Raw genomic sequence first — 57,671 nt, forward strand, 5'->3', positions numbered from 1 at the left:
CACCCATAGGATCTACGAAACTAGAGCTCGGCTTTAGGCCAGCTTGAGCGCCGCGATCCCCATCAGCACCAGCACTATTCCCGCGACCTTCATCGCGCTCAGCGCCTCGCCGAACAGCACGACGCCCATCACGAACGTGCCGGCGGCGCCGATGCCGGTCCAGACCGAATAGGCGACGCCGACCTCGAGCACCTTCAAGGCGCGCCCGAGGAGGAAGACGAAGGCCGCGAGCAGCACCAGCGAAGCAAGGCTCCACCCGATGCGCGTGTAGCCTTCCGCATACTTCATCGAGATCGCCCAGCCCACATCGAGGGCTCCGGCGACAACCAGCATGAGCCAGGCTACGGACGGCGACATCCGCGTACGCTCAGGCGGCGAGCTTGAGCAGATGCGCGTCGTGGCGAACGAGGAAAGCGCGCAGCAATTGCGGATAGTCCGCGCCGACGGCCGTCCGAACGCTCGGACGCTTCGCCAGCTCGGCCCGCCAGGCGCGTATCTTCGGCAAGTCGCTGAAGATGCCGAGTTCGGTCACCTCGTCGAAAACATCGAAATAGCGGAAGATCGGGGCGAACACCGCGTCGACCAGACTGAACGCATCACCGGCAAAGTAGGGGCCCGCGCCTAGCGCGGCCTCGACGCGCGCGAATTTCGCCGCCAGGGCCTGGCGCTTGCTCTCAAAGGTCGCCGGATCGGTTGTGGTCTCCAGCCCCCAGAGGTCACCGAGGGTCGCCGAGCCGAACTCCATCCACGCACGATGCTCGGCGCGCGTCAGCGCGTCCACCGGATGCAGCGCGGCGCCCCCTTGCGTCTCCTCGATGTACTCGCAAATCACATTGCTCTCGAACAATGCGACCTCGCCCTTGGCGGTCGTCACCACCAGCACCGGCACCTTGCCGAGCGGCGAAAGCTTCAGGAACCAATCAGGCCTGTTGGCCAGATCGATGTCGATCCGTTCGAACGGCACGCCCTTCTCGTTAAGCGCGATCACCGCGCGCTGGACGTATGGGCAGAGCTTGTGGCTGATCAGTTTGAGCGAGGCAGTCATGGCAACGATCCCGGCGGTTGGATGCAATGGCATCAATATAGATGCAAATGCATTAACTCGTCAAGATGCATGCATCTGCATCAACCGCCTGTGACCTCAGGGCCGCGCCATCACCCCACCGGTCATCGGCATCGGCACGCCCGTGGTGGCTGGATAAGACAGCGGCAGCCCTTTCAGGCCGCGGGCGGCGAGGAAGCCGAAGGCCTGCGCCTCGATCGCATCGGAGGCCCAGCCGAGCGCTTCGGCGGCTTCAACCGTCGCCGATCCCACTCGCTCACGCAGCATGCGCAGCATGGTCAGGTTGCGCGCACCGCCGCCGCAGACGATCCAGCTTCGCGGCCGCCGCGGCAGCAGCGGGATGATGCGGGCGATCGCGGCTGCGGTGAACGCGGTCAGCGTCGCGGCGCCGTCGGCCGGCGGCACCTCGCCAAGCCTGAGCGCGGCAAAATCGTTGCGGTCGAGCGATTTCGGCGGCGGCGCTGCGAAGAACGGCAGCTCCAGCGCCCGCGCAATCCAGGCCTCGTCGACCTTGCCGAGCGCGGCGAATTTTCCTTCCGCATCGAATGCCTGGCTCATGGTGCGGTACATGAAATCGTCGAGCAGCGCGTTGCCGGGCCCGGTATCGCAGGCGATCAGCGTGTCGTTGCCGTCGATATAGGTGATGTTGGAGACGCCGCCGATATTGACCACCACGATCGGCCCTTCGCGCTCCAGCGAATGGGCCAGCGCCCGGTGGTAGACCGGCACGAGCGGCGCGCCCTGGCCACCGGCCTCGACGTCGGCCGCGCGGAAATCGTGCATCACGGGAATATGGATCACCTTCGCAAGCGCCGGCGCATCGCCGATCTGCACGGTCAGCCGCCGCTCGGGGCGGTGCAGCACGGTCTGGCCGTGGAAGCCGACGATGTCGATGTCCTCCGGCTTCATCCGGTGCTGAGCGACGAACGCGGCCACCGCCTCGGCATGCGCCAGCGTCACCGCGCGCTCGGCCTCGGCCAAGACCCCTGGCCGGGCATCACGCTGCGGCAGGTGCACGGCCTCGCTGAGCGCCTGGCGCAGCAGATTGCGCTCGGCCGGGGTGTAGGGCCGATAGCCGGTCGGCCCGAACGCCTTCACCTGTTTTCCGTCGGTTTCGATCAGCGCGACGTCCACCCCGTCAAGCGAAGTGCCGCTCATCAAACCGAGTGCCGTTAACATCATCTTGGGTCAGCATCCTCAATAGACCCGCTCTGGCATGCCGATCTTGTGCCAGGGGGGAACATCTTATAATGCCACAGCGCCAAGTGGCGGGCTGCAATCAGGTTCCGATGTAAGACCCTTAAATTGCCCCCAAAACAGTAAACCAAGAATTGTCAGGCTGGCCGACAAATGACTGCATTCAAATCGGATTTCCTCAATACCTTGCAGGAACGTGGATTCATCCACCAGTGCTCCGATTTCGAGGCGCTGGACGCGCTTGCCGCCAAGGGCGAGGCGACCGCCTATGTCGGCTACGATTGCACCGCACCCTCGCTGCATATCGGCAACTATCTGACCATGATGCTGCTGCACTGGCTCCAGCAGTCCGGCAACAAGCCGATCACGCTGATGGGCGGCGGCACCACCATGGTCGGCGATCCCTCCGGCAAGGACGAGACACGCGCGATCCGCACCGTCGCTGAGATCGAGGCGAACAAGGCCTCGATCCGCGGCGTGTTCACCAAGGTGCTGCGCTACGGCGATGGCAAGAGCGACGCCATCATGCTCGACAATGCCGAATGGCTGACCAAGCTCAACTATATCGAGATGCTGCGTGACGTCGGCCGCCACTTCTCGGTGAACCGCATGCTCACCATGGATTCCGTGCGGCTGCGGCTCGAGCGCGAGCAGGAGATGAGCTTCATCGAGTTCAACTACATGGTCTGCCAGGCCTACGACTTCGTCGAGCTTGCGAGGCGCACCGGCTGCCAGTTGCAGATGGGCGGCTCGGACCAGTGGGGCAACATCATCATGGGTGTCGATCTCGGCCGCCGCATGGGCACCCACCAGCTGTTCGCGCTGACGACGCCACTGCTCACGACCGCGTCCGGCGCCAAGATGGGCAAGACCGCGCAGGGCGCGGTCTGGCTCAACGCCGACCAGTTCTCGCCGTATGATTTCTGGCAGTACTGGCGCAACACCGAGGATGCCGACGTCGGCAAATTCCTGAAACTGTTCACGACACTGCCGATGAGCGAGATCAGGAAGCTCGAGGCCCTCGCGGGCTCGGAGATCAATGAGGCCAAGAAGGTCCTCGCCACCGAGGCGACCGCGCTGCTGCACGGCCGCGACGCCGCCAATGAAGCGGCCGAAACCGCGCGCCGCACGTTCGAGGAAGGCTCCCTCGCCGAGAGCCTGCCGACAGTCGAAATTCCGCGGGGCGAGCTGGACGCCGGCGTCGGCGTGCTCAACGCCTTCGTAAGAGCGGGCCTCGTCGCCTCAAACGGCGAGGCGCGACGCCAGATCAAAGGCGGCGGCCTGCGCGTCAACGACGACTCCGTCGCCGACGAGAAGATGACCCTGACCCCGGCAAGCCTCACGCCGGAAGGCGTGATCAAGCTGTCGTTCGGCAAGAAGAAGCACGTCCTGATCAAGCCTGCATAGGCGTATGAGATTTTCGCTGCTTGTCAGGGTGCGCCGAAGCGCGCTCCCTGATCGGCAATGAACCAGAACACGCCCAGGGGAACGAGCAAGGAAACCGCGCGCGAGGAACCCGTAGCTGCGACGCCGCAAGGAGCGGTGCGCACCGCGCTCGTGGTGCTCGCGCTCTGCTTCACGCTGGCCGTGCTCGGCCGCGGCCTCAGCGAGAGCTTCACCGTCTTCCTGAAACCGATCTCGGAAAATTTCGGCTGGGATCGCGCCCAAATCGTCTCGATCTATTCGCTGACATGGCTCGTCAGCGGACTGACCGCGCCGCTGGTCGGACGCCTGTTCGATCATTCCGGTCCGCTCATCGTCTACGCGCTCGGCCTCCTGCTGCTCGGCTCGGCCTTCCTGATTGCCGGCCGCGCGCAGTCGCTCTGGCAATTTCAACTCTCGATCGGATTGTGCGTCGGCATCGGCGTCGCCTTCATCGGCAACGTGCCGAACTCGATCCTGCTCGGCCGCTGGTTCGGACCGCGGCTGCCGACCGCGATGGCGGTGGTCTATTCGGCGATGGGCGGCGGCGTGCTGGCGCTGCTGCCGGCCTCGCAGCTCCTGATCGATCATCTCGGCTGGCGCGAGACCTACCAGCTGTTCGGCCTCGCCACGCTCGGCCTGCTGGTGCCGCTGATGCTCCTGCCATGGCGGCTGTTCGCCTCGGGCTCGCCGTATGTCGCGAAGAAGACCGATCCGGATTTCGTCGATCATGGCTGGACGCTTCCAAGCGCGATGCGCCATCACGCCTTCTGGGCGCTGTTCTCGACCTTCTTCTTCACCGCCGTCGGCATGTATGCGATCGCCGCGCAGATCGTGGCCTATCTGATCGACGCCGGCTTCCCGCCGCTCCAGGCCGCAACGGCCTGGGGCTTTTCCGGCGTGGTGCTGGTGTTCGGCATGCTCGGCGTCTCCGCGCTTGACGGCCTGATCGGGCGCCGGCCGTCCGTGCTGCTGAGCTACGCGATTTCGATCCTCGGCATCTTCCTGCTTTGGCTGTTGCAATACTCCGCCAACCTCGTCCTGCTCACCGGTTTCGTCGTCTGCTTCGGCAGCATGATGGGCTCACGCGGCCCGCTGATCACGGCGACCGCGATGAAGATCTTTGGGGGCAAGCGCGTCGGGACCATCTACGGCACCATCTCGATCGGCAGCGGACTTGGCTCGGCGTTCGGCTCCTGGAGTGGTGGCCTGATCCACGATGCGACCCATGGCTACAACGCGCTGCTCGTTTTCGCATTTGCGAGCGTGGTGCTCGGGATGATCCCGTTCCTGATCGTGCCTGCATTGCGGCGGTAGGTATCCCAGAGGTAACCTGCACGCATACGCGTTACCGGAAAAATACCAACTGAGCCGACGCGGAACACACGCGAAAAATGCGATTCCGTTGGACTGAAATCCCAGCCTGCGGTGTTTTGTCTGACATGACGAAAATGTCAGTCTGAATTGAGCTTGAGCGGCTTGCGAGGTGGAACCGAATGCGGTCCAAGTCGCTGCATTGGATGGAGGCACAAACCAATGAACGCTACCTTTCTCTCTCGCTACGAACCGGTTCTCCTGAGCCTGTTTCGCTTCGTCACCGGCCTTTTGCTGTTCCAGTACGGCGTGGCCAAGCTGTTCAAGTTTCCGGCGCTCCCCTACTTCGCCGACATCCCGCCGCTGATCTACGCGGCCGGCACGCTTGAGCTGGTGCTTGGCGCGGCCCTCATGCTCGGCCTGTTCACCCGGCTCTCGGCTTTCATCCTGTCGGGCGAAATGGCCTTCGCCTACTTCATGGGCCACATGTTCAAGAGCGGCTCGCCGGTATTGCTGCCGCTGCTCAATGGCGGCACCGCCGCGATCCTGTTCTGCTTCGCCTGCCTCTATCTCTCGGCGGCCGGCGGCGGCTCGGTCAGCGTCGACGCGCTGACGCGCAAGGAAAGTGATGCGGCGGGCGACGCCTACGCACGGCGCTGACGCACCGGCGATTAACCCGCGAGTCGTGAGATGGCACCGGCGAGTTTGCCGGTGCCGGCTCAACGCGTCCCCAGCACATTCCAGATGATGGCCAACACTGCGACGAGCAGCACGGACATAATGATGCGATGAACGAATCGATTCATTGCCGCTCCGGCCAGGCTGGGTAGCCGCAAAAATCCAAGATCATTCTGCTCCGATGCATGAGCGGGCGCAGGCCGGCACACGGCCTTTCGCCTGCACGCGCGGCAGCACGCCGCATGCGTCCATTCATGATTGGTAAGAACTTCATGCTACCGACGCGGGTAATAACAACCATTCCGTCGAGGCCGTGATGCAGCTGCTGAGTCACCTGAAGATCCGTACCAAGCTCGCCAGCATGGTCTGTCTCGCGGCACTTACGGTGACCGCCATCATCGGGGTGTCGTCCGTTCTCAGCAAGAGCCGCATGCTGGAGGACCGCGCCGAGCAGATGCGGACCGCGGTCGATATGCTCTACAACCTCGCCCAATCGCTTGAAGAGGACGTTGGCGCCGGCAAGCTGACCCAGACTGAAGCCAAGACCCAGTTCCATCTGCGTGGCCGCCGCATGAGCTTCAACGGCGGCCAAGGCTATCCCGTGGTCTACAACGCCGATACCTCGATCCTGATCAACGCCGCCAACCAGCAGCTCGAAGGCAAGACCACGGGTGCGAAGGACTCCAACGGCATCCTCATTGCCGATGCGATCATAAGGGCCGGCAACCAAGCCCCGCAGGGCGGCGTAACCTCCTATCTCTATCCCCGTCCCGGCCAGACCGAGCCGGTCCGCAAGACCGTTTTCGCGCGTAGATTCGCGCCCTGGAACGCGACGATCAGCTACGGCCTCTATGTCGACGACATCGACACCGACGTGCGAGCCTTGACGCTGGAGCTCGGTGCGATCGGCATCGGCCTGATGCTGCTGATGGCCACCCTCTCCTGGCTGATCGCCCGCGACGTGCTCGGCGCGCTCGACCGCCAGAAGAACCGCATGCAGGAGATTTCCGAAGGCGCCATCGACAAGCCGGTCGAGGAAACCGGCCGCGGCGACGAGATCGGCCGCATGGCCGAGACGCTCGAAGTGCTGCGGCAGACCGCTTTGACCGCGCGTAACCTGGAGACTGAGCAGGTCGCGATCAAGACACGCAGCGAGCAGGACAAGCGCGACGCCCTGATCGCGCTGGCCGACCGCTTCGATGCCTCCGTCGGCCAGCTCGTCGGCCTGATGGCCTCGGGCTCGGGCGAGCTGGAGACCACCGCCAAGTCGATGTCGTCGACCGCCGAGGGCACCAACCGCCGCGCCGCCGTGGTCGGCTCGGCCGCCACCGAGGCCAGCCAGCGGGTCCAGACCGTTGCGGCCGCCGCCGAGGAGCTCTCCTCCTCCATCACCGAGATCAGCCGCCAGGTGGCGCAGTCGGCCGAAGTCACGGGCCGCGCGGTGGACAGTGCACGCCGCACCGACACCATCGTGCGCGCGCTGTCTGACGGCGCCCAGCAGATCGAGCATGTCGCCGAGCTGATCTCGAACATCGCGGCGCAGACCAATTTGCTTGCGCTCAACGCCACCATCGAGGCAGCGCGCGCCGGCGAAGCCGGCCGCGGCTTTGCCGTGGTCGCCTCCGAGGTGAAGTCGCTCGCCAGCCAGACCGCGGAAGCCACCCGCGAGATCGGCGACAAGATCGCCCAAATCCAGGGTGCGACCAAGGAAGCGGTCGATGCCATCGGCGGCATCACCGCCACCATTGAGGAGGTCAGCCGGATCGCCACTTCGATCGGCGCCGCAATCGAGGAGCAAGGCGCCGCCACCGCCGAGATCGCCCGCAGCGTCTCCCAGACCGCCGAAGCAACCAGGGAAGTCACCACCAATATCGGCGTCGTCAGTACCGCGGCGAACGAGACCGGCAACGCCGCCGGCATGGTGCTCGCGGCAGCCTCGAACCTCTCCAAGCAGGCCGAGCAGCTCTCCGGTGAAGTCGGCACCTTCCTCGCCGGCGTGCGCGCGGCGTAGGCTCCGCGACGACTCGGCCTTCATGGTTCGAGACGCCCGCTTAAGGCGGGCTCCTCACCATGAGGATCTAAGATTTCCGCCGCGGCACAAGGCCTCATCCTGAGGAGCGCGCCCTTCGCGCGCGTCTCGAAGGATGGCCGCAAGCAAACCGCCAGCCATCTGTACTTTCAAACTTGCCTCGGGCCAGAAGCAGCTACGCGCTATCGCCGCGCAAGAGTGCAACCGCTCGACAGCTGCCGCGTCGTGCCGGTCGAGCCGTCGCTCGACTGCGAGGGGAATTCTTCGAACGGCGAGTTCTGCTTGCCGGTGTTGAACTCGAAGATCTTTCGGAACAGGCCCGGCGCCATCGCCGAGATCGGGTTGACGCGCATCACCGGCGCGGCGGGCGTGCCGACGACCTCATAGGTCACGCCGATCAATCCCTCATTGTTGCCACCGCCGAGGAAGATGCCGAACAGCGGGATCTGGCCGAAGATGTTGTTGACGCCATACATCGGCACGAAGGTACCGCTCATGCACACCTGGTTGCCGGGATAATCGATCGAGCCCTCGATGGTGCCGCCGATCATCGGTCCCTTGATGACGCCGTCGCGGATCGTGAGCGCGCCGTTCTGCCGCGTGAACTCGGCGCGCAGCGCCGTGAAGGACACGCCACTCTGCGCGCCGTTGGGACCGCCCGCCGCAACGCGATCGAGCTGATCCATTCCCTTCACCGTGAAGTCGCGCACATTGATCAAGCCTTCCCTGGACACAGGCTCTGACGTCGGCGGCTCCATCGCCACCACCAGCTGGCCGCCAAAGACCTTGTTGGTGGTGTCGGTGAAGCGCAGCAGCGCGCCGGCATCATTGGTCTGGAGATAGATCACTTCGCGGGCGCCCTGTGCGCGGCCGCCGCGCAAGTCGGCCGCCACCGGCACCGGCGTGTTGCCGCCGATCTTGCCGCTCAGTGTGAAGGCCTTGATGGCGCCGTTGCGCTTCGACATCTTGGCTTCGACGCTGCGCATCGCTTCGCCGTTGAAGCCGGCGACTGCGCCGAGCTTCACGTCGATGTCGAAATCGACGTTCTTCAGCTTGCTCTTGCCGTCGTCCTTGGAATTGCCTGAGATCGCGGACTTCAGGAAACCGCGGCCGTCGAACACGTCGCCGCGCATGGTGCCGCGCACCACGCCGTCGGTGCCACGCTCCACTTTCAACGACGCCTTGTCGCCGTCGGACGGCGAGTAGGTCGGGAAGTTTGCGTTCACGAGGTCGCCATTCGGGTCGACCTCCAGCGAGCCCTTGATCGAGGCGCCGCCGCCTTCGATGACGATATCCTCGAAGCGCGTCGACTGCGCCGTCGGCACCACCTTGAAGCTGGCCTTGCCCGATTTACCCGGCAGCTTGACCCAGCCGGGAAGGATATTGTCGAGCTTGACCGAGGTCAGGTCGGCCTCGACGCCGAGTTTGGTGGTCTGGTCGGCGCCGCCGGCGATCTTGCCCGATAGCTTGATCGGCAACGAGCCGCTGACGGCAGGGCTCAGATCGAACCCGAGGCGCGCGCGGCTAGCATCGTCCAGCGTCGCCTGCAATCTGACATCCGCGTCGCCCTCGGTCGGCTTGCGATAATCGAGCGCGGCCGCCTGCCCGTTGATCTTGACGTCGCCCTTGACCTGATAGCCCTGGTTGTTGGCGACGATCTTGAGGGTGTTGGCTTCCAGCTTCTGGTTCATCACCAGCTTGTCGGCGGCAAAGCCGTTGAGGTCCGCGCTGACGGTGTAGCTGGTGTCGGCCTTGGTCAGTTCGCCCTTGACCGGCAGGCCGAGCTGGATGTTCGCCGAGAACGTCCCCTTGCTGGTGTTGGGATCGACGAAGGTCGCCGACAGGTCGCTCAGGCGATCATTGGACAGAATCTCGGCCGCCGCCGCGACCGGTCCGTCAGCGCGGAATTTGCTCCGCGACGGCGAGGGTTTTGGCGCCATGTCGGGCACCTCGAAGATGAAATCGGAGATCGTGATCTTGCGGCCCGCGGGCGTATCGGCAATGCCCTGCCCGATATTCACGGTCGCGGTACGCCCGGTCACATGGGCCTTCAAATCGGCGTCGTGCACCACCGGCATCCCGTCGACGGGACGGACCGCGACGCCACTCGCCACGATGTTGACCGACAGGCCGTCGTCGGGAATGGGCGGGCCCTTGCGCGGCAGGTTCTTCGTCGGCGAATTGACGCCGATCTCGATGCGCTGGAGCGTGCCGCGCTCGATCCGCTCGATCACCCATTCGCGCAGCTCGGGAACGACGAGCGTCGGCCACATCCGCTTCAGTGCGGAGGCCGACATCGGCGTTCCCGCAAAGCCCAGCGTCAGCCGCGGCTCGCCGGAATAGTCGATCGCGCCGGTGCCGGCGACGCCGATCTCACCATTGGATATATCGGCCTGCGTCAGCAGCAGCCGCTTGTGGTCGGTGTCGAAGCGGAAGCCGATTGCGATGCGGTTGAAGACGAGCGGCGGCTCGTTGTCGATGCCGCCGAGGAGGATGGAGCCGCCGCTGAAGCCGAGCTGCCAATCGTTGATGTTGCCGTTCGGCGGTTCGAGATGCGCGAGCAGCGTGACCCGGTTGGCACCCGAGAGGATCTTAAAGGGGGCAATCAGCACACGCCGGCTCGAATCCCATTCGACATTGATCTCGGCCGAGTCGATCGCCATCGGATAGTCGGGCGTGTCGGTGTCGATGATGTTGCCGGAGCCGACCGCGATCTTGCCGCGGAAGAAGGTCGGCACGCCATCACGGCCGAGCTCGCCCTTGAGCTCGCCCGTCAGAGGCAGGTCGGCCGTGTAGGTGAGGTCTTTCACCCGCAAGGCCAGGAGAATGTTGGACGTCGAGACCTTGTCGGCGCGGATGTCGACCGAGCGCACGCCGTTCTCGGTGGGACCGATCGTGGCGCGCAGCGACCACGGATGCGCCCCCTCTTCGCCGAGGCTGAGGGTCACGCCGCCGCGGCTCGGCCGGCGCAGGCTGAGGCTGATGTTCTCGAACGTCCATTTGCCGCCGCGCTGCTGATCGTCGACGATCAGATTGCCGTTCTTCAGACCGATCTCGTTGAGGTTCTGGCCATCGAGGCCGGTCATGCTCAAACTGTCGAGCCAGTCGAGGCCTTGAAGGATTCCGCTCTGCGCGGCGGTCTGTGGGGCGGCTTGGGATGCGTCCGGGCTCGCAGGCGCGGTCGCGAAAGGCGGCGGCGGAACCCCATTACGCGGGAATGTCGGTGGCAGGCCCGCGTCCTTCTTGGACGCGACGCCGGTCGCGAGCGGCTTTGCAGTGTCGCCGGCCGAGACCGTGACGGTCCCGTCGGGCGCGATCCGAATCGCAAGCTCGGCATCGACGAGATTGAGACTTTCGGCGCGCAGGTGACCCATCAGGAGCCCCGCACCCGACAGCTTCACCTCCGCCTTCGGCGCGCTGGCGACAATGGCATGATCGTGGTCACGGACGATGATGTCGCGGATGCGCACGGCGATCCGGATCCGCCCGGCACGTTCGATCTGGGTGCCGCCGACCTCGACGGTGTTGCCGTGGCCGATATTGTCCTCGATCGCCGCTGCCAGCCAGGGCGTCGCGATGTCGAGGTTGATGGGACCGGCACCAAGCCGCCACCACAGCGCCCCGAAACAGCCGACAAAGATGACAACGAGGGCACTGATGACGACAACCAGGCGTTTGAGCCAGCGGTCAGCCGCGAGCCACCGCCGAAACGATCCAAAGCCGTCACCGAAGCGATGGATGCCCGAATTGGAACGGGACAAGAGCCGGCGCGCCCGATGGCCCGCCGCCGCTTCCTGATCCGCATCCCAGTCGGCTTCCCATTCCGGCGGCTCTTGTCCGCCCCCGCGCCGATCGAAATCGCGATTATGATCCTGGGGCGACGTATTCCTTGCCATTGCCTCTCGATACAGGCGCCCGTCATAGGATTGAGCGCCGCCGGGACCGCAGCCGTCGGCGGGGATCGATGCTCCCCGGCCCGGCATTGCCGCCATACCTCGAATGTTCCTGCTGTTGGTCATTTCGCCCCGGCAGCGCGTTCAACGAGCAGTGGGGTGTTGCGTGGAAATCCTTGTAACCATACTCCGGCGTCGCCAGACTTGCCCAGCCAAGGGCCTGAATCCGGCTGACCGGACGAGAGCTGCAATACCGCTTTGGTTGACCCGCCGAAAGCGACGAAAGGAAGGCGTATGTCCAAGAAATCCCGAAAGAAATCGTTCAAAACGCCCTCCGGCAGTCCGACAACTAGAAAGAAGGCCCCGACAACGCGGGCATCGACTCAAACAAAGTCCGCGAAAACACAGCGGATGCCGGCAAGCAAATCAACCAGGACAATGGCAAAAGCAGCATCGCATAAGGCCGCATCGAAACAGTTAAATTCTTCCGAATCGGCCTCCTCGCCCGCGGCGTCGAAATCCGCCCTGGCCGAGGGCCGCAAGGCTCCGGCCTTCCGCCTGCGCCGCGACGGCGGCGACGTGGTCACGCTGGCGGATTATGCCGGCCGGAAGGTCGTACTGTTCTTTTATCCCCGCGCCGACACGCCCGGCTGCACCAGGGAAGCCATCGACTTCACGCGGCTGGCGGACGCTTTCGCCGCCGCCGGTACTGCCGTGCTCGGCATCTCCGCGGATCCGTTAAAGGCGCAGGAGAAGTTCCGCGACAAGCATAGTCTCGGTATCCCCCTGATCTCGGATGAGACACATGAGATGCTGGAGGCGTACGGCGCCTGGGGCGAAAAATCCATGTATGGGAAGACCTTCGTCGGGATTCTTCGCACCACGGTGCTGGTCGGCGCCGACGGCAAGGTGGCCAAGGTCTGGCGCAACGTTCGCGTCGACGGCCACGCCGACGAGGTGCTGGCGGCGGCAAGAAGTCTTTAACCAGCTCTTTAAGTTTGAGTGTTCCCATTTCCGGAAAATTAACCATGACCGGCCCAGATTGCTGCGGCAATTAAGGCCGTACGGACTCATCCGACCGGCGCGGGAGTGCCGATGTCGAAAAGTCCTGCCCAATATTCGCAGTACCCCCAACATCATTCCCACGATCACGGACGGGCCTTCCACCGGCGTCCTGCCGCCACTGCGGTAGCCGTCGCTGCACCCCTTCCCGCGACCGACGACGCCTACACCATCGTCCATGCCGGCAAGCAGGTCCGCTTCGGACCCGTGGTGTTCTGGATCGTGGTCGGCACTGTGGTGCTGCTCGGGCTCTGGTCGGCGGCGACCGCCACCTATTTCGCCTTCCGCGACGACGTCCTGACCCGGCTGATCGCCCGCCAGGCCGAGATGCAATACGCCTATGAGGATCGCATCGCGGAGCTGCGCGCCAAGGTCGACCGCACCACCAGCCGGCAGCTGCTCGACCAGGAGCAATTCGACCAGAAGCTCGATCAGATCATGAAGCGCCAGACGGCGCTGGAGTCCCGGGCCACGGCGCTTGGCGCCATGCCCGACGTGACCGGATCCATCCCCCGTTCGGCGCCGCAGCGCGGCGATGCGAGCCAGAGCACGACGCTGGGTACGCCAAAGCCGTCGCCGATCAGCGACACTGTGATCTTCGTAGCTCCGCCCGATCGCGAAGCGCGCCTTGAATCGCGAGCTCCGGCCGTCGCGGCCCTACCGGTCAATCAATTCGCCAAGAACCAGGGTTTCGACAACGTCCTGGTCCGGCTCCAAACCGCGCTTGATCAGGTCGAGCGGCGCCAGATGGCGGCGCTTAGCGCCGTTGAGGAAGGCATGGATTCTCGCATGCGCCGAATGCGTGGCGTCGTCAGCGATCTCGGCCTCAACCTAGCCAACCTCGAATCCGCCGTGCCGCGCACGGCTATGGGCGGCCCGTTCGTACCGGTCAAACTGACTGCCAGTTCTGGACCGTTCGAGAAACAGCTCTCTCGCATCAACGTCACCCGCGCCGAGATGGACCGGCTCAACCGTACGCTCGCGCTGGTGCCCTATCGCAAGCCCGTCATCGGCGAGGTCGAGTTCACCTCGGGCTTCGGCGTACGCAGCGACCCCTTCCTCGGGCGGCCGGCAATGCATACCGGCCTCGACTTCCGTGCGGCCACCGGCGATCCCGTTCGCGTCACAGCCAACGGCAAGGTGGTGTCGGCCGGCTGGTCCGGCGGCTACGGCCGCATGATCGAGGTCGACCACGGCAATGGACTTGCCACCCGCTACGGCCATCTCTCCGAGATCAACGTCAAGGTCGGCGAGATCGTGAAGATCGGCCAGGTGGTCGGTCTCGTCGGTTCGACCGGGCGTTCGACCGGCCCGCATCTGCACTATGAGACCCGCATCGACGGCGAAGCGGTCGATCCGCAGAAGTTCCTGCGCGCCGGCGTGCGCCTGAGCGCGGGGTAGTGCCGCGACTCGAACCTTGCTTGTTGCACCAGTTGCCCGAATTCGAACCTATGCCACGCGCCGCGACAGCCGCAGCGCGCGCCCGTCGATCACGAGCAAGGCGCTGCCGATGACGATTGCGCCTGCGATCTCGCACATCGAGATCGGCTCACCGAGCACCAGCCAACCCAGTAGAATGGCGGTGACGGGAATGAGGAGCGTCACCAGCATGACATTGGTCGCGCCCGAGCGCTGCAGGATCTGAAAGAACACGATGTAGGCGAGTGCGGTCGACAGGCCGGCAAGGCCGAGCACCGCGAGCCAGGTCGTCGGGCCGGGCATCGCCAAGTGCCATGGCTGTTCCATCGCAGCGGCGACGATCGCCATCATGAGTGTCGAGGCCATCAGTTGAAACGTTGCCGTGCCCAATGGGGCTGCGCCCTTCAGCAATCGCCGCGCCGCCAGCGCTGCAAAGCCATAGCTAAGCGCCCCGCCGAGACAGAGCAGAATGCCGAGCCCCTGCCCCGTACTTGCCTCCACGCCCCATCCTCTCAGAATGATCACGCCAACCAGCCCCAACGCCACGCCGGCCAGGCGCCGCATCTGCAACGTCTCCTCTCCCGCGGCCGCCATCACGATCACCGTGAACAGTGGCGTGGTGGCATTCAGGATCGACGCCAATCCGCTCGGGATAAAAGTCTGGCCGATCGCGATCAGCGAGAACGGAATCACATTGTTGAGCAATCCAATCGTGAAGAATGGTCTCCAGCCGATCAGGCCCTTGGGAAAGCTGATGCCCCGGATACGGAGCAGCGGCAGCAGAATGGCCGCGCCAAGCGCGACGCGCAGAAACACCAGCGTCAGCGGCGGCAATTCCCGTAAGCCCGCGCCGTTGAAGAAGAACGAGCCGCCCCAGAGGATCGAGAGCACCACGAGCAGCGACCAGTCTCGCGCGTCGATCCGGTTGTCGTTGTGGGGCATCGCGTCCAAAGTCCGGTCAGACCTACCGCCTAGGAAAGTTCGGCAGGAAAGGCCACCCGTTTCCGATGAGTCTTTCGGGGTCTCACACTCGGACGACAACACCGCCCGACATCGCCGCGCCCGCTAGGAAGGCTTCTTTGGCTGCGACACCAGCTCGATCATCTTGCCTTCGTCGTCGTCAGGCATCGTGGCCCTGGCGCGATCGTAGGCCTCGACCGCAGCACTCGAGACGAGCGGCTTGTCGGCCAGCAGGCTCTCCGCGAGCTTCACGGCGTAGGCGGCATCCTTGTGCCGCAGCGCGGCCGTGAATGTCGCGCCGGTGAAATCCCTTGCCACCATACGCCTGGAGTGACGCTGCACCTGGGGGCTGGCGGCAACGCCTGACAGAATCGACTCCAGCACCAGGTTCATGTCGAGGCCGGCCTGCTCGGCGATCGCGAGCCCTTCGGCGAGACCGGCGATCTGGATCGCGCCCATCAGATTGTTGATGAGCTTGTAGACCGTGCCGGAGCCGACCGCGCCGAAATGGCGGATGGTCGAGCCGATCGGTTCGAGATAGGGCCGCGCGCGCTCGAGATCGGCCGCGTCAGCGCCAGCCAGCAGCGTCAGCTTTCCGCTAGCGGCCGCATCCGGCAATCCCATCACCGGGCAGTCGATGTAGATGAGGCCGCGCGCGTTGAGCTCGCGACCCATCTCGCGCGCATGATCATAAGAAACTGTGGAGCATTCGATCGCGATGGTGCCGGCCTTTGCCGTCTTGGCCGCGCCCTTGAGGCCGAGCCAGACGGTGCGCGAAGCCTCGTCATCCGCGACCATGGTCACCACGGCGTCGGCATCGATCGCGGCGTCCTCCGGCGAGGTCGCCCAAAGCGCGCCGCGCGCGATCAGGTCTTCCGCTTTGGCCTTGCTGCGATTCCACAGCGTTACCGTGAAGCCGGCATCGAGATAGCGGCCGGCCATGCCATGGCCCATCCGTCCAAGCCCGATGAAGGCGACGCGAGTCATGCTAGTCCACGTCCTCGATCTCGCCGGTGGCGGTGCCGAACGCGCGCTGCGCCAGCGTCGCGGCCATGAAATCATCGAGCTCGCCGTTAAGCACGCCCGATGTGTCCGAGGTCTGCACGCCCGTGCGCAGGTCCTTCACCATCTGGTAGGGCTGGAGCACATAGGAGCGGATCTGGTGGCCCCAGCCGATATCGGTCTTGGCGGCCTGGTCGGCGGCGGCTTTCTCCTCACGCCTCTTCAGCTCCATCTGGTAGAGCCGCGCGCGCAGCATGTCCCAGGCCTGCGCCCGGTTCTTGTGCTGGGAGCGGCCGGCCTGGCAGACCACCGCGACGCCAGTCGGGATATGCGTCAGCCGCACCGCCGACTCGGTTTTGTTGACGTGCTGGCCGCCGGCGCCGCCCGAGCGCATGGTGTCGGTGCGGACGTCGGATTCCTTGATGTCGATCTTGATGCTGTCGTCGATGACCGGAAACACGGCGACCGACGAGAACGAGGTGTGCCGCCGCGCGTTGGAATCGAACGGCGAGATCCGCACCAGGCGATGCACGCCGGCCTCGGTCTTGAGCCAGCCATAGGCGTTGCGGCCGGAGACCTGGATGGTTGCGGACTTGATGCCGGCCTCTTCGCCGTCGGACTCCTCCATGACCTCGACTTTGAAGCCATGGGTCTCGGCCCAGCGCGTGTACATGCGGAGCAGCATCTGCGCCCAGTCCTGGCTCTCGGTGCCGCCGGCGCCGGCATGGACTTCGAGATAGGAATCGAAACTATCGGCCTCGCCCGACAACAGCGCCTCGAGCTCGCGCCTTGCCACTTCCTTCTTAAGGACTTTCAGTGCGGCTTCGGCCTCGGCCACGACGCCTGCATCGCCTTCGGCTTCGCCGAGCTCGATCATGCCGATGTCGTCCTCGAGCTCCTGCTCGACTTTGCCGATGCCCGAGAGCGAATCCTCCAGCGAGGTTCGCTCCTGCATCAGCTTCTGGGCCTTCTGGGGATCGTTCCAGAGGTTGGGATCTTCTGCGAGCTTGTTCAGCTCAGCGAGGCGCGCCGTCGATTTCTCGACGTCAAAGATGCCTCCTCAGCAGCCCGACTGACTGCTTGATCTCTTCTACCAACCGTTCGATTTCGGCGCGCATATCGTTCTCTGGTCTCGCGGAATTGTTCCCGCGTCTAAGTGCAACGCCGATGTAGCGGCGGCGGCTGCAAAGCGCAACCGCCCGCCACCCAAACGCCGGGGTTATTCGCTAGTACAGCCCGCCGGTGCCCGGACGCATGAAGAAGCCCGAATCTGGCGGCTGCTGTTGCTGCGACGCGCGCCCGTCGGCGTCGGCAACACCGATGACCGAGTAGTTGTCCGGCGGCGCCGTGCCCGGCTTGAAGGCTTCGAGAATGGTTCCGCCAGTCTCGCCGGGGCCGGCGCGCATACCGGTCTTGGCCACGACCCGAACCAGCTTGATGCCGGCGGGCACCTTGAACGGGACCGCCTGCTTGTCGGCGAGCGCGAGCTTGAGGAAGTCGCGCGCGATCGGCGCGGCCAGATGGCCACCGGTCGCGGCGTTGCCTTTGCCGAGCGGACGCGGCTTGTCGTAGCCCATGTAGATCGCGACCGCGACGTCCGGCGAGAAGCCGACGAACCAGGCGTCCTTGGCCTCGTTGGTGGTGCCGGTCTTGCCGGCGATCGGCTTGCCGACCTCCTTGACCACGGTGGCGGTGCCGGCCTGAACGACGCCTTCCATCAGCTCGGTGATCTGATAGGCGGTCATGGAATCCAGCACCTGCTCACGGCGGTCGATCAGCTGCGGTTCGGTCTGACTCTTCCAACCGCCCGGGGCGTCGCAGCCGCGGCATTCGCGCTGGTCGTGCTTGAAGATGGTGCGGCCGTAGCGGTCCTGGATGCGGTCGATCAGCGTCGGCTTCACGCGGCGCCCGCCATTGGCGAGCATCGAGTAAGCCGTGACCATGCGCATCGCAGTCGTCTCGCCGGCGCCCAAAGCGTAAGAGAGATAGTTTGGCAGCTCGTCATAGACGCCGAAGCGGCGGGCATATTCGCCGATCAGAGGCATGCCGATATCCTGCGCGAGGCGCACAGTCACGGTGTTGAGCGACTGGCGCAGCGCGTTGCGCAGCGTCACCGGCCCCTGGAACTTGCCCGAGGAGAAGTTTTCCGGCCGCCACACGCCGGCGCCCTGGCCCTGATCGATTTCGATCGGCGCATCGAGCACCACTGTCGAGGGCGTGTAGCCGTTGTCGAGCGCCGCCGAATAGACGATCGGCTTGAACGACGAGCCGGGCTGCCGATAGGCCTGGGTGGCGCGGTTGAACTGGCTCTGGTCGAACGAGAATCCGCCTACCATGGCGAGCACGCGGCCGGTCCAGGGATCCATCACCACCATCGCGCCGGACACTTCGGGGATCTGGCGCAGACGATACTGGCCCTCGATGGGGTTGCCGTCCTTATAGAGCGGATCGGCATAGATCACGTCGCCGGGCTGCAGCACCTGCGACACTGCGCTCGCCGCCCTGCCCTTGGCAGGCCCTGCGGCCGCCTTCGCCCATTTGATGCCGTCGAGCGTGATCAGGCCAGTTTCGCGTTGCTTGCTGATAGCGCCGCCGAGTTCGCGGCTCGGCTGGAAGCCGATCCGCGCCGACTGGTCGCTGGTCTCCAGCACCACCGCCATGCGCCATGGCGAGATGTCGGACAGCGACTTGATCTCGGCGAGCTTCACGCCCCAGTCGCCCGAAATATCGAGCTTGCTCATCGCGCCGCGATAGCCCTGCTGCTCGTCATAGTTCACGAGGCCCGTGACCATGGCCTTGCGCGCCATAACCTGGATCTTCGGATCCAGCGTGGTGCGCACCGACAGGCCGCCCTCATAGAGCTTCTTCTCGCCATAGCGCTCGAAGATGTCGCGGCGGACTTCCTCGGCGAAATATTCGCCGGCGAAGGTGTGGGCGCCGTTGGCGCGGTTGGTGACGGCCAGCTGTTCCTTGCGCGCCTTCTCGGCGTCGGCCTGCTTGATCCAGCCGTTCTCCTGGAGGCGGTCGACCACGTAGTTGCGGCGCTCGATGGCGCGGTCGCGGTTACGCACCGGATGCAGGGTTGCCGGCATCTTCGGCAGCGCGGCGAGATAGGCGGCTTCGGCAACCGTGAGCTCGTTCACCGATTTGTCGAAATAAACCAGCGAAGCAGCTGCGATGCCGTAGGCACCGAGGCCGAGGTAGATTTCGTTCAGGTACAGCTCCAGGATCTTGTCCTTCGAATAGGTCTTCTCGATCCGCATCGCCAGCAAGGCTTCCTTGATCTTGCGGGCGAAGGAGACCTCGTTGGTTAGGAGGAAGTTCTTGGCGACCTGCTGCGTGATCGTGGAAGCGCCCTGCGGACGCCGGTTCGAGCCGTAGTTCTGGATGTAAACCAGGCCGGCGCGCGCCATGCCGGTGTAGTCGATGCCGCCATGCTCGTAGAAATTCTTGTCCTCGGCCGCGAGGAAGGCGTTGATCACGAGCTTCGGCACCGCCTGGATCGGCAGGTACAGCCGCCGCTCCTTGGCGTATTCGCCAAGCAGCGAGCCGTCGACCGCGTGCACGCGGGTCATCACCGGCGGCTCGTAATCCTGAAGCTGAGAGTAGTCCGGCAAATCCTTGGAGAAATGCCAGATCAGGCCTGCCACGGCACCGACACCAACAAGGAACAACACCGTTCCCGCGGCGAACAGGAAGCCCATGAACCGCACCAGCAAGCGCATTATCTGTTTATCCGTTCAATTCCTGGATCAGCCGAGATCAGTCCAAGATCAGCTCAAGACGCCCAAAACAGGCGCCCACCTCACGTCGCGAATTCACCAGCCTACTCAATCACATCAGTGCCGGACCTGAAGACGCTCGCCGAACGGGATTCTCGTCGATTCCGGAACCCCCTGCGGCGTTTTTATAAAGCGCCCGCTGTGGCCAAACTAGGGCTTTGACGGCAGGACCGGAAAACCCTTTCAATTCGAAGACCCGGCTGTGGCCATCCGCTTGGCCAGAAACCCGTCGATCGCCTGCGCCATCGAGGTCACGGCGCGGGACCGCCAGCCCTCGGAGACCAGATGCTCGAGATCTCCCTTATTGGAGACATAACCGATCTCGACCAGCACCGACGGCACGTCGGGCGCCTTCAGCACCCGGAAACCGGCCGACTTCAGGGGATGTTTGTGCATCCGCACCGTCGACTTCATTTCGCCCATCAACAGACGGGCGAAACGGTTTGAAAAGTTACGGGTTTCCCGCTGCGTGAGGTCGATCAGGATGTCGGCGACATCGGTCGGCTCCTCGGTGAGGTTAAAGCCGGCGATCGCATCCGCCCGGTTTTCCGCGTCGGCGAGCCGTTCGGCCTCGGCGTCCGAGGCCTTGTCGGACAGCGTGTAGATCGTGGCGCCCTGCGCGTCGCCCTCGGCGCGCGGCAGCGCGTCGGCGTGGATCGAGACGAACAGCGCGGCCTTCAGGCTGCGGGCAACTTTGACCCGATCGTTGAGGGGGATGAAGGTGTCATCGTCCCGCGTCATCACTACGCGGTATTTGCCGGTCTTCTCCAGCCGGTCGCGCAGCGCACGGCCAAAGGCCAGCACTAGATTCTTCTCGCTTTCGCCGCTCGACTGCGTGCCATTGTCGATGCCGCCATGGCCGGGGTCGATCACGACCACGGCGCGGCCATCGGCCTTCTGCTGCGCAGCTTCCGGCGCTGCGGCGGTCGAAACCGCGGCGGGCGGCGCCTCGCCAATCGCAGGCCGCAGCTCGGGGCGGTTTTCCGGGGCCAGCAATTGCATGAAGGCGGCACGGTCGACCTCCTCCAGCTCCAGCACGAGTCGGGCCGGCTGACCGTTGGCCGCCTCCAGCACGTAGGAATTGGCGATCTTGGCTGGTCCCGCCAGATCAAACACGATTCGCGAGCCGCCGGGCATCACGAGCCCATAGCGGAACGCCTTTACCAGCCCTCGCCCGCCGGTTCCCGTGCCCGAGGGCAGCTGAAAATTGAGCTGGGGCACATCGACCACCACGCGGTACGGATCGGCGAGCGTTGCTGCGCGGAAGCTGACGGTCTGATCGAGGTCGAGAATGAAGCGGGTCTGCTTGCCGTCGCCGGCCAGCCGGGCGGCCGAGGCGATCGGAAAATTCGTTGCGGCAACAGTGGGTTGCGACTGACTCTCGGCCGCGCTGAGGCGCGAGGAATCGGCACATGGCAAGGCTGCGGCGCACAGCAGTGCACACCCCAGCAGAACCCTTTGACTTGCGCGGCCCGCCACCGATTCCGTGCCTCCGAGCAGCCCTTTTAACGCAATAGAACCACAGGGTTAATCGATCCTTAATGACGGAGATGCGAAACTCGCTGACTGTGACCGGCTTGCGACGGTCCCTTGCACGGCCGGCCCATTCCTCGTATGTACGAGGTGCTGACGGCCATTATTTCCGGTTGTGTCGCATTCAGCCTCCCGGTGCTGCGCCGGAACTCTCAAGGTTTGGGAATTCCAGCGTTTTCCGTTCCCCCCGAAGGCCAGCGCGGTGCGCGGCAGGGCGGTGGAACGGGTCAAGCTCCGGCGGCAGACGGTTCCCGGTTACCCCTGTGTTTCCGGGACAGTTCTGACAGCGACGTGGCCCATTACCCGATCCCTTAATCCCAAGGGAGCGGTTCGATCTTCGGGATGAGCGCTTCCGCGCCACGCCTGGCCAGCAGCAACTGATTGAGGGGCGGCCTCGCCGCCCAATGTTTCATACGGGCCGACGCTTGATGCGCCAGACTGTGCCGACGAATTCTGAAGGACCATTCGCGACGCTGCGGAGTAAAACTCCCGCGCGCCGCCTTGATCCTCCGGCTTCCGATTCGGCAAGGCGCGAGAGACGGCGTTTCGGCCTTCCCCTCACCCCCGAATCAGGTGGACCGTCGCGTCACCCGGCAGCGCTAATCGCGCCCACGGTGAATCGCGCCCGCCGCCGCCAAGAGTTAAGACATGCCCAACAAGATGTTGATCGACGCCACCCACCCGGAGGAGACCCGGGTCGTCGTGGTCCGTGGCAATCGCGTCGAAGAGTTTGACTTCGAGACCGCGCAACGCAAGCAACTGCGCGGAAACATATACCTTGCCAAGGTCACCCGGGTGGAGCCTTCGCTCCAGGCCGCTTTCGTCGAATACGGCGGCAACCGCCACGGCTTCCTCGCCTTCAGCGAAATCCATCCTGACTACTACCAGATCCCGGTCGCGGACCGGCAGGCCCTGATCGAGGCCGAGGAGCAGGCTCACCGCGAGGCCGAGGAAGAGAGCGAGAACCGCTCCCACGGCCGCCGCCGCTCGCGCCATCGCAACTCCCGCCGCCGCAGTCATGGCGAGCGTGTCCAGAGCGACATCGTCGGAGGCCTCGAGGCCGGTACCGATTCCGCCGCCCAGCCGATCGAGGGCGAGGCGCTGCCGGAGCACGCGCAGGGTGAGCATCTGCACGCCGAGGCGCATCATCACGGCGAGCACGAAGCTCACGATCACGACCATGATCACGACGATCATGGGCACGATCATCATCATGCTCATGATGACGATAGCCATCACGCGCACGATCATGATGACCATGGCCATGAAGGCGGGCACGATCATCACGACCACGACCATGATCACACCGGCGAGACCCCCGCGCCCGTCGCAGCCATTGGCGCCGAGCCTGCGGTCGCTGCCGAGCCCCAGGAAGAAGCCGCTGTCTCCGAAGCGCACGCCGAGGCTCTGGCCGAAGCCGTGACAGCAGCCGCTGAGCCGGCCGATGCCGTGTACACGGCCGGCGAAACCGCCGAGGCTCCGCATCACGAATCCGAAGCGAGGGCCGACGAAGACGACGAGGATGAAGACGGCGAGGAAGCCGAAGATGAAGTCGTCGAATCCGTCGGCGGCGACGACGTGCTCGAGGAGGTGCCGGAGCGCACCTTCCGCCCGCGCCGCCAGTACAAGATCCAGGAAGTCATCAAGCGTCGCCAGGTGATGCTGGTGCAGGTCGTCAAGGAAGAGCGCGGCAACAAGGGCGCCGCACTGACGACCTACCTGTCGCTCGCCGGCCGCTATGCCGTGCTGATGCCGAACACCGCGCGCGGCGGCGGCATCAGCCGCAAGATCACCAGCGCCCAGGACCGTTCGCGCCTGAAGGAAGTGGTTCAGGATCTCGACGTTCCCGAGGGCATGGGCATCATCCTGCGCACCGCGGGCGCTGCCCGCACCAAGCCCGAGATCAAGCGCGACTTCGAATATCTGATCCGGATGTGGGAGACGGTGCGCGACCTCACGCTGAAGTCGCAGGCCCCGACCCTCGTCTACGAGGAAGGCTCGCTGATCAAGCGCTCGCTGCGCGATCTCTACAACAAGGAGATCGACGAGATTCAGGTCGCCGGCGAAGCCGGCTACCGCGAAGCGCGCGATTTCATGAAGATGCTGATGCCCGCCAATGTCAGCGCGGTGAAGCAGTATCGCGACGGCCAGCCGCTGTTCTCGCGAATGGGCGTCGAAAGCCAGCTGGATGCGATGTTCTCGCCGACCGTACAGTTGCGGTCCGGCGGCTACATCGTGATCAACCAGACCGAGGCGCTGGTCTCGATCGACGTCAACTCCGGCCGCTCGACGCGTGAGCACCATATCGAGGACACCGCGCTCAAGACAAACCTGGAAGCGTCCGAAGAGGTCGCCCGCCAGCTTCGGCTTCGCGACCTCGCCGGCCTGATCGTCATCGACTTCATCGACATGGACGAGAAGCGCAACAACCGGGCGGTCGAGCGCAAGCTGTCCGATTGCCTCCGACAGGATCGCGCGCGTATCCAGGTCGGACGCATCTCGCATTTCGGCCTGCTGGAGATGTCGCGCCAGCGCATCCGCGCCAGCGTGCTGGAATCCTCGACCGATCCCTGCCCGCATTGCGGCGGCACTGGTCACGTGCGTTCGGTGTCTTCGGTTGCGCTGCAGCTGCTGCGCGGCCTCGAAGAGATCCTGATGAAGGGCGCGACCCACAATCTCGTGGTCCGCACCCGCACCGACGTTGCGCTCTATGTGCTGAACCACAAGCGCGGTCATCTGCGCGACCTCGAAAACGGCTTCAAGGTGACGCTGTCGGTCATCGCCGATCCGAGCGTCAGCGGACCGAATGCCTATCTGATCGACCGCGGTGAGCAGGTGCATACGCTCGAGGCCGCCAAGGCATTGCTGGCGGCACAGGCGGCCGCTAGCCCGCCGCCCATCGCCGAAGAGGCCTATGACGACGAGGAGTTCGATTCCGAACTCGAATCCGAGGTCGAGACTGAAGAGACCGAAGGTCTCGCCGAGGAACAAACCGGTGAAGCCGCGAGCGAACAGGATGGCCAGCGCCGCAAGCGCCGCCGGCGTCGGCGCGGTCGCGGTGCCCAGCGCGACGGCGAACTGCGCGAGGATAGCGCGCCCACGCTTCCCGAGCCGGCACTCGCTGCCGGCGAAGCAGACGAGGACGCGGAATCCGAGCAGGATGGCGAGGAGACCGAAGAACAGCAGGCTCGCGGCGACCAGCAGGGTGCCGGCGATCGCAGCAGGCGCCGGCGCGGCCGGCGCGGCGGACGCCGCCGGCGCGGCGGTGGCGAGGAAGGCCTTGCCGGATCCATCGGTGACGAGCTTGCTGCCAGCCCGCCGTCGGAGGCGACCGATGCGGTTGCCGATTTCGATAGCTTCTCGCAGCAGCCTTCACCGTCCATCGCGCACACCGAGGCAGCCGGGGATGCGCAGGCCACCCAATCCGAGCCGGGCACCGAAGTACAGGCGGACACGCCCGCTCCGATCGAACGGGCTCAGGCCGAGCCAGCTCACGTCGAGCCGGTGTCTCCCGCTACATCGGACGACTCTGCATCTGACGACAAGGCGGCGCGCCGCCGCTCTACGGTCCGGGAAAAGGTGAGCTTCCTGTCGAGCGGCCAGCCCGAGCCGGCGACACCGGTTGCATCGGCACCTGAGCCGGTTGCCCCGCCCGCGCCGGCTCCCGAACCCGCAGCGGAGACGGCGGCCGAACCACCGGCCGCACCGCGTCGCGCCGGTTGGTGGTCGCGCCGTTTCGGCGGCGGCGAATAGGGACGAACAGCAATCAGAAAACGCCCGGCATTGCCGGGCGTTTTTCGTTTCAGTGCACGCCCTAGCGCTATCGCGCCGGCTCGCCGCCACCGGGCGGCGCGACCTCGCGCGATGCGATCTGGCGGAGCTGGTCGTAGAGATCGGGCGCCTCGCTGGTGCAGAGACAGACGCCCGTGGCGGACGGCGCATCGCCGGCGTTGAGGTAGGCGTGGCCCATGGTGCTGTCGAGATAGATGCCATCGCCTTCGCCCAGGATTTCCGGCGCGTAGAACTCGGTGTGGACGGCAACGCGTCCGCTCGTCACCAGAAAATACTCCTCGCCAGCATGGCGCAGCAGCGGGCCGAACTCGTCCAGCGAGCGCGCGCGGACCTCGGCCATGATCGGCACCATGCGTTTGCCGATCAGGTCCGTGCATTGATAGGTGTAGGTGTAGAATTTCGTGGTGATCACCTGGCCCTGCCCGGCCCGGCTGATGCTGCGCCGCGCCGTGACCGGCCGCCCCTGCGCAGGAGCCGAGATCGCCGGATTGAACAGCTCGGCAATTTCCATCTTCAGGCCTGAGGTCAGCTGCAGCAACTTGTCGTAGGTCAGCGACATCAGGCCGTTCTCGACCTTGGACAGGGTCGAGAGCGCCATGCCGGTCCGCTCGGCCACCTGCTTGAGCGTGAGGCCGCGCGCCTGGCGGGCCGCCTTGAGGCACTGGCCAAGCTGCGAATTGGGCCCTTCGGACGTCGCGATCTCGCTCATACGGCAACGGTACCACGGCGGCGGAGAAATTGTTGACCGATCGATCTAATCTTTTCGGTGAAAGCGGCCCGGAAGCGTCCCATTTGACCCTCAACTGAGCAGAATTTCCAAGATTTGTGCACGAAATGCCTCGCTTTGACGAATATACGTGCGCGAGCCTTACTTTCCGATATGCTAAATTGTTTTCATAATTTGAAAGGAACTGGCATGTCTGGACTTTGCGATTCCAGCGCCGTTGATCTGTGCCGCCTGTTGGCTGCGCGGGCGATCTCGCCTGTCGAGCTGCTGGATGCCTGCCTGTCGCGCATCGCCACCATCAATCCCGCCGTCAACGCGGTCGTCACGCTGGACGAGCCAGGCGCACACGCGGCCGCGAAAGCGGCCGAGGCTGCCATCCTGCGCGGCGAAGATCGCGGCGCGCTGCATGGTCTCCCCGTTCTGATCAAGGACACCCAGGACACCGCGGGAATGCGCACGACTTACGGCAGCCCCCTGTTGAGAGACCATGTACCGGCGGCCGACCAGGGTTCGGTCGCCCGGCTGCGCTCCGCCGGTGCCATCATCATCGGCAAGACCAACACGCCGGAATGGGCGGCCGGCGGCAACACCCGCAATCCCGTTTTCGGCGCGACCGGCAATCCCTTCGATCCCATGCGCTCGGCCGCCGGCTCCTCCGGCGGCTCGGCAGTCGCGCTGGCCTGCGGCATGGCCCCGCTTGCCTCGGGCTCGGACACCGGCGGGTCGTTGCGCAATCCGGCAGGCTTCGCCGGCATCGTTGGGATGCGTCCGTCCTACGGCCTCGTGGCGAGCGAAAAGCGCGCGTTCGGCTGGTCCAATTTGTCGACCGACGGGCCGATGGCGCGCAATGTCGCCGACACCGCGCTGATGCTCTCGGTCATGGCGAGCGACGATGCCCGCGATCCGCTCGCCTACACCCTGCCCGGCGAGCCCGTGCGCGCGCGCGTCGAGCGCTGGGCCGCGCCGCGCCCGGCGGAGCTTGGCAAGCTGCGTCTCGCCTGCACCGAAGACTTCGGCTTCGCACCGACCGAGCAGGCCATCCGCCGAGCGTTCCGCGATCGCGTGAAGAAGCTTGCGCCGCTGTTCGCCGAATGCCGCGAGGCCACGCCAGACTGCACCGGGGCGGACGATGCCTTTGCCGTGCTGCGCGCAGGATTGTTCCTGGCGATGCATGGCAAGAACTACAAAGAACGTCCCGAGATGCTCGGCCCCAACGTTCGCGCCAATGTCGAGGAAGGCCTCAGCTATACGCTCGAAGACCATTCGCGCGCCGCCACGACGCAGACACGGATCTATCGCGCCTATCAGAGCTTCTTCGAAAGCTGCGACGTGCTGATCAGCCCGACCATCACGCTGAGCCCGCGGCCCTGGTCCGAGCTCTATCCGGCCGAGATCGACGGGGCGCCGACGAAATCCTACTTCCACTGGCTCGCGCTCGCCTACGCCGTGACGCTCGCAGGACACCCCGCGATCAGCATTCCGCTCGGCCTCGATGAAGCCGGCCTGCCGTTCGGGCTTCAGATCGTCGGCCCGCGCGGCGGCGACGCCATCGTGCTTGCGGTGGCCGCGCGTCTCGAGGCTGCGTTCGCCGGTGACATGCAGATGTGCCGGCCGGTGCCCGACCTGGCGCGATTGGCCGTGGCACCGCCGCTGTCGGGCACGCCAGGCTTCCTCACCTGGGAATAGACCAAGACAAGCTGGCTGGACCGCCGGATCGCCGGCAAATCGGAGACGCGCATGACCGAATTGCTCTCGAAACGGAAGACCGGCATCGTCACCTTCGTCCTGCTCTATATCGCCTATTGCATCTCCTACATCGACCGCGCGGCGATTTCGCTGGCGTTGGCGCAGATCGGAAAGGACTTCAATCTCCAGGCCGCCGATCTCGGCATCGTCATCAGCGCGTTCTTCCTCGGCTATGCCGCGATGCAGGTGCCGGGCGGCTGGCTCTCCGACCGCTTCGGCTCGAAATATGTGGTGATCGTCACCATCGTGATGTGGTCGCTGTTCACGGCATTCACGAGCCTCGCCTGGTCGCTGACGTCGCTGATCGCGATCCGCTTCATCTTCGGCATCGCCGAGGGCGGCTTTCCGCCGGCCAGCATTCGCGCCATCGCGGAAGTGTTTAAGAAGGACAGCCGGCCGAAGATGTCGTCGCTGCTGCTGTCGTCGAACTATGCCGGCAGCATGCTCGCGCCGCTGATCATGGCGCCGCTGATCCTCTGGCTCGGCTGGCGCCATGCCTTCAACGCGATCGGCATTGCCGGCCTTGTCTTCGCGGTGCTCTATTTCGTGTTCATCCCGCATCTTGGACGCTCGATCGAGACCGGCGCGGGCGTACCGCCGGTTAGGGCTAAAAACCGCGCGCCGATGCGCGAGCTCATGAAGAATCCGCTGCTGTGGCAGCTGATGGTGGTGTGGTTCGGTCTGAGCTGCGTCAACAAGGGCCTGGATTCCTGGATGCCGCTCTACTTGCTCCAGCAGCGCGGGCTCGACCTCAAGACCGTCGGCGTGGTCGCGCCGATTCCGTTCGTGATGGCGACCATCGCGACCGCGATCGGCGGCTGGGTGATGACGACATTCTTCAACGAGCGCGAGAAATATCTGCTGATCGGCAGCTCGGCATTGACCGGCATCTTCCTCTACGCCATGTACAAGGCGGAGACGATCACGATGCTGATCGCCTATCAGTCGGTGGTCTACTTCTTCAAATCCTTCGTGCTGGCCTCGGTGATTGCGCTTCCGACTAAGCTACTCCGCGACGACCAGATCGGATCGGGTGTCGGCATGGTCAATCTCGGCGGCCAGAGCGCGGGCTTCGTGGCTCCTGCCGCCATCGGCTTCATCGTGACCGGAACCGGATCGTTCGATGCGGCCTTCGGCTTCCTGGTGGCGATGACCGCGCTGTCCGTCGTGGTTGCCGCGACCATCAGCACGGCCCAGCCGAAGCTTGCACCGAAGCCGGCCTGACAGGAGAATTCCGCCAATGCAAAGCGCGATCGTTCTTGGCGGCGGCATGGTGGGCGTCGGGGCTGCGCTGCATCTCCAGCAGCGCGGCTGGTCGGTCACCCTGGTCGACCGCCGGGAGCCGGGCCGCGAGACCAGCTATGGCAACGCCGGGATGATACAGGCCGAGGCGGTGCGGCCCTATCCGATGCCGCGCGATCTGGCCACGCTCCTGAAGATCGCGACCGGCCGCACCAACGACGTCCGCTACAGCTTCTCTGCGCTCCACCGCCACGTCGAGCCGTTGCTCCGCTATTGGTGGCATTCGGCGCCGAAGCGGCATCGCGAAGCCATCGAAGCCTGGGCGCGATTGATTGCCTATGCGACGCCAGAGCACGACATCCTGATCCGCGAGGCGCACGCCGACAATCTGATCCGCCGCGCCGGCTATCGCGTGCTGCACCGCGACCCCGCTTCGTTCGACCTCGCGATCCAGACAGCGGAAGAGGACCGGCGCGAATTCGGCGTGAATTTTCGCGTGCTCTCGGGCAGCGAGCTGACGAAAGCCGAGCCGATCCTGCGCGACGACCTTCCCGGTGCGATCCACTGGCTCGATACGTGGACCGTGTCCGATCCCGGTGCCCTGGTCACGGCCTATGCTGGCCTGTTCGAGCGCCTCGGCGGCACGCTTCTGCTCGGTGACGCCCAGAGCTTGCAGCAGACCGCCACCGGCTGGTCGGTCGACACCGACAACGGGCGCATCGACGCTGGCTCCGCCGTGGTGACGCTCGGGCCGTGGTCGCCAGATCTCCTGCACAAGTTCGGCTATCGCATTCCCCTGGTGCGCAAGCGCGGCTATCACATGCATTACAGCGGCGGCTCTTCGCTCGATCTGCCGCTGGTCGACAGGGGCGGCGGCTACGCCATGGGCCCAATGGCCAAGGGGATCCGCATCACCACCGGTGCGGAGCTCACCGGCCCGGAGGCGCTGCCGACCCCGGTGCAACTTGCCAGCGCCGAAGCTTCAGCGCGCGAACTGATCGACCTCGGCGCGCGGGTCGAACCCGAGCCGTGGTTCGGCACCCGCCCCTGCACGCCAGACATGCTGCCGGTGCTCGGCCCTGCCCCGCGCCACCCCGGCCTCTGGATGAATTTCGGCCACGGCCACCAGGGCTTCACCCTGGGCCCCGCGACGGGACGCCTGCTCGCCGAGATGATGAGCGGCGAGACGCCGTCGATCGATCCAACGCCATACCGGCCCGAGCGGTTCTAGCTCTCGGCCCTCGCGGAAAGAAAAAGGGCTGATCGAGGATCTCGACCAGCCCTGTTACTTCACATCTGACGGCGCTCGGCGTCGTCGGATCCGGCTTGCAGATCAGTCTGTCGTGACAGCCGTTTCCATGTCGGTCGGATCGATCTGCTTGGAGAGGTTTGCGTTGAGCTTGTCGCGGTCGAGCTCGCCCTCCCACCAGGCGACGATCACGCAAGCGACGCCGTTGCCGCACAGATTGGTCAGCGCGCGGCATTCGCTCATGAACTTGTCGATGCCGAGCACGATCGCCATGCCCGGCACGAGGCGCGGATCAACCACGGCAAGCGTTGCCGCCAGCGTGATGAAGCCCGCACCGGTGATGCCGGAGGCGCCCTTCGAGGTCAGCATGGCCACCACCAGAATGGTCAGTTGCTGGCCGAAGGTGAGATCGACGCCGAGCGCCTGTGCAATGAACAGCGTCGCCAGCGTCATGTAGATGTTGGTGCCGTCGAGGTTGAACGAATAGCCCGTGGGCACCACGAGGCCGACCACCGACTTGGAGCAGCCGAGCCGTTCCAGCTTCTCCATCAAGGACGGCAGCGCGCTTTCCGAGGACGAGGTGCCGAGCACGATCAGCAGCTCGTCCTTGATGTAGGCCAGGAACTTGAAGATCGAGAAGCCGGCCAGGCGCGCGACGATGCCGAGCACGACGAACACGAACAGCGCCGCGGTGGCGTAGAAGGTCGCAATCAGCCCGATCAGGTTGAGGATCGCGCCGGTGCCGAACTTGCCGATGGTGTAGGCCATCGCGCCGAAAGCGCCGATAGGTGCTGCGCGCATCACGATGGAGATGACGCCGAACACGGCATGCGCCGCGTCATCGATGAAGCTTCGGATGGTATGGCCACGCTCGCCAAGGCCCATGATGGCGAAGCCGAACAGCACCGAGAACAGCAGCACCTGCAAGATCTCGCCTTGCGCGAAGGCGCCGACCACCGTGTCGGGAATGATGTGCAGAATGAAGTCGACGCTCTTCTGGCCCTCAGCCTGCTTGGCATAGTTGGCGACGGCCTGCGCGTTCGCCGCGGCATTGCCGAAGCCGGCGCCGGGCTTGACGAGATTGCCGATGACCAGGCCGATCACCAGTGCAAACGTCGAGACGACCTCGAAATAGACCAGCGCCTTGACGCCGATGCGCCCGACCTTCTTGGCATCCTGGATGTGCGCGATGCCCGAGACCACGGTGCAGAAGATGATCGGAGCGATCACCATCTTGATCAGCTTGATGAAGCCGTCGCCGAGCGCCTTGATCCATTCGTTGGTGGCCACCGAAGGCCACAGCCAGCCGACGATGGCGCCGAGCACGATGGCGATCAACACCTGGATGTAGAGAACCTTGTACCACGGCTTGGCGGCGGCGGCCGGTGCATCCGGCGCTCCCGCCATCGTTGTTGTTGTCATTCTTTCACTCCCCCTAAAACTTCGGGTCCAGCCAAGATCAACTTGGCTGGCCCTGTCAATTGGAACTGCTGGGATTTGCGCGCTTTACCGGCGGTCGAGAAGCCGGCGCGCCGCCGGCATCAGCGTTGCCCCAAGCGCGTTCTTGACTAGCGAAGCGGCGATGAATGGCACTATGCCGACCTGCCAGGCCTTGGGCGCCCCAAGACCGAGGCCATAGGCCAGCCAGCCGAACCCGGCAGTCAGAATGACGAGGTGGCCAACTGCCATCGCCGCAAACAGCAACACCACGCTGCGATCCCAGCCGCGCTCGGCGAGCCAGCCGGTGACGAAAGCGGCGGCGACGAAGCCGAACAGATAGCCGGCGGTCGGGCCGACCAGCGGCGCAATTCCCGCTACTGGGCCTGCGAACACCGGCAGCCCGAGTGCGCCCTCGGCGAGGTAGGCGATCATGGTTGCGCTGCCAAGGCGCCAGCCATAGGCCGCGCCAATCATCAGCACGACCAGCGTCTGCAACGTCATGGGCACATAAGGCAGCGGCAGGTTCACCTTGGCTGACAGCGCCATCAAGGCGGTGCCGAGCGCGACGAGTACGAAGACGCGCAGCGCGCCGGCGGCCTCGCCCGTCTGGGCCGGCCACAACGTAGCGGCGAGTGGAAAATGTGGCGCAGCGGCGGACGGGACTGATCTGTCAGACAAGATGAACTCCGGAAGGCTTCGTGAAAAACTGGCGGCTATTTAAGCCAGTGAGCGATCCGGTCAACTGCCTCCCGCATCTCTTGAGGCGAGCGTGCGTAGGACAATCGTATGAACGAGCGGCCATGGATGGGATCGAAATCGAGGCCCGGCGTAGCCGCGACATGGGCCTGTTCGAGCATCTGCTTGGCGAATTCGAAACTATCCGACGTGAAGTCCGAGACATCGGCATAGAGGTAGAAGGCGCCGTCGGCAGGCAGGAACCTCGTCAATCCGGCCTTGGGCAGCCCCTCGATCAGGATGCGGCGGTTTTCCTGATAGCCATGCTTGATCGCTTCCATCTCGGCCGCCCCGTCGAAGGCGGCTTCGGCCGCGATCTGCGACAGCGACGGCACCGAGATCGACAGGTTCTGCTGCAGGCGCTCGATCGGCCGCACCAGCATATCCGGCACGACCATCCAGCCGACGCGCCAGCCCGTCATGCAAAAATACTTCGAGAACGAGTTGATGACGAGGGCATGCTGCGACAGCGCAGCTGCCGTCACCGCCGGAAACGCATAGTCGAGCCCGTGATAGATCTCGTCGGAGATGAAGCGGATGCCGGCGTCTTCCGCCGCCGCGATCAAGCTGGAAAGCGCCTCCCTGGACATCATCGTTCCGGTCGGATTGCCGGGACTGCCGACCAGCACGCCCTTCAGCGGCGCCTTGCGATGAGCGGCGAGCAGCACCTCGCCGGTCAGGGCGTGGCGCGTCTCATTGCCGGTCTCGATCAGCACCGGCTCGCAGCCGAGCGCGGTGAGGATATGGCGGTATGGCGGATAGCCCGGCACCGTCACGGCGACGCGATCGCCGGGCTCGAACATCGACAGGAAGGCCAGGATGAAGCCGCCCGAGGAGCCTGTCGTCACCACCACCCGTTCGGCGCTGACGGCGCAGCCATACGCATCGCGATAATGCCGCGCGATGCGCTCGCGCAGACTGGGGATGCCGAGCGCGGAGGTGTAGTCGATCCGCCCCGCTGCGAGCGCCGCATGCGCGGCCGCGATGGCGGTCTTGGGTGCGCCGGCCGCGGGCTGGCCGACCTCCATATGAATGACATGGCCGCCGGCCGCCTCGATTCGGGCCGCCGCGGCCATCACGTCCATCACCATGAACGGGGGAACATCGCTGCGGCGGGACGGCTCGAGCCACTGCCCCACCCGGTTCCTCAATGTCGCGTCTTGCATCGATTTCTGCTATTCGCTGGCGGACCGCTCCGTTCGGTCCGGAAAACCGGGCGCTTGCGCCCCAGACTGGCCGCATTGTGCGGCTCATAAGGGCATATCGCGTATCCGGTCCGCCGCCAATCGCCAAAACAAAGCACGAAACCACCCTCCAAATCCGCTTGCCGGGACTGTTTGACCAAGACCATTTGATGTCGTTCCAGATCGCATTGCGCAAGAAGGTCTCTGCCCTCACCGCCCTCGTGACTGCGGCGTCGATCGTGCTGTCGCCGTTCCCGGCGGCGCAGGCACAGCAGAAGGGGCTGCCTGTCCTGCGCGACACCGAGACCGAGCAGCTGCTCCGCGAATACACCCGCCCGATCCTGCGCGCCGCCGGTCTGGAAAAGCAGAACATCCAGATGGTGATCCTGAACGAGGCCTCGTTCAACGCGTTCGTCGCTGACGGTCGCCGCATCTTCGTCAATTACGGCGCGATCCTCCAATCGGATACGCCGAACCAGATCATCGGCGTGCTCGCGCACGAGACCGGGCATCTGGCCGGCGGTCATCTTTCGAAGCTGCGCGAACAACTCGCCAACGCCCAGACCCAGATGATCATCGCCATGCTGCTCGGCGCCGGTGCGATGGTCGCAGGCAGCACGCGCGGCAGCGGCAGCGCGGGCAACAACGGGCTTGCCAATGCCGGCGCCGCCGCGATCGCCGGGCCGCAGGAGATGATCCGCCGCTCGCTGTTGTCCTACCAGCGTCAGCAGGAGGAGAACGCCGACCGCGCCGGCGTGAAATTCCTGACCGCAACCCAGCAATCGCCGAAGGGCATGTACGAGACCTTCAAGCGCTTCACCAGCGAGAGTCTGTTCGCCGCGCGCGGCGCCGATCCCTATCTGCAGTCGCACCCGATGCCCGCCGAGCGAGTCGCTGCGCTCCAGGAGTTCGCCAGCAGCAGCCCCTATTGGGACAAGAAGGACGATCCCGCGCTCCAGCTCCGTCACGACATGGTGCGCGCCAAGATCTCCGCCTTCATGGAGCGGCCGGAGACCGTGAACCGCCGCTATCCTCAGTCGAACGACAGCCTGCCCGCGCGCTATGCCCGTGCCATCAGTACCTATCTGCACGGCGATCTGCGCAGCGCGCTCGCCCAGATCGACGCGCTGATCCAGGTGCAGCCGAACAATGCGTATTTCTACGAGGTGCGCGGCCAGGCTCTGCTGGAAAGCGGCAAGCCTGCCGAGGCCATCCCGGCCCTGCGCAAGGCGGTGCAGCTTTCGAACAATTCCCCCCTCATCGAGATGTTACTTGGGCAGGCACTGGTTGGAACCGATAATAAAGCCTACACGGACGATGCCATTCGGATTCTCCGTGCCGCGGTGGCGCGGGAGCCTGAGGCGCCACTCGGCTATATGCAGCTCGCGATGGCCTATGGCCGGAAGGGGGACTATGCCGAGGCCGATCTGGCATCGGCGCAAGCCGCGTATCTGCGCGGCGACAACAAGACTGCCCGCGAGCTTGCCACGCGCGCGAAAACCCGTTTCGCCGTCGGCACGCCCGGATGGGTCAAGGCCGACGACATCGTGGCGGCCAAGCCGCCGCGCAACTAGAACGAAGCCTGATACCACGACGTCACGACACCGCGCCTGAGTCCGCCGGGACGTTGCCCGAAACCTGCTTTGGATAAGAGGATTTGCCTATGCCTTCGCTGCGCCTGCTTGCTCCCGCGCTGTTTGCGCTCGCTATGTTCGGCGCAGCCGTGCCCGCGTCTGCCGACAGCTTCTCCGATGGTCAGCGCACCGACATCGAGGCGATCGTCAAGAACTACCTCGTCAGCCATCCCGAGGTGCTCGAGGAGGCCATGGCCGAGCTCAGCAAGCGCCAGGCCGCGGCCGAAACGCAGAAGCACGAGGCCAGCATCGCCCAGAACGCGGACGCGATCTTCAACTCGCCGCGCCAGGTCGTGCTCGGCAACAAAGACGGCGACGTCACCTTCGTCGAGTTCTTCGACTACAATTGCGGCTACTGCAAACGCGCCATGGGCGACATGCTCGATCTCATGAAGAGCGATCCGAAGCTGAAGGTCGTGTTGAAGGAGTTTCCAGTGCTGAGCCAGGGCTCGGTGGAAGCAGCCCAAGTCGCGGTCGCCGTACGCATGCAGGATCCGACCGGCAAGAAATATCTCGACTTCCACCAGAAGCTGCTCGGCGGCCGCGGCGCCGCCGACAAGGCGCGCGCGCTCCAGGCGGCCAAGGAAGCCGGACTCGACACCGCGAAGATCGAGAAAGACCTTGCCAGTCCCGAGGTGCGCGCCACCATCGAAGAGAACTTCAAGCTCGCCGAAGCCATGGGCATGAACGGCACGCCGAGCTACGTGATCGGCAAGCAGATCGTGGTCGGCGCCATCGGCGTCGAAGGCCTCCGGGAAAAGATCGGCGTCGCGCGCTGCGGCAAGGCGACCTGCTGATCGCGACTTGTAACGCATCGCACGTGAAGCAAGGCCGGCTATAGAAGCCGGCCTTTTTCTTGCGGCAAATCTTCTTGCAGCAATCCTGGCGCGATCTTGCGAAGTCATTCATCTGGCATTCAACAAACAAAAGCCGTGGAACCACCGAAGTTCCGGAACAACTCAAATCTCCTTTCGTTGTCGGCGCGGGCAATGACGCAACTGATCACGTGAGGAGAATTCAATGTCTAACCGCTTTATGATTTCGGTTGCCGCAGTCGCGCTCGTCGCCGGCACCGGCTTGGCGAACGCACAAGGCACCATGGGCCGCGACAGCGGTGGCGGCGCCGGTGGCACCCAGCAGATGCAACAGTCGCAGCCGGGCGGCGCGGCTGAGCATGGCAGCGCCACGGGCAAGGAATCCACGGGCAAAGAAAAGGGCACCGTGGGACAGGCTGGCGGCTCCATGAAGTCCGGCGCGGAGGAGAAGTCCTCGGGCGCCATGAAGGACGAGAAGTCCGGAGCGATGCAGAAGGATTCCACGGGCAAGGAAAAGGGCACCGTGGGACAGGCTGGTGGCTCCATGAAGTCCGGCGCAGAGGAGAAGTCCTCGGGTGCGATGAAGGACGAGAAGTCCTCGGGCACGATGCACAAGAATCCGACGGCTGAGGAGAAGTCAGGTGCAACGAAGGGTCAGCGCACCGACGAACGCGCCCAAGGCCAGCAGGACAAGTCGAAGGGCATGAGCTCGGAGACCCAGACCAAGCCCGGCACGACCACCGGCGAGAGCCGCCAGGGTCAGCCCGGCACCAACGTACAGGGCCAGGCTGGTACCTCGACCCAGACCACCGGCCAGGCCGGCGCCGGCGCCAAGCTCTCGACCGAGCAGCGCACGCAGATCACCTCGGTGATCCGCGAGGAGCACGTGCGGCCGGTGACGAACGTAAACTTCTCGATCTCGGTTGGCACCCGCATTCCCCGCGAGGGGATTGAACTGCACGCCCTGCCGCCGCGGGTCGTGACGATCTATCCGGAGTGGCGGACCTACAAGTACGTCCTGGTCAAGGATGAGATCGTGATCATCAATCCGGACACCTACGAGATCGTGGCAGTCCTGAATGCCTGAGGCCGCATGACGGCAACCTCTGAGGGCGGGCAGCGATGCCCGCCCTTCTGCGTTGGCCTGCAGCCATGCTTCGGACTGGTTAACAAGCAATTTCCGTAGCTTCCACACAGGTTTTTGCACACTGGATGAGGCGCTTGAAGCCGCCTGGAAGGCCCTTCAAGGCTTCCCCTAGGGCGCTTTGTTACCTATAACCCCGCCACGCCGAAGCACCTCTTCCGGGATTGGAATGGCTGAACCAGCGACCGACACCATCCTCGTTCTCAACGGGCCGAACCTCAACATGCTGGGGACGCGCGAGCCCGAGACGTACGGCCATGCCACGCTGGCTGACGTCGAGAAGCTGTGCCGGGACACCGCGGCGCAGTTCGGCCTCAAGGCCGACTGCCGGCAATCCAACCGCGAGGGTGAGCTGATCGACTTCATCCACGAGGCGCATGCGCGCAAGATGAAGGGCATCATCATCAACGCCGGCGGTTATTCGCACAGCTCGATCGCGCTGCACGACGCGTTGCTCGCGGTGCAGATTCCGACGGTCGAGGTGCATGTGACCAACATCCACGCCCGCGAGAGTTTTCGCCACCACTCCTACACCGCACGCGCGGCCTTTGCCTCGCTCTGCGGTTTCGGCATCGAGGGCTACCGCCTCGCGATCCAAGGTCTTGCCGCCAAGCTCGGCATCAAGTCCAAAGCCTGACGCCCCCCTTTCAACAGAACATTCGGATCAAGCAACATGGCGCGCCAGCCAGACGACAAAGCAGCCGCAAAGTTTTCCAGCGAGGATTCCGCGCTCGTCCGCGAGCTTGCGTTGCTGCTCGATGAGACGAGCCTCACCGAGATTGAGATCGAACGTGCGGGCTTGCGCCTGCGCGTTGCGCGCAACATCAGCGTTGCTGCAACCATGCCCGTCCCGATGACGCACACCGCCGCCGCGCCGGTCGCCGCCGCCCCTGCGGCCGCGGCTGCGGACCTGTCGAAGCATCCGGGCGCCGTGACCTCGCCGATGGTCGGCACCGCCTATTGGGCGCCGGAGCCGGGTGCAAAGCCGTTCATCGAGGTCGGCAGCAAGGTGGCGGTCGGGCAGACGCTGCTCATCATCGAAGCCATGAAGACCATGAACCAGATACCCTCGTCGCGCGCCGGCACGGTGACACAGATCCTGGTCGAGGACGGCCAGCCGGTCGAGTTCGGCGAGCCACTGGTGATCATTGAGTAACGCGAATGGCGAGTAGCGAATAGCGAATGGTCTCACCGTTCCCTGCTCGCTCTTCGCCACTCGCCATTCGCCACTCCCTATTCGCCCGCTGAGGCACCATGTTCGACAAGATCCTCATAGCCAATCGCGGCGAGATCGCCCTTCGCATCCTGCGGGCCTGCAAGGAGCTCGGCATCGCGACCGTCGCGGTGCACTCCACCGCCGACGCCGATGCCATGCATGTGCGCCTGTCGGACGAGAGCGTGTGCATCGGGCCGCCGCCGTCGAAGGACAGCTATCTCAACGTGCCCGCGCTGCTTGCGGCCTGCGAGATCACCGGCGCGGACGCGGTGCATCCCGGCTACGGCTTCCTGTCGGAGAACGCGCGCTTCGCGGAAATCCTCTCCGAGCACAATCTGCATTTCATCGGCCCGAAGGCCGAGCATATCCGCCTGATGGGTGACAAGATCGAGGCCAAGAAGACCGCCAAGCGGCTCGGCATCCCGGTCGTGCCTGGCTCCGACGGCGGCGTCGGCCCCGAAGACGACGCGATGGCGATCGCGAAGGAAATCGGCTTTCCCGTTCTGGTGAAGGCGGCGGCCGGCGGCGGCGGCCGCGGCATGAAGGTCGCGCAAAGCGAGGCCGACCTGGCTGTGGCGTTGCAGACCGCTGCGAACGAGGCCAAATCCGCCTTCGGCGACGCCTCGGTCTATCTGGAAAAATATCTCCAGAAGCCGCGCCACATCGAAATCCAGATTCTCGGCGACGGCCGCGGCGGCGCGATCCATCTCGGCGAACGCGATTGCTCGCTGCAGCGCCGCCACCAGAAGGTCTGGGAGGAAGGCCCCTCGCCCGTGCTGGCCGCGGCCGCGCGCGCCAAGATCGGCGAGACCTGCGCGAAAGCGATGCGCGAGATGAAATATCTCGGCGTCGGTACCATCGAGTTCTTGTTCGAGGATGGCGAGTTCTACTTCATCGAGATGAACACGCGCATCCAGGTCGAGCATCCCGTCACCGAGAGCATCACCGACATCGACCTCGTGCTGGAGCAGATCCGCATCGCCGCGGGCGGCGAACTGCCAGCAAAGCAGGGCGAAGTTCAGATCATCGGCCACGCCATCGAGTGCCGCATCAACGCCGAGAACCCGCAGACTTTCCGTCCCTCGCCCGGCCGGATCTCGCAATATCACCCGCCGGGCGGACTCGGCGTCCGGATCGATTCAGCGGTCTATCAGGGTTACACGATCCCGCCGTATTACGACTCGCTGGTGGGCAAGCTGATCGTCCACGGCAAGACCCGCGGCGAATGCCTGATGCGGCTCCGCCGCGCGCTCGACGAGATGGTGGTCGAGGGCATCGAGACCACCCTGCCGCTGTTCCGCGCGCTGGTGCGCGAGCCCGCGATCATCGATGGCGACTACCACATCCACTGGCTCGAACATTATCTGGCCGGCCAGACGGAACCAGCCGCGAAATAATTTCTCGTCTCTTCCGGAACCCTCTGGCCCCGACCGCGTTCTGGGGTTGGCAGTTCCAAGGGGGCGTTTTGAACTCCGCTGATCGCAACAAGGCGAAACCGTCGTGACCGCTGATGCGCACCGACGGCGCGCGTTTTGGCAGATCCTGCTGTTCACGGCGGGACTCCTGGTGCTGACCTGGATCAGTGCGGGGTCCGTGTACCTTGTCAACAAGGCGCGGCAAGACAGCAAGTGGGTGATCCACACCATCGAGGTGGAAAACCAGGTCAATGCCCTGCTTCTGGAGATTCGCCGCGCCGAGAGCAGCGCGCGCGGCTATCTTCTGACCCTCGGCCCCGAGTTCCTGAGCGATCATGACGCGGCGATGGCGACCATCCCGCAGGCGCTCGACAAGCTCACCCGCCAGATCGGTGACAATCCGGCGCAACGTGCGAGCATCGCCAAGCTCCGCGAAGCAATCCAAGCCCGGCTTGAGCAATTTTCGCGCGAGATGGATCTCGTCAAGCGGGGCGAACCCGACAGTGCCGCGGCGCTGCTCCGCCAGGCGGCCGCATCCAATTCGACCGACGCCATCCGCGAGGTGGCAGCGTCAATGACTGCGGAGGAAGAGCGGCTGCTCTCGCTGCGCTCCGCAAATGCCGATCGCAGTCAGACGCTCGCGGCCTCGCTCACCGGCATCGGCTCCGGCCTGGTGGTCGTGCTCGCCCTGCTCTCGACCTGGCTGGTGCGCCGCTCTGCAGGCGTCCGTGACGACGCCGAGGCGCGCCTGCGCGACGCCAATACCAATCTTGAGGCCACGGTCGACGAACGCACGGCTGACCTTCGCGAAGCCAACAACGAGATCCAGCGCTTTGCCTATATCGTGAGCCATGATCTGCGCTCGCCGCTGGTCAACATCATGGGCTTCACGAGTGAGCTCGAGGAACTGGGCCGCGACATCTTCCGCCGCATCGGCAGCCTCGCACGTGCGCCGGTCGACGGTCCTCCGGTCGAGAGCGCCGACGTCGTGCTCGACGGCGCCGACAAGCAGCTCGCGGAGGATTTTTCCGAGGCGCTCGGCTTCATCAAATCATCTATCGGCAAGATGGACCGCCTGATCTCGGCCATCCTCGATCTGACGCGCGAGGGACGGCGCGAGTTCGAGCCGGTCCGCATCGATACGCGCGAGCTGATCGAAGCCATCGCCGCTACGGTCGCACACCAGGCGGCCGAGGCGCGGGCCGAGATTCGCGTCGGCGAATTGCCTGATATTGTCAGCGACCGCCTTGCTCTGGAACAGATCTTCTCCAATCTGATCGACAACGCCATCAAGTACCTCAAAGCCGGAGTTCCCGGCGCGATCACAATCCGCGGCCGGACCAAGTTCGGCTATGCGATCTTCGAAGTTACCGACAATGGACGCGGCATCGATCCGAAGGATCATCAGCGCATCTTCGATCTGTTCCGGCGCGCTGGAACCCAGGACAAGCCGGGCCAGGGCATTGGCCTTGCCCATGTGCGCGCACTGGTGCGCCGATTGGGGGGAACGATGTCGGTATCGTCGGAGCTCAATGTCGGCAGTACATTCACGGTCACGCTGCCGATCAAATGGAACGCCAGCAACCGGAACGAAGAACAACGATGACCCAGCCCGTCACCATCATCATGATCGAGGACGACGAAGGACATGCTCGCCTGATCGAGCGGAACATTCGCCGTTCCGGGGTCAACAACGAGATCATTCCGTTTGCCAACGGGACGGACGCCGTGAGGCATCTGTTCGGCGCCGACGGAAGCGGCCTGGTGCACAAAGGCCGTGCGCTCCTGATCCTGCTCGACCTCAACCTGCCCGACATGAGCGGGATCGACATCCTGAAGCAGATCAAGGAAAACAATCATCTCAAGGCCTCGCCCGTGGTGGTACTGACCACCACCGACGACTCCCAGGAAATCAAGCGCTGCTACGAACTCGGCTGCAACGTGTACATCACCAAGCCCGTCAATTACGAGAATTTCGCCAATGCCATCCGGCAGCTTGGCCTGTTCTTCTCGGTCATCCAGGTCCCAGCCGCCGCCTCATGAACCAGCGAACACCAACACTGCTCTATATCGACGACGACGCTGCGCTCGCGCGGCTGGTCGAACGCGGCCTGACGCGCCGGGGCTACAAGGTCGTCCATGCCGCGAGCGGCGAGGAAGGCCTGGAGCGCATCCGCCGCGCGGATGCACAAGCAAGTATCGAAGACTGCATCGACGTGGTGGCACTCGACCAGTACATGCCCGGTCTCGACGGCCTCGAGACGCTCGAACAGATCATGGCGATCCCGAACGCGCCTCCCGTGGTGTTCGTTACCGCATCGCAGGATTCCAACATCGCGGTGACCGCGCTGAAGGCGGGAGCCTCGGATTACCTGGTCAAGGACGTCAAGGGCGACTTCATCCCGCTCCTGCAGGTCGCCGCCGACGGCGCGCTGCGCCAGGCCGAATTGCAGAAGGCGCGCGAGGCGGCCGAGGCGGAAATCCATGCCTCGCGCGATCGCTACGCCGCCCTTGCCGCAGAGCGCGAACTTCTGCTGCGCGAGGTCAACCACCGCGTCGGCAATTCGCTCCAGATCATTGCCTCGCTGCTGCACCTCCAGGCAAGCTCCGCCGCGCAGGAAGAGGTCAAGGCGGCGTTGACCAATGCGATGGGCCGTGTCGCCGCGGTCGCCCAGGTGCACCGACGCCTCTACACCTCGCAGGATCTCAAGAGCGTGGTCCTGAACCAGTATCTGGACTCGCTGCTCGAGGACCTGCGCCGCTCGGCCGAAGGCAACCGGATGTCGCGCCTGACACTGAAGGCAGAGCCGATCGAGATCGATCCGGACCGCGCAGTCGCCGTCGGCATCATCGTCAACGAGCTGGTGATGAACGCGGTGAAATACGCCTATCCCGACGGTGCCGGCCCGATCCACGTCGAGCTGACCTCGCAGGGCGAGGATCTCATGCTGTCGATCGCCGACGACGGCGTCGGCGACAACGCCAAGGCCGATCCGCGCTCCACCGGCATGGGTCAGCGCATCGTCGCGGCCATGGCCGCCAAGCTCGATGCCTCGGTCGAGCGCGATCCGGCCCATGCCGGAACCCGCATCGTCCTCAAGTTCCGCCGCGCAGCCCCATCCCCGGGCAAGACGAACAGTGCCACGGCAAGCTGATCGGCGCGAGTCCGCCTGCCCCATCGCAAGTGCGGCGCGATCCTGCTATTGTCGCAAGCCATGACTTCGCGCGATTCCGCCTCGTCTGAAATCACGCCGGCCGTGCTGTTGCGTGCCTATGCCTGTGGCATTTTTCCGATGGCCGAGAGCGCGGACGACCCGACGCTGTTCTGGGTCGAGCCGGAAATGCGCGGCGTCATCCCGCTCGACGGCTTTCGCGTGGCCTCGCGGCTCGCGCGCACCGTGCGTTCGGATTATTTTCGCGTCACCGTCAACACCGCCTTCAAGGCGACGATCGCCGGCTGCGCCGCGCCCGCGGCCGGACGCGAGGACACCTGGATCAACAAGCGCATTCGCGATCTCTATGGCGGCCTGTACGAGCTCGGCCATTGTCACAGCGTCGAGGCCTGGCAGGGCGACGATCTCGTCGGCGGCCTCTATGGCGTGAGCCTCGGGCGCGCCTTCTTCGGCGAAAGCATGTTTCACACCGCGCGCGATGCCTCCAAGGTGGCGCTGGTGCATCTGGTCGCGCGGCTCATCCATGGCGGATTCGAGCTGCTCGACACGCAATACGTCACCGAGCATCTGAAGAGCTTTGGCGCGGCCGAAGTTTCGCGGCGGCGCTATACGGCCCTGCTCGACAAGGCGCTCGCCGGCGCGCCCGGCGATTTCCTGAAGCTGCCGGCGGACCAGCCTGTCCCGGGCGCACGCGCGCTCGAGATCATCGCCTCACGGCAATAGTCGATGATTTTGCCTAGCGGCCAAACCCTGGGAAATTGAACAGGCCAGGCTGCTGTGGCGGCGGAGGTGGCGGGGCCTGCGGCTGCTGCGGAGGAGGCAATGGCTGCGGCGGACGCTGCTGCACGGCCTGCTTGGGCGCGGCCTTCTTCTGCGCCGGAGGCGGCGGCGCGGGCTTGGTCGCGGGATCCGGTGCTGCCGTCGCGATGGTCTGCTGCGGCTCTTTGCAGTCGGTCAGCCAGATGTCGTAGATCGGATGCTCGACGCCGTGCAGGCCGGGGCTTGCGGCATACATCCAGCCTGAGAAGATCCGCTTCACCTCGCCCTGCAACGTGATCTCGTCGACCTCGACGAAGGCGTCGGTGTTGGCGGCTTCCGTTGCCGGCCGCGTGTAGCAGGCGTCGGTTTTGACCCGGAGCGCGCCAAACTGCACGGTCTCGCCGATATCCTCGTCGAAATTGATGATGCGCCCGGTGATCTTGTCGAGCCCCGAGAAGGTCGCCTTCTTGTTCACGATCTTCTGCGCCGGCGGCTCGGTGACGACCTCGTCGCCGGGCTGAAGGCTCGCCGGCGTTTGCGGCACGGCCCCCTTCTGCAGAGGCGGGCGTTGGCCCGGCGCGGCCGGATTGGCACCCGGCTGCGGCGCTCCCTGCGGATTGGGCGGTGCGACCGCAACGGAGGGCGGCTGGTTCGGCGGAGCGACGGTAGAGCCAGGCGGCGGTGCCAGCGGCTGGGTCTCGACCGGCCCCGGCATGACGTTGCCCTGCCGTCCCGGCGGCGGCGCCATTGGGCGCGACGGCAGCACACGGCCCTGCGGCGGCAGCTCCGGCACCTCTTCGTCGTCGTCGGGGATCTGGGGCGGTGGCTGTGGCTGGCCACGCGGAATGTTGCCGGGCGGCCGGAGCGGCGGCGGATCGGAGAAGATCGTGCCGATCTGCGCGTGCGCCGGCGTCGCAACCGTCATCGCGGTGGCGGCCAGAAGCGCCGCAAGACCTGTCAAGGTAATGGTTCGAAACATCTCGCGCGGCTTCAACAGCGAATCGGGCTTGCTGGACATTCTACAGGGGTACCGCCGCTCGCAGGGCACCGGTTAACACGGCGAATACGGCGGGGGAAGGGCGACATCCCTGCCCCGCCCGCTGCCTGCTGGCCAGACCGGCGGCCGGATGGGATAGTCCGAGGGCCCCTCCCGGGGGTCGGGGCGGAGTTCGCCCCAAAACCATGTCCGACGATAACCCGAAAACCGCAGGCCCTCCCATGCCCGTTGTGCTCGATCCCGACGCCGCCGCCGTCCACAAGGCTTTCCAGGAGGCCGGTCGTCCCGAAACGCTGAGCCCGCTGGAGGCGCGATTATTAGGATTGCGCTGAGACGCCGTTCCACATGGTTTCAAATCTTCCAGCTCTCTTCGCGGTCCCGCTGCGCTGGCTGACCTGGCTCGGCGACCAGGGCACGCGCGCGGTGGCGGCGATCGTGTTCATCGCGGTGGCGGTGCCGCCGCTTGGCGCGCTGCTGCGCCCTTACGTCACCGAAGCGATCTTCCTGCTGCTCTGCATCTCCTTCATGCGCGTCGATCTGGCCGCGCTCTACGGACATCTGCGCCGGCCGGCGCTGGTTGCGAGCGCAACGGCCTGGACGACGATCGGCGTGCCGCTGATGGTCGGGCTGACAGCTTATGCGAGCGGGCTCACGGGCCGCTCGCCCGGCCTGTTCCTCGCGCTGATGCTGCAAGGCATGGCTTCGCCGATGATGGCAGCTCCAGCGCTCGCCGCGCTGATGGGCCTCGATGCCACGCTGGTGCTGGTCACGCTGGTCACCTCGACCGCACTCGTGCCCTTCACCGCATCGCTGTTCGCAAGTCTGTTTCTCGGCGGCATGCTCAGCATCTCGCCGCTCGCGCTCGGCTTGAAGCTGCTCGGCATCCTCGCCGCGTCGCTGCTTGCGGCGACAATCATCCGCTGGATGTTCGGCGCGGGGGCGATTTTGCGCCACAAGCGGCCGATCGACGGCTTCAACATCGTCATCCTCATGGTGTTCGCATCCGCGGTGATGGGCGATGTCGCGAGCGACCTCATCGCCGATCCCGTGGTCACGATCGGCGTCGCAGCTCTGGCCTTCACGGTCTATTTCACGCTGCTCACTGTTACCACGCTGCTGTTCCGCCGCGTTGGCCATGAGCGCGCCTTCGCGATCGGGCTGATGGTGTCACAGCGCAATCTCGGGCTGATGCTGGCCGCGACCGCGGGCGCGCTGCCGGCCACGACCTGGCTGTATTTCGCGCTGACGCAGTTTCCGATTCACTTTGCACCGTACTTGTTGACGCCGATCGCGCGGCGGCTGACAGCGCGCGCGCAAGCCGCAGGTGCCGTGGCTCCGCGCGCGACCACCTCCTCGCGCTGACCGCCACAGAAGGAGGACAGCGGTTGATCTATTCGATCACTTTGTCCGCGCGGGCGAGCAATGTTGTTGGGACGATGATGCCGAGGGCTTTCGCCGCCCTGACATTGACCACCAGTTCGAACTCAGTCGGCTCCTCGACCGGCAGGTCGGCGGGCTTCGCGCCCTTGAGAATCCGATCAATGAAATATGCCGTCCGCCGCACGCGCTTGCTCAGATCCACACCCAGGCTTGCAAGCGCGCCCGCGACGGGGAAGGTGGGATAGTCGGAGATGACGGGGATGCCGAAGCTCAAGCCGAGCTGTGCAAGCTTTTCCGCATGGCCACTGAAGAAGGGCTGCACCACTAGCGCCTGCGCGCCTTCCGTTTTCAGGTCGGAGAACAAGGTATCGTCGAGTTCGTCGGGCTGGTTGATCGACCGGAGGACCAGTTCTATGCCGATCTTGTCGGCTGCCGCCTTGCTCTCGCGGATGAAGGCGGCCGCGCCAGGACTGGGCGCAAAGCTCAGGAAGGCCACCTTTCGGATGCCCGGCACCAATTTGCGCAACAACTCGAGCCGCTTGCCAGCCAAATCGGGTCCCGACATCGACACGCCGGTCACATTGGCACCGGGACGGGACAGGCTATTCACGAGCTTTGCCTGTACCGGGTCGGAGGCGATCATCACGAGGGGAATGCTTTGCGTCATCTCCATCGAGAGCTGCACGGTCGCAGTTGTCCAGGGAACGATGATATCGACTTGCTTGTCGATCAGTGTCCTGAGAATGTCGCGGGTGTGCTGCTTGTCGCCGTTTGTGAAGTAGGCTTCGATCGCGATCGTCTTGCCTTCCGCGTAGCCGAGCTTCTTCAGCTCTTCCCGAATACCATCGACTTCGGCGGCGAGCGCCGGCGCGTGTAGGCTGATCACCGCGATCCGGGGAACTTTCTCTCCGCTCACGGCCGGCGTCGAATTCGCGAAGATCACCGCCGCGACTCCGGTGCCGAGTGTCCGTACGAAGTCGCGTCGGTTCATTCGCTCACTCCATCGGCACGGCAGCTCTTTCTCTCGAGGGTCTCCGCCTTAGCCATGCCGGCATCGTAGCCGGACGAATTTCTGGTGAGCAAGTGCTCATATCGTAGCTGCATGAGCAAGCCCTACCCCGCCCGCGCGGCGCGCCGCAGTGCCTGCGGCGGCTGGCCGAAGGCACGGATGAAGGCGCGCCGCATGCGCTCGGGGTCGCGAAAGCCGGTCGCCTCGGCGACGAGCTCGATCGCCTCGCGCGAGGACTGCACGCGCTCGCGCGCGACCTCGATCCGCAGCCGCTCGATCGCCTTGGACGGCGTCGTGCCGGTTTCCGCGGCAAAAGCGCGGGCAAAATGCCGCGCGCTCATGCCGGCGCGATCGGCGAGATCTTCCACCGTCAGCGGTGCATCGAGATTTTCCCGCGCCCATGACAGCAGCGCGCCGAACCGGCCATTCGGCGTCTTCAATTCCAGCAGTGACGAGAATTGCGACTGACCGCCGCTGCGGCGGTGATAGAGCACGAGCTGGCGCGCGGTCTGCTGCGCGATCTCCTCGCCGTGGTCCTCCGTGACCATCGCGAGCGCGAGGTCGATCCCCGCCGTGATGCCCGCGGACGTCCACACATTGCCGTCGCGGGTGAAAATCTGGTCCGGCTCGAACTTCACCTTCGGATAGCGCGCGACGAAATCGCGCGTGCGGCCCCAATGCGTGGTGGCGCGGCGGCCGTCGAGCAGGCCGGCCTCGGCCAGCACATAGGCCCCCGAACAGACGCTGGCGACCCTTACGCCGCGGCGCGCCAGCCGCTGCACGAAGGCGCGCGTGACTTCGCAGCGCGCCGCGTCGGTTACGCCCGCGCCGCCCGCCACCACCAGCGTCGTGATCGCGTTGGCCGACTTGAAATCGCGCGCCATCATCTCGGCGCCGGACGAGCTGCGCACCGGCCCCGCGTTCAGCGCCAGCACGCGGATCGCCGGTGTTTTGCCGAGATAGCGCGCCGCGATCTCGAACACCGAGATGGGGCCGGCCGCATCGAGCAACTGGAAGTCCGGGAAGATCAGGATGCCGATCATGGTGATGTCCGAAATTGAGGGAATTACGCCATTTTGGACGGAATGGCATCATGCCACCCTGACTGCGTCAAGGTCAGAATTGAGGGATCTTTCGATGTCGTCACCGCTCCAGATCGGTCTTTTGGTGTTTCCGCGCGTCACCCAGCTCGACTTCACGGGTCCGCTGCAGGTGTTCTCTTCCGTGCCCGGCGCAAAACTGCATTTGATCTGGAAGCGGATCGAGCCGGTGCCGAGCGATTCCGTGCTGACGCTGACGCCGACCACGACCTTCGCCGACTGCCCGCAGCTGGACGTGATCTGCGTGCCCGGCGGCAGCGGCACTAACGACCTGCTCAATGACGAGGAGGTGCTGGATTTCCTGCGCAGGCAGGCTGAAGGCGCCAAGTACGTCACTTCGGTCTGCACGGGATCGCTGGCGCTGGGCGCCGCCGGCCTGCTCAAGGGCTACCGCGCCGCGACGCATTGGAGCGCGATGGAAATGCTTGGCCAATTCGGCGCGACGCCGACCAAGACCCGCGTCTGCATCGACCGCAACCGCATTACCGGCGGCGGCGTCACCGCAGGAATCGATTTCGCGCTGACGCTGGTATCGATCCTGATCGACCACACCACGGCGGAAGCGATCCAGCTTCAGCTCGAATACAATCCGGCACCGCCATTCAATTCAGGCTCGCCTGAGACAGCGCCGGCCGAGGTGCTAGCCTTGCTCAGGGAGCGCGGCGCGGCAAACCAGGCCCGCCGCATCGAAGCCGTGAAGCGCGCCGCGGCGCGGGTGAACTAGCCTCTGCTCTCGTGTTCCGGACGCGGCGTGGCGTGGCGGGGCACGAAACGAAGTTTGGGAAAGCTGCATCAACTCGTCATTGCGAGCGCAGCGAAGCAATCCAGAGTCTTTCTGCGGAGGGATTCTGGATTGCTTCGCTGCGCTCGCAATGACGGAGTGTGGAGCAGCGGCATCCACTCCTCTCGTGTCCGGACGTGATGCAGCCACACCAAGGAAAAAGGCCGCTCGGTTTCCCGAGCGGCCTTTCCTGTCTTACGGCGGCTGCACATTTCATCGGGCGATTTCGGAGCTTCCAGACCGGGGGCCTATCTCCCGATCGAGTCCTGGTCGGCGGCCGCTGCATTTCGGGACAGTCGCGAACTGTTGCCCGAACCGAACGCGATGGTCTCCCATCTCCGTAAGATGGGATCAGTGAGCCGCATTGCTCGCCTGGGCGCAACGGCCGCGCAGACGGCGTCCCCGCTGTTCACGTTGTCCACAGCGGTGTCAGCCGAATGCAAATGCATTCAGCGCAAGTGGTCAGAACGGTAGGACGTGCGCGAGGCTAGCCGGGTGTCCAAGGCTGATAGTCGCCGGTCGCCTTCGGCCGCTTGCCGCTGGCGAGGGTCGAGCCGGACGGACGGTATGCCTTGGCCGTGCCGGTGAGATTCGGCTGGTGCGGCTTTTCCCACTCGCGCGGCTGGTAAGTCTCCTGGGTCGGCGGCACGTCGACAACGTGATGGATCCAGCCGTGCCAGGACGGCGGAATGCGGCTCGCTTCGGCGTAGCCGTTGTAGATCACCCAGCGCCGCTCGAAGCCGAGCGTGGGATCGATCGCCCCGCCGCGGGTGCGATAATAGCGGTTGCCCTGCTCGTCCTCGCCCACCAGCTCTCCATACCGCCTGGTCCAGAGTTGGGTGCCAAAGGTCTGGCCATTCCACCAGGTGAATAGCTTGAGGAAGAACTGTTTCATGCGGCAAGGACCCTGCTTCGTGGGGTCCTGATGCCATCCGGGCACCGAAATGTCCAGTTCGGCGCCCCAGTGGAAACGCAGTGCCCCCGCAAGCCGGCGCCGCAAATCGGACGCGATCCGTTCATGCTGGGTACAGCGGCCGGATGAGAGGCTGGCTGCACACACGCAAACGCGCGTGATCCTGGAACCACCACGCTTTGATGGGGTTTGGCTTCCGGGAAAGGAGTTTGATCATGAAAAGTCTGCAGGTTTTGAGTGCCGCTGCGGCAGTGGCGCTGGTTCTTCCCTTGGCGACCCCGAGCTTCGCGCAGAATCGTCCCGCCTTGGGCGGAGGCGGCGGCGCCCATGTCGGCGGTGGTGGAGGCGGTGCTCACTTCGGGGGCGGCGGCGCGCGGATGGGCGGCGGCGGCTTCGGCGGTGGCGCACGGATGGGCGGTGGCGGCGCGGCGTTCCAAGGTGGCGGCGGCAATTTCGCGGCCGGCACAGCGGCACGTCCGAGCGGCGGCAGCTTCGCAGCCGGCACAGTGGCACGTCCGAGCGGCGGCAGCTTCGCAGCCGCCCCGGCGACCCGCCCCGCGATCTCGCCGTCCTTCAGCGGTACCCGTAGCGTCGCAACCGCCGGCAGCACCTGGCAGGGCGGTGGCGGCAATTGGAGTGGCGGCTGGCGTCACCATCATCATCGCGGCGGCGGCTTCTGGCCAGGCTTCGCGGCGGGTGCGGCGATCGGCGGCCTCGGCTCGTACGCCTATTACGGTGGCGGCTATTACGACGATCCCTACTACTATGGCGACACCTACTATGACGAGCCGACGGTGACGGTCGTGCCAGATGCCGGCGGAGATTCGGCGGCCTACTGCGCCCAGCGCTATAGGTCTTACGACCCGGCGTCGGGCACCTATCTTGGCTATGACGGCCTGCGTCATCCCTGCCCGTAACACGGCCTGAAGCAAACGATCGGCCATCGATCCGGGCGGCGCCGACAATTATCGGCGCCGTCCATGCGTTCTGGCCGGAGGTTTGCAGATGGACGACCTCCTGCTTGCCGGCGCGCAGATGCGTACAATGCTCGGCGTGGCAATCGTTGACGATCAATTGCGCCGCTGCCTGGAATAGATGGAACCCATTCGCAAGGTCGAACTGCCGCGCCTGTTCGCGGTGCGGACCGGAACTTCTTAGCCCCAGTTATGCACTTCACCGTGCATACCTATTCCTGTCCAATCCAAAATTGACCCGGCACACGATTCACCTATATCACCAATCAGTATGGGGACTTCGATCTACTGGGAAATGTCATGCCGCGTATCCTCGTGGTAGACGACGATCCGATGGTCGGCGCGACCATCGAGGTCCTCCTCCAACGTCAGGGCTTCGACGTCACGCTGGCCGACGGCGGAGAAACGGGGCTTGCTGCGCTCGAGGCGCAGACATTTGACGTCATGCTGGTCGACATCTTCATGCCGCATATGCGCGGCTTCGAATCCATCCGCATCTTTCACGAACGTGCTCCCGCGATTCCCCTGATCGCGATGTCCGGCTACGCCTTCGCGGCGGCGGCCTCGCCCTCGCCCGACTTTCTGCGCATGGCGCTGGAGCTCGGCGCGACGCGTTGCCTGCGCAAGCCGTTCACGCCGGACGCGCTGCTGACCACGATCCGTGAATGCATCGCCGGACCCGGCGGGCGCGCACAGCCGATGGACAAGAAAGAAGCCCCTTGATTCCAACGCAGCGCGTCATTCTCGGTGCTGGACTTGCCATCCTCCTGATCATCACCGCAGCCTCGATTGGACTCGACGTCAAGTCGCGGTCCGACGCGGCCTGGGTCAATCACACCATCGAGGTCCTGAAGAAGATCTCCGATGTGCGCGTCCTGCTCCGCCGCGCCGAGAGCGCGGCGCGCGGCTACGAGATCTACCGCACCCCGGGCTTCAGCGACGAATTCCAGGCGACCCGCGCCCGGATCGCACCCGCACTGGCCGACCTCAAGCAGGCCGTCCGCGACAAGCCCGATCATGTCGCGCTGATGGAGAGCACCGAACCCCTCGCACAGCGCCGGATGGAGATTGCCGCCGAAGCGATGCGGCTGCGCACCGAGAACGACCAGGCCGGCATTGCCGCTCTCCAGGGCAAGGCCGAGGGCCGCGGCCTGATGGAAGCGGTGATGGCCAATCTCGACCGTCTGAGCGCGGAAGAAGAGAGGCAGCTCACCACGCGCACGTCGGATTCGCGCCGCACCGGCATCGTGCTGCTCGGCATCGACGTCGCCGGCGCCATGCTGATCCTGCTCCTGGTCGCGCTCTTGATGCGCGAAAGCCAGCGCACAAAGGTGGCGCTCCAGAGCACGCTGACCGAGACCACGGCCGCCAAGGAGATGCTTGAGGCGGCGGTGGCCGAACGCACCGAGCATCTCGTCACCGCGCATGACGAGCTGCGGCTGTCGGTCAACGTGCTCCAGAGCACGTTTCACAGCATGGCGGAGGCGGTGCTGGTCATCGACACCGAAAGCAACGTCTTGCTGTCCAATCCGGCGGCGGAACGCATGCTGCTGCACCGGACCGGCATGAACCTTCGCAATTTGCGTGCGCTATCCGACGTCTTCCATGGCGACGGGACGACGCCGCTCAAGTCCGAAGAGCTGCCGTCGGCGCGCGTGCTGCGCGGCGAGCAGTTCGAGAATTTGGAGATGATCGTCCGCCCCCACAGCAGCAATCCCGTCCGTCATCTCATGATCAGCGGCCGGCCGATGCGGGATGGGCAAGGCGCCATCTCCGGCGCGGTGCTGGTCTATCACGACGCGACCATCTCGCGAGAGACCGAGCGGCAATTGCAGCAGTCGCAAAAGCTGGATGCCATCGGTAAGCTGACCGGCGGCGTCGCGCACGACTTCAACAACATGCTGACCGTGATCTCCGGCAACACCGAGACTCTGGTGGAGAGCCTGAAGGAGCAGCCCGAGCTGCAGCGCACGGCGCGCCTCATCGACGATGCCGCCGAACGCTGCGCCGAGCTGATCCAGCACCTGCTGGCATTCGCGCGCAGGCAGCCGCTCGAGCCGCGCAATGTCGAGATCAACGCCGCGATATCGGACATCGCAAAGCTGCTGCGCCCGACCCTCGGCGAGCAGATCCAGATCGAGACCGTCCTCGAGCAGGGGCCGATGACCTCGCACATCGATCCGTCCAGGCTCACCAACGCCGTGCTCAACATGGCCATCAACGCCCGCGACGCCATGCCGAACGGCGGCAAGCTGCTGCTGGAGACCCACCGCGTCGTGCTCGACGAGGCCTACGCGCAGGCCAATGCGGAAGTGCGGCCCGGCCCTTTCGTGATGCTCGCGGTCAGCGACACCGGCACCGGCATGCCGCCCGACGTCCAGGAGAAGGCGTTCGAGCCGTTCTTCACCACCAAGGAGGTCGGCAAGGGAAGCGGCCTCGGCCTCTCCATGGTCTACGGCTTCGTCAAGCAGTCCGGCGGCCACATCAAGATCTACAGCGAGGAAGGCCACGGCACCACGATCAAGCTCTATCTGCCGCCGGGCGAAGGCGCGCCCGAGGCGGCCATCCCCGCCGTGCCGCCGGCCGAAGGTGGTGCCGAGACCATTTTCGTTGTCGAGGACGACAATCTCGTGCGCAACTTCGTCACCGCGCAGCTGCAGAGCCTCGGCTACAAGACGATTGCCGCGCCGGACGGGCGCGCCGCACTGCAATTGATCGAGGCCGGCCAGGCCTTCGATCTGCTGTTCACCGACGTCGTCATCCCCGGCGGCATGAGCGGACGCGAGCTCGCCGAAGAGGTGGCAAAGCGGCGGCCGGGCGTGAGGGTGCTCTACACCTCCGGCTACACCGACAATGCCATCGTCCACCACGGCAAGCTTGACGACGGCGTGATGCTGCTGACCAAACCCTACCGCCGCAACCAGCTCGCCGAGATGATCCGCAAGGCGCTGAACGGCGGCGGGGCGGCGGGCTAGTCAAACAGCAATCTAGCGCGTCGCCAGCACCACGCCCGCCAGCGTGAAGATGAGCGCCGCGATCTGGCCGGGCCCCAGCGGCTCGCCGAGCGCAATCGCCGATGCCACCACGCCGATCACCGGCACCGCCATGGTGCCGATCGGAGATTACGGTGACACGGAGATTATGGTGCACTTAATGAGCCCTTCGACCCGAAAAGCGGGCCGAAGTCATTGAACATAACGAATTGATGTGGACGCATTATGCCGGCCGCTCCTCCGGTATTTGCGTCGAGTATCGTCCGCTAAAACTTGTGGCCAGTTTGCCTCGGGAGACTCGGCTGGTCCGGGTCGCTTATGACGACAAGCCTGCCTTCGTCTCGGTTGCTGATATGGACAATATCCCCTCTGCCATCCGAAAGGTTCTCTCCCAGAAGAAATTCAATTGGGCGTACGAACGCGAATGGCGGCTGGCTGAGCTTAGTTGGCGCAACGAAAGTCAACGAAAAGACCGCGATAAAGCGCATCTATCTCGGCACTCGCATCACGGATGAACACAGGTCGAAACTGAGGGAGGCACTTGCGGGCACCGGGGCACGCGCGCGGCGGCGAAACCTAGCGCGTTCCTTTCTCGCACCCGTCAAGGACAGGTCGGAGCGCCCGAGGGGCCCATTGCACGCCTCACCGGCGTCGTCCGAGGCGGATCACCACGGAGCGCTCTGGTGACCCTTCGCCGCAGTTGATTTTTGGGGCGCCGTCATGCAAGCGAACAGATCCTGCGTTCGCGCCAACGAGAAACTGGGAGGCGTCGTCATGCAACGAAAGAGTTGGGCCTCCGCCGACTGCCCTATGGCGCGCGCCGTGGATGTCATCGGCGATTGGGGTAGCCTGATGATCCTGCGCGAGGCGTTTGGCGGCGTCACGCGCTTCGATGACTTCCAAAAGCGGCTCGCCATGTCCCGCAACCTCCTGACGGCGCGGCTGAAGAAGCTGGTGGCGAGCCGCATCCTTGTGCGCCAGCCGATCGAAAACGAAGCCTGGCGCTTCGAGTATGTCTTGACCGACCAGGGCCAGGACCTCTTCGCCACGATCATCGCGCTGCGGCAATGGGGCGATCGGTGGTTGTTCCGCCCAGAGCCGGCCCCCTTCCTGATGATGGACCGCGTCGACGGGAGCGAACTGGTTCCCATTAAGGTCCGCTCGTCGCGCGGGCGAGAAATCACGCTGGCGGACATCAAGCTGCAGCGGCGCTCAAGGTCGCCGAACGCGCCGGCTCCTCAGCTGTCGCGCTAAGTCGGACGCCTTGACAGCTTCGCAGGCCGCACCTATGAGTTCAATATTGAGACTAACACATGAGGCGGAGCGCGTGGGAGGTTCGCATACGGGCGGCCACACGCGTGGAGAGTTCGTCATCGTTCCCCGGGCGCCATCCCGTTCTCTCTGAGCAAGCGCGACCTGGAGACGACCATGACCGAGACCCATCAGAGGCTCACGACCGACAGATCGACGCCCGGCCACTGGCGAGTCATCTTCAACAACCCGCCGATCAACACGATCGATGATCGCACCTACGATGAGTTCTTCGATCTCGTCGCGGAGATCGAAGCGGAGCCTTCTCTGAAGGTGGTGACGTTCGAGAGCGCCAATCCGGACTTCTTCATCGCCCACTACAGCCTTGCGGAGCCGCGAAGCCGTTTCGGCGCGCCGCGCTGGATCGAACCCGCCACCCGCCTGGCCCAGAGCGGCGTCCTGAGCATCGCCGTCATCCGTGGCCGTGCGCGAGGCGGCGGTAGTGAGTTCGCCTTGGCCTGCGACATTCGCTTCGCCAGCCGCGAGAAGGCCGTCTTCGGGCAGCCCGAGGTCGGGATCGGCCTGATCCCGGGCGGAGGTGCGCTCGAGCGCTTGCCACTCCTGGTTGGACGGGCGCGGGCCATCGAGATCATCCTGGGCAGCGACGACTTCGACGCCGAGACGGCGGAACGTTATGGCTGGATCAACCGCGCCGTTCCTGATGCGGAGCTCGACGGCTTCGTGGACAACTATGTCCGGCGCATCCTGTCCTTCGACAAGCAGGCGCTCCAGACCGCCAAATCGACGATCAATCAACAGGGGCTTCCGGATCCGTCCCAGCTGCAGGCGACCCAGGACACGTTCTTCACCACGTTCAGGTGGCCAGGCGCGATCGAACGAATGCCCAAGCTGCGCGCGCGGGGCATCGGCGCCGCCGGCGATTTCGAGCTGAACCTCGGCCGCGAGGTCGGCAACCTGTAGGCGATGGACTTAGATGCCGAGTTGCCGCGAGGAACCTCGATCGCCATGGGATGGACCATTGGTTCCGAGGCGATCGAGCGCCCTGGTTGCGACCATGGAAGGTCGACGAGGCCTGACGCACGGCGATCCTGAGGTGAACCACCTTCGAGGAAGGCTTTAGTATACATGGAACGTCAAGATTACGGTGCACTCAATTCACCACAACGAGCATCGAACCACACAAGTGCACGTAATTGCGAAGCGCGTCGCGTCGCCGACCGAGGCGAGATTGAATAGAGGTAAGCCGCCCGCCCTCATCGCGTCGCCAGCACCACGCCCGCCAGCGTGAAGATCAGAGCGGCAATCTGGCCTGGCCCGAGCGGCTCACCCAGCGCAATCGCCGAGGCCACCACGCCGATCACCGGCACCGCCATGGTGCCGATCGCGGCGACCGAGGCCGGCAGGCGCGACAGCGCGGCGAACCAGCTGACATAGGCGATGCAGAACTGCACCACGGTCGAATAGACCAGCAGCCACCAGCCGACCGGCGTCACCAGTTCCAGATGCGAGGTCTCGACCAGGAGACCCACAATCGCGACCGGCAGGCAGCCGATTCCGATCTGCCAGGCCGCGGCCGTGATCGGCGGCAGGCGGATCGGATATTTCTTCAGCAGCACCGTGCCGAGCGCAAAGCCGGCTGCGCCGGCCAGCGCCATGACGATGCCCGGGAGTTTCTCTTCGCTGGCGGCAAAACCATTGCCGCCCATGATCGAGGCGAGGCCCGCGAACGCCATCATCAGCGCGACGGTGCGCAGAACCGTCGGCCGCTCGCCGAGCACGGGCCAGGCGATCAGCGAGGCCCAGACCGGCATGGTGTAGGCGATCAGCGCGGCCTCGCTGGCCGGCAGCCACAGCAGCGCCAGCCCCATCAGCACCATCCAGCCGGTGACATTGAGCAGCCCCGCGATCAGGAGCCGCGGCCAGATCTGTGGCGCAACCTTCAGGCTGTCGCGGCGGACCAGCGCGAGCGCTGCCAGCAGCACCGCCCCGAGCACGCCCGTCACCCCGCGCAGCGTCAGCGGCGGCAGCTCGCCCAACAGAAACTTCGTCACCGGCCAATTAAAACCCCAGCCGACCGAGGTGATGGCAAGGAACATCAGGCCGGCCGGCGCGATGCGCGGCCGCAGCAACGGCCGAGTCGAATCAAGCATGTGGGGGTACCCGGCGGACAACGAGGTCAGCTTGGCGCGGATTCGGGCCCCCGACCACCACCTCCGCGGGCATGCCAGCCCTCACGGTCCGTAGCCCTACGTGAGTCCCGGTTAGGCAACCCCGTTGCCCAGAAATATACCTGCCCTGTGAACAGCGGGATGAAGCACGTGCAGCATCACCGGATGCAATTTTTTTCGGTTGGGAATCCCTGAGGACTCACTGATACTTGCCTCCACAACAGGCGCGGGCGTGCCCCCTGTTTTCCCCCGCTGTCCACCATATTTAGTATTTGATTCAGGAACTCGCACTAGTTCTTGACGGGCGCAGCGGAGAGTCCTAGCTTTCGGTCCGTTCGGCGCGAGTGTGTTTGCGTCCCGCCGGCACTCCCCAGAGGGTCCGCAAAACGGCACTCCGCCACGCCAGACAAGGGCAGCGGGATGAGGGCTTGTCTGCCCTCGGAAGCGGACTTTTCGGGC

The 57,671-nt window shown here is 65.0% G+C and carries 47 protein-coding genes and 1 pseudogene; 29 read left to right on the forward strand and 19 right to left on the reverse strand.

Translation table 11 applies throughout. The features are described from left to right. Nucleotides 1-33: 33 nt before the first annotated feature. From FXV83_RS34320 to FXV83_RS34330, 3 genes are all read right to left on the reverse strand, one after another. Nucleotides 34-357, reverse strand: coding sequence for a DMT family transporter (locus FXV83_RS34320; RefSeq protein ID WP_148743983.1), 324 nt, complete (start codon nt 355-357; stop codon nt 34-36). A 10-nt stretch (nt 358-367) separates the two neighbouring features. Continuing rightward, on the reverse strand, nt 368-1,045 hold the full coding sequence (locus FXV83_RS34325) for a glutathione S-transferase family protein (protein WP_148743984.1): 678 nt from the start codon (nt 1,043-1,045) through the stop codon (nt 368-370). A 96-nt stretch (nt 1,046-1,141) separates the two neighbouring features. After that, complete coding sequence (locus FXV83_RS34330; RefSeq protein ID WP_148743985.1) at nt 1,142-2,245, reverse strand: anhydro-N-acetylmuramic acid kinase; 1,104 nt, start codon at nt 2,243-2,245, stop codon at nt 1,142-1,144. A gap of 168 nt (nt 2,246-2,413) precedes the next feature. On the opposite strand from FXV83_RS34330, the gene tyrS reads away from it, so the two are divergent. The 4 genes from tyrS (at nt 2,414) to FXV83_RS34350 (ending at nt 7,685) form a co-directional block, all read left to right on the forward strand. After that, nucleotides 2,414-3,667, forward strand: coding sequence for a tyrosine--tRNA ligase (gene tyrS, locus FXV83_RS34335; protein ID WP_148743986.1), 1,254 nt, complete (start codon nt 2,414-2,416; stop codon nt 3,665-3,667). Between the two features lie 57 nt (nt 3,668-3,724). Further along, a complete protein-coding gene (locus FXV83_RS34340) occupies nt 3,725-4,999 on the forward strand; it encodes an MFS transporter (RefSeq protein WP_148743987.1) in 1,275 nt (424 codons plus the stop codon). 219 nt (nt 5,000-5,218) lie between these two features. Next, the gene (locus FXV83_RS34345) at nt 5,219-5,656 is read left to right on the forward strand and encodes a DoxX family protein (RefSeq protein WP_148743988.1); all 438 of its coding nucleotides are present in this window, start codon (nt 5,219-5,221) and stop codon (nt 5,654-5,656) included. A gap of 334 nt (nt 5,657-5,990) precedes the next feature. Then, a complete protein-coding gene (locus tag FXV83_RS34350) occupies nt 5,991-7,685 on the forward strand; it encodes a methyl-accepting chemotaxis protein (RefSeq protein ID WP_148743989.1) in 1,695 nt (564 codons plus the stop codon). Between the two features lie 200 nt (nt 7,686-7,885). Here the strand turns inward: FXV83_RS34350 and FXV83_RS34355 are convergent, their stop codons facing one another. Further along, entirely contained in the window at nt 7,886-11,686 is a 3,801-nt protein-coding gene (locus FXV83_RS34355; RefSeq protein WP_187436368.1) for a YhdP family protein, read from the reverse strand. A 204-nt stretch (nt 11,687-11,890) separates the two neighbouring features. Between FXV83_RS34355 and FXV83_RS34360 the strand changes: the two genes are divergently transcribed. Both FXV83_RS34360 and FXV83_RS34365 read left to right on the forward strand, forming a co-directional pair. Next, a complete protein-coding gene (locus FXV83_RS34360) occupies nt 11,891-12,580 on the forward strand; it encodes a peroxiredoxin (RefSeq protein WP_148743991.1) in 690 nt (229 codons plus the stop codon). A 111-nt stretch (nt 12,581-12,691) separates the two neighbouring features. Beyond that, on the forward strand, nt 12,692-14,059 hold the full coding sequence (locus tag FXV83_RS34365) for a M23 family metallopeptidase (RefSeq protein WP_187436365.1): 1,368 nt from the start codon (nt 12,692-12,694) through the stop codon (nt 14,057-14,059). A gap of 48 nt (nt 14,060-14,107) precedes the next feature. Here the strand turns inward: FXV83_RS34365 and FXV83_RS34370 are convergent, their stop codons facing one another. The 5 genes from FXV83_RS34370 to FXV83_RS34390 form a co-directional block, all read right to left on the reverse strand. After that, the gene (locus FXV83_RS34370) at nt 14,108-15,019 is read right to left on the reverse strand and encodes a DMT family transporter (protein ID WP_148743993.1); all 912 of its coding nucleotides are present in this window, start codon (nt 15,017-15,019) and stop codon (nt 14,108-14,110) included. A 123-nt stretch (nt 15,020-15,142) separates the two neighbouring features. Continuing rightward, on the reverse strand, nt 15,143-16,024 hold the full coding sequence (locus tag FXV83_RS34375) for an NAD(P)-dependent oxidoreductase (protein WP_148743994.1): 882 nt from the start codon (nt 16,022-16,024) through the stop codon (nt 15,143-15,145). Nucleotide 16,025: 1 nt separating this feature from the next. Beyond that, a protein-coding gene (prfB, locus tag FXV83_RS34380) for a peptide chain release factor 2 (RefSeq protein WP_148743995.1) occupies nt 16,026-17,157 on the reverse strand; the annotation gives its coding sequence in 2 pieces (ribosomal slippage) (nt 16,026-17,087 and nt 17,089-17,157; 1,131 coding nt in all). Nucleotides 17,158-17,265: 108 nt separating this feature from the next. After that, a complete protein-coding gene (locus FXV83_RS34385) occupies nt 17,266-19,764 on the reverse strand; it encodes a penicillin-binding protein 1A (RefSeq protein WP_148743996.1) in 2,499 nt (832 codons plus the stop codon). 240 nt (nt 19,765-20,004) lie between these two features. Beyond that, complete coding sequence (locus FXV83_RS34390) at nt 20,005-21,300, reverse strand: N-acetylmuramoyl-L-alanine amidase (protein WP_148743997.1); 1,296 nt, start codon at nt 21,298-21,300, stop codon at nt 20,005-20,007. Nucleotides 21,301-22,002: 702 nt separating this feature from the next. On the opposite strand from FXV83_RS34390, the gene FXV83_RS34395 reads away from it, so the two are divergent. Further along, complete coding sequence (locus FXV83_RS34395) at nt 22,003-25,107, forward strand: Rne/Rng family ribonuclease (protein ID WP_148743998.1); 3,105 nt, start codon at nt 22,003-22,005, stop codon at nt 25,105-25,107. A 67-nt stretch (nt 25,108-25,174) separates the two neighbouring features. Here the strand turns inward: FXV83_RS34395 and FXV83_RS34400 are convergent, their stop codons facing one another. Continuing rightward, nucleotides 25,175-25,855 (reverse strand): helix-turn-helix domain-containing protein, encoded by a 681-nt coding sequence (locus tag FXV83_RS34400; protein WP_148743999.1) that lies wholly within the window; start codon nt 25,853-25,855, stop codon nt 25,175-25,177. A gap of 207 nt (nt 25,856-26,062) precedes the next feature. On the opposite strand from FXV83_RS34400, the gene FXV83_RS34405 reads away from it, so the two are divergent. Genes FXV83_RS34405 through FXV83_RS34415 form a run of 3 tightly spaced genes read left to right on the forward strand, consistent with a single transcriptional unit; the run spans nt 26,063 to nt 30,092 of the window. Continuing rightward, complete coding sequence (locus FXV83_RS34405) at nt 26,063-27,559, forward strand: amidase (protein WP_148744000.1); 1,497 nt, start codon at nt 26,063-26,065, stop codon at nt 27,557-27,559. A gap of 51 nt (nt 27,560-27,610) precedes the next feature. Beyond that, the gene (locus FXV83_RS34410) at nt 27,611-28,843 is read left to right on the forward strand and encodes an MFS transporter (RefSeq protein ID WP_148744001.1); all 1,233 of its coding nucleotides are present in this window, start codon (nt 27,611-27,613) and stop codon (nt 28,841-28,843) included. Nucleotides 28,844-28,859: 16 nt separating this feature from the next. Further along, the gene (locus FXV83_RS34415; protein WP_148744002.1) at nt 28,860-30,092 is read left to right on the forward strand and encodes an NAD(P)/FAD-dependent oxidoreductase; all 1,233 of its coding nucleotides are present in this window, start codon (nt 28,860-28,862) and stop codon (nt 30,090-30,092) included. A 102-nt stretch (nt 30,093-30,194) separates the two neighbouring features. On the opposite strand, the gene FXV83_RS34420 is transcribed toward FXV83_RS34415, so the two are convergent. The 3 genes from FXV83_RS34420 to FXV83_RS34430 all read right to left on the reverse strand — a co-directional run bounded on the left by FXV83_RS34420 (nt 30,195) and on the right by FXV83_RS34430 (nt 33,451). After that, nucleotides 30,195-31,532: a dicarboxylate/amino acid:cation symporter gene (locus tag FXV83_RS34420; RefSeq protein ID WP_148744003.1), complete on the reverse strand. Its 1,338-nt coding sequence runs from the start codon at nt 31,530-31,532 to the stop codon at nt 30,195-30,197. 84 nt (nt 31,533-31,616) lie between these two features. Beyond that, a complete protein-coding gene (locus FXV83_RS34425) occupies nt 31,617-32,171 on the reverse strand; it encodes a biotin transporter BioY (protein WP_148744029.1) in 555 nt (184 codons plus the stop codon). Between the two features lie 92 nt (nt 32,172-32,263). Beyond that, a complete protein-coding gene (locus FXV83_RS34430) occupies nt 32,264-33,451 on the reverse strand; it encodes a pyridoxal phosphate-dependent aminotransferase (protein WP_148744004.1) in 1,188 nt (395 codons plus the stop codon). Nucleotides 33,452-33,639: 188 nt separating this feature from the next. Here FXV83_RS34430 and FXV83_RS34435 point away from each other — a divergent pair, with 188 nt between their 5' ends. From FXV83_RS34435 to aat, 10 genes are all read left to right on the forward strand, one after another. Then, nucleotides 33,640-35,043 (forward strand): M48 family metalloprotease, encoded by a 1,404-nt coding sequence (locus FXV83_RS34435; protein WP_148744005.1) that lies wholly within the window; start codon nt 33,640-33,642, stop codon nt 35,041-35,043. 89 nt (nt 35,044-35,132) lie between these two features. Then, a complete protein-coding gene (locus FXV83_RS34440) occupies nt 35,133-35,900 on the forward strand; it encodes a DsbA family protein (protein ID WP_148744006.1) in 768 nt (255 codons plus the stop codon). 223 nt (nt 35,901-36,123) lie between these two features. Further along, on the forward strand, nt 36,124-37,005 hold the full coding sequence (locus tag FXV83_RS34445) for a DUF1236 domain-containing protein (protein ID WP_148744007.1): 882 nt from the start codon (nt 36,124-36,126) through the stop codon (nt 37,003-37,005). Between the two features lie 226 nt (nt 37,006-37,231). Next, nucleotides 37,232-37,699 (forward strand): type II 3-dehydroquinate dehydratase, encoded by a 468-nt coding sequence (gene aroQ / locus FXV83_RS34450; RefSeq protein ID WP_148744008.1) that lies wholly within the window; start codon nt 37,232-37,234, stop codon nt 37,697-37,699. A gap of 36 nt (nt 37,700-37,735) precedes the next feature. After that, nucleotides 37,736-38,218 carry an acetyl-CoA carboxylase biotin carboxyl carrier protein gene (accB, locus tag FXV83_RS34455; RefSeq protein ID WP_148744009.1) on the forward strand — a complete coding sequence of 161 codons (483 nt, stop codon included), beginning with the start codon at nt 37,736-37,738 and terminating at the stop codon, nt 38,216-38,218. A gap of 98 nt (nt 38,219-38,316) precedes the next feature. Beyond that, the gene (accC, locus tag FXV83_RS34460) at nt 38,317-39,675 is read left to right on the forward strand and encodes an acetyl-CoA carboxylase biotin carboxylase subunit (protein WP_148744010.1); all 1,359 of its coding nucleotides are present in this window, start codon (nt 38,317-38,319) and stop codon (nt 39,673-39,675) included. Between the two features lie 103 nt (nt 39,676-39,778). Further along, the gene (locus FXV83_RS34465; protein WP_148744011.1) at nt 39,779-41,299 is read left to right on the forward strand and encodes a sensor histidine kinase; all 1,521 of its coding nucleotides are present in this window, start codon (nt 39,779-39,781) and stop codon (nt 41,297-41,299) included. After that, nucleotides 41,296-41,736, forward strand: a complete 441-nt coding sequence (locus FXV83_RS34470) for a response regulator (protein ID WP_148744012.1) — start codon at nt 41,296-41,298, stop codon at nt 41,734-41,736. Before FXV83_RS34465 ends, FXV83_RS34470 begins: the two co-directional genes overlap by 4 nt. After that, entirely contained in the window at nt 41,733-42,848 is a 1,116-nt protein-coding gene (locus tag FXV83_RS34475; RefSeq protein ID WP_148744013.1) for a sensor histidine kinase, read from the forward strand. The genes FXV83_RS34470 and FXV83_RS34475 overlap by 4 nt, the downstream gene beginning before the upstream one ends. Nucleotides 42,849-42,908: 60 nt before the next feature. After that, a complete protein-coding gene (aat, locus tag FXV83_RS34480; protein WP_148744030.1) occupies nt 42,909-43,589 on the forward strand; it encodes a leucyl/phenylalanyl-tRNA--protein transferase in 681 nt (226 codons plus the stop codon). A 13-nt stretch (nt 43,590-43,602) separates the two neighbouring features. Here the strand turns inward: aat and FXV83_RS34485 are convergent, their stop codons facing one another. Beyond that, nucleotides 43,603-44,643, reverse strand: coding sequence for a DUF2155 domain-containing protein (locus tag FXV83_RS34485; RefSeq protein WP_148744014.1), 1,041 nt, complete (start codon nt 44,641-44,643; stop codon nt 43,603-43,605). Between the two features lie 164 nt (nt 44,644-44,807). Here FXV83_RS34485 and FXV83_RS43200 point away from each other — a divergent pair, with 164 nt between their 5' ends. After that, nucleotides 44,808-44,954 (forward strand): hypothetical protein, encoded by a 147-nt coding sequence (locus tag FXV83_RS43200; RefSeq protein ID WP_187436369.1) that lies wholly within the window; start codon nt 44,808-44,810, stop codon nt 44,952-44,954. A 13-nt stretch (nt 44,955-44,967) separates the two neighbouring features. Then, complete coding sequence (locus tag FXV83_RS34490; RefSeq protein WP_148744015.1) at nt 44,968-45,984, forward strand: Na+-dependent transporter; 1,017 nt, start codon at nt 44,968-44,970, stop codon at nt 45,982-45,984. A gap of 28 nt (nt 45,985-46,012) precedes the next feature. Here FXV83_RS34490 and FXV83_RS34495 read toward each other — a convergent pair whose 3' ends face one another. Both FXV83_RS34495 and FXV83_RS34500 read right to left on the reverse strand, forming a co-directional pair. Further along, nucleotides 46,013-46,993 (reverse strand): ABC transporter substrate-binding protein, encoded by a 981-nt coding sequence (locus FXV83_RS34495; protein ID WP_148744016.1) that lies wholly within the window; start codon nt 46,991-46,993, stop codon nt 46,013-46,015. A 122-nt stretch (nt 46,994-47,115) separates the two neighbouring features. Continuing rightward, nucleotides 47,116-48,054 carry a GlxA family transcriptional regulator gene (locus FXV83_RS34500; RefSeq protein ID WP_148744017.1) on the reverse strand — a complete coding sequence of 313 codons (939 nt, stop codon included), beginning with the start codon at nt 48,052-48,054 and terminating at the stop codon, nt 47,116-47,118. A 94-nt stretch (nt 48,055-48,148) separates the two neighbouring features. Between FXV83_RS34500 and FXV83_RS34505 the strand changes: the two genes are divergently transcribed. After that, complete coding sequence (locus FXV83_RS34505; RefSeq protein WP_148744018.1) at nt 48,149-48,835, forward strand: DJ-1/PfpI family protein; 687 nt, start codon at nt 48,149-48,151, stop codon at nt 48,833-48,835. Nucleotides 48,836-49,379: 544 nt separating this feature from the next. Here the strand turns inward: FXV83_RS34505 and FXV83_RS34510 are convergent. Then, nucleotides 49,380-49,787 carry an NADH:ubiquinone oxidoreductase subunit NDUFA12 gene (locus tag FXV83_RS34510; RefSeq protein ID WP_148744019.1) on the reverse strand — a complete coding sequence of 136 codons (408 nt, stop codon included), beginning with the start codon at nt 49,785-49,787 and terminating at the stop codon, nt 49,380-49,382. A gap of 233 nt (nt 49,788-50,020) precedes the next feature. Here FXV83_RS34510 and FXV83_RS34515 point away from each other — a divergent pair, with 233 nt between their 5' ends. The 3 genes from FXV83_RS34515 to FXV83_RS34525 all read left to right on the forward strand — a co-directional run bounded on the left by FXV83_RS34515 (nt 50,021) and on the right by FXV83_RS34525 (nt 53,754). Then, entirely contained in the window at nt 50,021-50,722 is a 702-nt protein-coding gene (locus tag FXV83_RS34515) for a BA14K family protein (protein WP_148744020.1), read from the forward strand. Between the two features lie 357 nt (nt 50,723-51,079). Beyond that, on the forward strand, nt 51,080-51,502 hold the full coding sequence (locus tag FXV83_RS34520) for a response regulator (protein WP_148744021.1): 423 nt from the start codon (nt 51,080-51,082) through the stop codon (nt 51,500-51,502). Then, nucleotides 51,499-53,754 carry a CHASE3 domain-containing protein gene (locus FXV83_RS34525; RefSeq protein ID WP_187436366.1) on the forward strand — a complete coding sequence of 752 codons (2,256 nt, stop codon included), beginning with the start codon at nt 51,499-51,501 and terminating at the stop codon, nt 53,752-53,754. The genes FXV83_RS34520 and FXV83_RS34525 overlap by 4 nt, the downstream gene beginning before the upstream one ends. 12 nt (nt 53,755-53,766) lie before the next feature. Here FXV83_RS34525 and FXV83_RS34530 read toward each other — a convergent pair. After that, a pseudogene (locus FXV83_RS34530) lies at nt 53,767-53,895 on the reverse strand (EamA family transporter); the annotation flags it as partial. Nucleotides 53,896-53,984: 89 nt separating this feature from the next. On the opposite strand from FXV83_RS34530, the gene FXV83_RS45530 reads away from it, so the two are divergent. From FXV83_RS45530 to FXV83_RS34545, 3 genes are all read left to right on the forward strand, one after another. Continuing rightward, nucleotides 53,985-54,287, forward strand: a complete 303-nt coding sequence (locus FXV83_RS45530; RefSeq protein WP_148744022.1) for a DUF2971 domain-containing protein — start codon at nt 53,985-53,987, stop codon at nt 54,285-54,287. Nucleotides 54,288-54,582: 295 nt separating this feature from the next. Then, complete coding sequence (locus tag FXV83_RS34540; RefSeq protein ID WP_187436367.1) at nt 54,583-55,026, forward strand: winged helix-turn-helix transcriptional regulator; 444 nt, start codon at nt 54,583-54,585, stop codon at nt 55,024-55,026. A 174-nt stretch (nt 55,027-55,200) separates the two neighbouring features. Then, the gene (locus tag FXV83_RS34545) at nt 55,201-56,004 is read left to right on the forward strand and encodes an enoyl-CoA hydratase/isomerase family protein (protein ID WP_148744024.1); all 804 of its coding nucleotides are present in this window, start codon (nt 55,201-55,203) and stop codon (nt 56,002-56,004) included. 293 nt (nt 56,005-56,297) lie between these two features. Here the strand turns inward: FXV83_RS34545 and FXV83_RS34550 are convergent, their stop codons facing one another. After that, nucleotides 56,298-57,194 (reverse strand): DMT family transporter, encoded by an 897-nt coding sequence (locus FXV83_RS34550; RefSeq protein WP_148744025.1) that lies wholly within the window; start codon nt 57,192-57,194, stop codon nt 56,298-56,300. Nucleotides 57,195-57,671 lie beyond the last annotated feature (477 nt).

The organism is Bradyrhizobium hipponense (assembly GCF_008123965.1).
Classification (GTDB): Bacteria; Pseudomonadota; Alphaproteobacteria; order Rhizobiales; family Xanthobacteraceae; genus Bradyrhizobium; species Bradyrhizobium hipponense.

Coding starts and splice junctions, on each gene's coding strand:
- FXV83_RS34495 (WP_148744016.1), bottom strand. CDS start 46,993: ATGAACCGACGCGACTTCGTACGGACACTCGGCACCGGAGTCGCGGCG.
- FXV83_RS34395 (WP_148743998.1), top strand. CDS start 22,003: ATGCCCAACAAGATGTTGATCGACGCCACCCACCCGGAGGAGACCCGG.
- FXV83_RS34360 (WP_148743991.1), top strand. CDS start 11,891: ATGTCCAAGAAATCCCGAAAGAAATCGTTCAAAACGCCCTCCGGCAGT.
- FXV83_RS43200 (WP_187436369.1), top strand. CDS start 44,808: ATGTCCGACGATAACCCGAAAACCGCAGGCCCTCCCATGCCCGTTGTG.
- FXV83_RS34540 (WP_187436367.1), top strand. CDS start 54,583: ATGGCGCGCGCCGTGGATGTCATCGGCGATTGGGGTAGCCTGATGATC.
- FXV83_RS34545 (WP_148744024.1), top strand. CDS start 55,201: ATGACCGAGACCCATCAGAGGCTCACGACCGACAGATCGACGCCCGGC.
- FXV83_RS34320 (WP_148743983.1), bottom strand. CDS start 357: ATGTCGCCGTCCGTAGCCTGGCTCATGCTGGTTGTCGCCGGAGCCCTC.
- FXV83_RS34340 (WP_148743987.1), top strand. CDS start 3,725: ATGAACCAGAACACGCCCAGGGGAACGAGCAAGGAAACCGCGCGCGAG.
- FXV83_RS34505 (WP_148744018.1), top strand. CDS start 48,149: ATGTCGTCACCGCTCCAGATCGGTCTTTTGGTGTTTCCGCGCGTCACC.
- FXV83_RS34470 (WP_148744012.1), top strand. CDS start 41,296: ATGACCCAGCCCGTCACCATCATCATGATCGAGGACGACGAAGGACAT.
- FXV83_RS34345 (WP_148743988.1), top strand. CDS start 5,219: ATGAACGCTACCTTTCTCTCTCGCTACGAACCGGTTCTCCTGAGCCTG.
- FXV83_RS34350 (WP_148743989.1), top strand. CDS start 5,991: ATGCAGCTGCTGAGTCACCTGAAGATCCGTACCAAGCTCGCCAGCATG.
- FXV83_RS34365 (WP_187436365.1), top strand. CDS start 12,692: ATGTCGAAAAGTCCTGCCCAATATTCGCAGTACCCCCAACATCATTCC.
- FXV83_RS34500 (WP_148744017.1), bottom strand. CDS start 48,054: ATGATCGGCATCCTGATCTTCCCGGACTTCCAGTTGCTCGATGCGGCC.
- FXV83_RS34510 (WP_148744019.1), bottom strand. CDS start 49,787: ATGAAACAGTTCTTCCTCAAGCTATTCACCTGGTGGAATGGCCAGACC.
- aat (WP_148744030.1), top strand. CDS start 42,909: ATGACTTCGCGCGATTCCGCCTCGTCTGAAATCACGCCGGCCGTGCTG.
- FXV83_RS34435 (WP_148744005.1), top strand. CDS start 33,640: ATGTCGTTCCAGATCGCATTGCGCAAGAAGGTCTCTGCCCTCACCGCC.
- FXV83_RS34415 (WP_148744002.1), top strand. CDS start 28,860: ATGCAAAGCGCGATCGTTCTTGGCGGCGGCATGGTGGGCGTCGGGGCT.
- accC (WP_148744010.1), top strand. CDS start 38,317: ATGTTCGACAAGATCCTCATAGCCAATCGCGGCGAGATCGCCCTTCGC.
- FXV83_RS34420 (WP_148744003.1), bottom strand. CDS start 31,532: ATGACAACAACAACGATGGCGGGAGCGCCGGATGCACCGGCCGCCGCC.
- FXV83_RS34405 (WP_148744000.1), top strand. CDS start 26,063: ATGTCTGGACTTTGCGATTCCAGCGCCGTTGATCTGTGCCGCCTGTTG.
- FXV83_RS34440 (WP_148744006.1), top strand. CDS start 35,133: ATGCCTTCGCTGCGCCTGCTTGCTCCCGCGCTGTTTGCGCTCGCTATG.
- FXV83_RS45530 (WP_148744022.1), top strand. CDS start 53,985: ATGTGGACGCATTATGCCGGCCGCTCCTCCGGTATTTGCGTCGAGTAT.
- FXV83_RS34410 (WP_148744001.1), top strand. CDS start 27,611: ATGACCGAATTGCTCTCGAAACGGAAGACCGGCATCGTCACCTTCGTC.
- FXV83_RS34475 (WP_148744013.1), top strand. CDS start 41,733: ATGAACCAGCGAACACCAACACTGCTCTATATCGACGACGACGCTGCG.
- FXV83_RS34520 (WP_148744021.1), top strand. CDS start 51,080: ATGCCGCGTATCCTCGTGGTAGACGACGATCCGATGGTCGGCGCGACC.
- FXV83_RS34515 (WP_148744020.1), top strand. CDS start 50,021: ATGAAAAGTCTGCAGGTTTTGAGTGCCGCTGCGGCAGTGGCGCTGGTT.
- aroQ (WP_148744008.1), top strand. CDS start 37,232: ATGGCTGAACCAGCGACCGACACCATCCTCGTTCTCAACGGGCCGAAC.
- FXV83_RS34375 (WP_148743994.1), bottom strand. CDS start 16,024: ATGACTCGCGTCGCCTTCATCGGGCTTGGACGGATGGGCCATGGCATG.
- FXV83_RS34400 (WP_148743999.1), bottom strand. CDS start 25,855: ATGAGCGAGATCGCGACGTCCGAAGGGCCCAATTCGCAGCTTGGCCAG.
- FXV83_RS34445 (WP_148744007.1), top strand. CDS start 36,124: ATGTCTAACCGCTTTATGATTTCGGTTGCCGCAGTCGCGCTCGTCGCC.
- FXV83_RS34355 (WP_187436368.1), bottom strand. CDS start 11,686: ATGCCGGGCCGGGGAGCATCGATCCCCGCCGACGGCTGCGGTCCCGGC.
- FXV83_RS34550 (WP_148744025.1), bottom strand. CDS start 57,194: ATGCTTGATTCGACTCGGCCGTTGCTGCGGCCGCGCATCGCGCCGGCC.
- FXV83_RS34485 (WP_148744014.1), bottom strand. CDS start 44,643: ATGTCCAGCAAGCCCGATTCGCTGTTGAAGCCGCGCGAGATGTTTCGA.
- FXV83_RS34330 (WP_148743985.1), bottom strand. CDS start 2,245: ATGATGTTAACGGCACTCGGTTTGATGAGCGGCACTTCGCTTGACGGG.
- FXV83_RS34325 (WP_148743984.1), bottom strand. CDS start 1,045: ATGACTGCCTCGCTCAAACTGATCAGCCACAAGCTCTGCCCATACGTC.
- FXV83_RS34385 (WP_148743996.1), bottom strand. CDS start 19,764: ATGCGCTTGCTGGTGCGGTTCATGGGCTTCCTGTTCGCCGCGGGAACG.
- FXV83_RS34370 (WP_148743993.1), bottom strand. CDS start 15,019: ATGCCCCACAACGACAACCGGATCGACGCGCGAGACTGGTCGCTGCTC.
- accB (WP_148744009.1), top strand. CDS start 37,736: ATGGCGCGCCAGCCAGACGACAAAGCAGCCGCAAAGTTTTCCAGCGAG.
- FXV83_RS34490 (WP_148744015.1), top strand. CDS start 44,968: ATGGTTTCAAATCTTCCAGCTCTCTTCGCGGTCCCGCTGCGCTGGCTG.
- FXV83_RS34430 (WP_148744004.1), bottom strand. CDS start 33,451: ATGCAAGACGCGACATTGAGGAACCGGGTGGGGCAGTGGCTCGAGCCG.
- tyrS (WP_148743986.1), top strand. CDS start 2,414: ATGACTGCATTCAAATCGGATTTCCTCAATACCTTGCAGGAACGTGGA.